The 53,146-nt window shown below is 69.3% G+C and carries 61 protein-coding genes and 1 tRNA gene (1 of these 62 cut by a window edge); 47 read left to right on the top strand and 15 right to left on the bottom strand.

Going from position 1 to position 53,146, the window contains the following annotated elements; genetic code table 11:
• From GXW78_RS15450 to rplQ, 28 genes are all read left to right on the top strand, one after another.
• Positions 1 to 85 (top strand): EF-Tu C-terminal domain-related protein (locus GXW78_RS15450; RefSeq protein ID WP_211869026.1); only part of this gene is annotated, 85 nt, incomplete at its 5' end.
• Between the two features lie 28 nt (positions 86 to 113).
• Positions 114 to 422 (top strand): 30S ribosomal protein S10, encoded by a 309-nt coding sequence (rpsJ, locus tag GXW78_RS15455; protein ID WP_137127378.1) that lies wholly within the window; start codon positions 114 to 116, stop codon positions 420 to 422.
• A gap of 20 nt (positions 423 to 442) precedes the next feature.
• Positions 443 to 1,129 carry a 50S ribosomal protein L3 gene (rplC, locus tag GXW78_RS15460; RefSeq protein WP_211869735.1) on the top strand — a complete coding sequence of 229 codons (687 nt, stop codon included), beginning with the start codon at positions 443 to 445 and terminating at the stop codon, positions 1,127 to 1,129.
• Between the two features lie 11 nt (positions 1,130 to 1,140).
• Entirely contained in the window at positions 1,141 to 1,761 is a 621-nt protein-coding gene (rplD, locus tag GXW78_RS15465) for a 50S ribosomal protein L4 (protein WP_211869736.1), read from the top strand.
• Positions 1,762 to 1,790: 29 nt separating this feature from the next.
• Entirely contained in the window at positions 1,791 to 2,087 is a 297-nt protein-coding gene (locus GXW78_RS15470; protein WP_456307086.1) for a 50S ribosomal protein L23, read from the top strand.
• 3 nt (positions 2,088 to 2,090) lie between these two features.
• The gene (gene rplB, locus GXW78_RS15475; protein WP_211869738.1) at positions 2,091 to 2,927 is read left to right on the top strand and encodes a 50S ribosomal protein L2; all 837 of its coding nucleotides are present in this window, start codon (positions 2,091 to 2,093) and stop codon (positions 2,925 to 2,927) included.
• Positions 2,928 to 2,932: 5 nt separating this feature from the next.
• A complete protein-coding gene (rpsS, locus tag GXW78_RS15480) occupies positions 2,933 to 3,211 on the top strand; it encodes a 30S ribosomal protein S19 (RefSeq protein WP_211869739.1) in 279 nt (92 codons plus the stop codon).
• A 4-nt stretch (positions 3,212 to 3,215) separates the two neighbouring features.
• Positions 3,216 to 3,608, top strand: coding sequence for a 50S ribosomal protein L22 (gene rplV / locus GXW78_RS15485; RefSeq protein ID WP_211869740.1), 393 nt, complete (start codon positions 3,216 to 3,218; stop codon positions 3,606 to 3,608).
• Position 3,609: 1 nt separating this feature from the next.
• Positions 3,610 to 4,287: a 30S ribosomal protein S3 gene (rpsC, locus tag GXW78_RS15490; protein WP_211869741.1), complete on the top strand. Its 678-nt coding sequence runs from the start codon at positions 3,610 to 3,612 to the stop codon at positions 4,285 to 4,287.
• 12 nt (positions 4,288 to 4,299) lie between these two features.
• On the top strand, positions 4,300 to 4,719 hold the full coding sequence (rplP, locus tag GXW78_RS15495; protein ID WP_211869742.1) for a 50S ribosomal protein L16: 420 nt from the start codon (positions 4,300 to 4,302) through the stop codon (positions 4,717 to 4,719).
• A 1-nt stretch (position 4,720) separates the two neighbouring features.
• Positions 4,721 to 4,936 carry a 50S ribosomal protein L29 gene (gene rpmC, locus GXW78_RS15500; RefSeq protein ID WP_211869743.1) on the top strand — a complete coding sequence of 72 codons (216 nt, stop codon included), beginning with the start codon at positions 4,721 to 4,723 and terminating at the stop codon, positions 4,934 to 4,936.
• A 16-nt stretch (positions 4,937 to 4,952) separates the two neighbouring features.
• Positions 4,953 to 5,234, top strand: a complete 282-nt coding sequence (rpsQ, locus tag GXW78_RS15505; RefSeq protein WP_211869744.1) for a 30S ribosomal protein S17 — start codon at positions 4,953 to 4,955, stop codon at positions 5,232 to 5,234.
• 3 nt (positions 5,235 to 5,237) lie between these two features.
• Complete coding sequence (gene rplN, locus GXW78_RS15510; protein WP_211869745.1) at positions 5,238 to 5,606, top strand: 50S ribosomal protein L14; 369 nt, start codon at positions 5,238 to 5,240, stop codon at positions 5,604 to 5,606.
• A gap of 1 nt (position 5,607) precedes the next feature.
• Entirely contained in the window at positions 5,608 to 5,928 is a 321-nt protein-coding gene (rplX, locus tag GXW78_RS15515; RefSeq protein WP_211869746.1) for a 50S ribosomal protein L24, read from the top strand.
• Positions 5,925 to 6,485: a 50S ribosomal protein L5 gene (gene rplE, locus GXW78_RS15520; protein WP_211869747.1), complete on the top strand. Its 561-nt coding sequence runs from the start codon at positions 5,925 to 5,927 to the stop codon at positions 6,483 to 6,485. Before rplX ends, rplE begins: the two co-directional genes overlap by 4 nt.
• Positions 6,486 to 6,540: 55 nt before the next feature.
• Entirely contained in the window at positions 6,541 to 6,846 is a 306-nt protein-coding gene (gene rpsN / locus GXW78_RS15525) for a 30S ribosomal protein S14 (RefSeq protein ID WP_211869748.1), read from the top strand.
• A gap of 13 nt (positions 6,847 to 6,859) precedes the next feature.
• On the top strand, positions 6,860 to 7,258 hold the full coding sequence (gene rpsH, locus GXW78_RS15530; protein WP_211869749.1) for a 30S ribosomal protein S8: 399 nt from the start codon (positions 6,860 to 6,862) through the stop codon (positions 7,256 to 7,258).
• Between the two features lie 14 nt (positions 7,259 to 7,272).
• The gene (gene rplF, locus GXW78_RS15535; RefSeq protein WP_211869750.1) at positions 7,273 to 7,806 is read left to right on the top strand and encodes a 50S ribosomal protein L6; all 534 of its coding nucleotides are present in this window, start codon (positions 7,273 to 7,275) and stop codon (positions 7,804 to 7,806) included.
• On the top strand, positions 7,806 to 8,168 hold the full coding sequence (rplR, locus tag GXW78_RS15540; protein ID WP_211869751.1) for a 50S ribosomal protein L18: 363 nt from the start codon (positions 7,806 to 7,808) through the stop codon (positions 8,166 to 8,168). The genes rplF and rplR overlap by 1 nt, the downstream gene beginning before the upstream one ends.
• Positions 8,169 to 8,181: 13 nt before the next feature.
• A complete protein-coding gene (rpsE, locus tag GXW78_RS15545) occupies positions 8,182 to 8,811 on the top strand; it encodes a 30S ribosomal protein S5 (RefSeq protein ID WP_211869752.1) in 630 nt (209 codons plus the stop codon).
• A complete protein-coding gene (rpmD, locus tag GXW78_RS15550) occupies positions 8,804 to 8,992 on the top strand; it encodes a 50S ribosomal protein L30 (RefSeq protein WP_211869753.1) in 189 nt (62 codons plus the stop codon). The genes rpsE and rpmD overlap by 8 nt, the downstream gene beginning before the upstream one ends.
• A 3-nt stretch (positions 8,993 to 8,995) precedes the next feature.
• Positions 8,996 to 9,493 (top strand): 50S ribosomal protein L15, encoded by a 498-nt coding sequence (rplO, locus tag GXW78_RS15555; RefSeq protein ID WP_211869754.1) that lies wholly within the window; start codon positions 8,996 to 8,998, stop codon positions 9,491 to 9,493.
• 145 nt (positions 9,494 to 9,638) lie between these two features.
• Complete coding sequence (secY, locus tag GXW78_RS15560) at positions 9,639 to 11,000, top strand: preprotein translocase subunit SecY (RefSeq protein ID WP_211869755.1); 1,362 nt, start codon at positions 9,639 to 9,641, stop codon at positions 10,998 to 11,000.
• A 16-nt stretch (positions 11,001 to 11,016) separates the two neighbouring features.
• Positions 11,017 to 11,670, top strand: a complete 654-nt coding sequence (locus GXW78_RS15565; RefSeq protein WP_211869880.1) for an adenylate kinase — start codon at positions 11,017 to 11,019, stop codon at positions 11,668 to 11,670.
• Positions 11,671 to 11,817: 147 nt separating this feature from the next.
• On the top strand, positions 11,818 to 12,195 hold the full coding sequence (rpsM, locus tag GXW78_RS15570) for a 30S ribosomal protein S13 (RefSeq protein ID WP_211869756.1): 378 nt from the start codon (positions 11,818 to 11,820) through the stop codon (positions 12,193 to 12,195).
• Between the two features lies 1 nt (position 12,196).
• Complete coding sequence (gene rpsK, locus GXW78_RS15575; protein WP_211869757.1) at positions 12,197 to 12,601, top strand: 30S ribosomal protein S11; 405 nt, start codon at positions 12,197 to 12,199, stop codon at positions 12,599 to 12,601.
• A 46-nt stretch (positions 12,602 to 12,647) separates the two neighbouring features.
• Positions 12,648 to 13,661, top strand: coding sequence for a DNA-directed RNA polymerase subunit alpha (locus tag GXW78_RS15580; RefSeq protein WP_211869758.1), 1,014 nt, complete (start codon positions 12,648 to 12,650; stop codon positions 13,659 to 13,661).
• A 27-nt stretch (positions 13,662 to 13,688) separates the two neighbouring features.
• Positions 13,689 to 14,111, top strand: a complete 423-nt coding sequence (rplQ, locus tag GXW78_RS15585) for a 50S ribosomal protein L17 (protein WP_211869759.1) — start codon at positions 13,689 to 13,691, stop codon at positions 14,109 to 14,111.
• A 102-nt stretch (positions 14,112 to 14,213) separates the two neighbouring features.
• Here the strand turns inward: rplQ and GXW78_RS15590 are convergent, their stop codons facing one another.
• The gene (locus tag GXW78_RS15590) at positions 14,214 to 14,651 is read right to left on the bottom strand and encodes a hypothetical protein (RefSeq protein ID WP_211869760.1); all 438 of its coding nucleotides are present in this window, start codon (positions 14,649 to 14,651) and stop codon (positions 14,214 to 14,216) included.
• A gap of 349 nt (positions 14,652 to 15,000) precedes the next feature.
• Here GXW78_RS15590 and GXW78_RS15595 point away from each other — a divergent pair, with 349 nt between their 5' ends.
• Positions 15,001 to 15,987: a cyclase family protein gene (locus tag GXW78_RS15595; RefSeq protein ID WP_211869761.1), complete on the top strand. Its 987-nt coding sequence runs from the start codon at positions 15,001 to 15,003 to the stop codon at positions 15,985 to 15,987.
• Between the two features lie 248 nt (positions 15,988 to 16,235).
• Here the strand turns inward: GXW78_RS15595 and GXW78_RS15600 are convergent, their stop codons facing one another.
• The 3 genes from GXW78_RS15600 to GXW78_RS15610 all read right to left on the bottom strand — a co-directional run bounded on the left by GXW78_RS15600 (position 16,236) and on the right by GXW78_RS15610 (position 22,650).
• On the bottom strand, positions 16,236 to 16,751 hold the full coding sequence (locus GXW78_RS15600) for a cupin domain-containing protein (protein ID WP_211869762.1): 516 nt from the start codon (positions 16,749 to 16,751) through the stop codon (positions 16,236 to 16,238).
• A gap of 65 nt (positions 16,752 to 16,816) precedes the next feature.
• A complete protein-coding gene (locus tag GXW78_RS15605) occupies positions 16,817 to 19,603 on the bottom strand; it encodes an ATP-dependent DNA helicase (RefSeq protein ID WP_211869763.1) in 2,787 nt (928 codons plus the stop codon).
• A gap of 95 nt (positions 19,604 to 19,698) precedes the next feature.
• Entirely contained in the window at positions 19,699 to 22,650 is a 2,952-nt protein-coding gene (locus GXW78_RS15610; RefSeq protein WP_211869764.1) for an Rne/Rng family ribonuclease, read from the bottom strand.
• 664 nt (positions 22,651 to 23,314) lie between these two features.
• Here GXW78_RS15610 and GXW78_RS15615 point away from each other — a divergent pair.
• From GXW78_RS15615 to GXW78_RS15635, 5 genes are all read left to right on the top strand, one after another.
• On the top strand, positions 23,315 to 24,439 hold the full coding sequence (locus tag GXW78_RS15615) for an N-acetylmuramoyl-L-alanine amidase family protein (protein WP_211869765.1): 1,125 nt from the start codon (positions 23,315 to 23,317) through the stop codon (positions 24,437 to 24,439).
• Positions 24,440 to 24,523: 84 nt separating this feature from the next.
• Positions 24,524 to 27,115 carry a penicillin-binding protein 1A gene (locus tag GXW78_RS15620; RefSeq protein WP_211869766.1) on the top strand — a complete coding sequence of 864 codons (2,592 nt, stop codon included), beginning with the start codon at positions 24,524 to 24,526 and terminating at the stop codon, positions 27,113 to 27,115.
• A 9-nt stretch (positions 27,116 to 27,124) separates the two neighbouring features.
• Positions 27,125 to 28,256 (top strand): peptide chain release factor 2 gene (gene prfB, locus GXW78_RS15625; RefSeq protein ID WP_211869767.1). Its coding sequence is split into 2 segments (ribosomal slippage): positions 27,125 to 27,193 and positions 27,195 to 28,256, totalling 1,131 coding nucleotides; the frame shifts between segments, so codons are not numbered across the junction.
• 79 nt (positions 28,257 to 28,335) lie between these two features.
• Positions 28,336 to 28,962, top strand: a complete 627-nt coding sequence (locus GXW78_RS15630) for a sulfotransferase family 2 domain-containing protein (protein WP_211869768.1) — start codon at positions 28,336 to 28,338, stop codon at positions 28,960 to 28,962.
• Positions 28,962 to 29,693, top strand: coding sequence for a hypothetical protein (locus tag GXW78_RS15635; RefSeq protein WP_211869769.1), 732 nt, complete (start codon positions 28,962 to 28,964; stop codon positions 29,691 to 29,693). The genes GXW78_RS15630 and GXW78_RS15635 overlap by 1 nt, the downstream gene beginning before the upstream one ends.
• Positions 29,694 to 29,725: 32 nt before the next feature.
• On the opposite strand, the gene GXW78_RS15640 is transcribed toward GXW78_RS15635, so the two are convergent.
• A complete protein-coding gene (locus GXW78_RS15640) occupies positions 29,726 to 31,114 on the bottom strand; it encodes a DEAD/DEAH box helicase (protein ID WP_246522265.1) in 1,389 nt (462 codons plus the stop codon).
• A 303-nt stretch (positions 31,115 to 31,417) separates the two neighbouring features.
• Here GXW78_RS15640 and GXW78_RS15645 point away from each other — a divergent pair, with 303 nt between their 5' ends.
• Positions 31,418 to 32,107, top strand: a complete 690-nt coding sequence (locus GXW78_RS15645; protein WP_211869771.1) for a carbonic anhydrase — start codon at positions 31,418 to 31,420, stop codon at positions 32,105 to 32,107.
• A 133-nt stretch (positions 32,108 to 32,240) separates the two neighbouring features.
• A complete protein-coding gene (locus GXW78_RS15650) occupies positions 32,241 to 34,241 on the top strand; it encodes a TRAP transporter permease (RefSeq protein ID WP_211869772.1) in 2,001 nt (666 codons plus the stop codon).
• A gap of 37 nt (positions 34,242 to 34,278) precedes the next feature.
• Here the strand turns inward: GXW78_RS15650 and GXW78_RS15655 are convergent, their stop codons facing one another.
• Both GXW78_RS15655 and lipB read right to left on the bottom strand, forming a co-directional pair.
• Positions 34,279 to 35,271, bottom strand: coding sequence for a TAXI family TRAP transporter solute-binding subunit (locus tag GXW78_RS15655; protein ID WP_211869773.1), 993 nt, complete (start codon positions 35,269 to 35,271; stop codon positions 34,279 to 34,281).
• Between the two features lie 104 nt (positions 35,272 to 35,375).
• The gene (gene lipB / locus GXW78_RS15660) at positions 35,376 to 36,038 is read right to left on the bottom strand and encodes a lipoyl(octanoyl) transferase LipB (protein WP_211869774.1); all 663 of its coding nucleotides are present in this window, start codon (positions 36,036 to 36,038) and stop codon (positions 35,376 to 35,378) included.
• Between the two features lie 30 nt (positions 36,039 to 36,068).
• On the opposite strand from lipB, the gene GXW78_RS15665 reads away from it, so the two are divergent.
• A tRNA-Leu gene (locus GXW78_RS15665) sits at positions 36,069 to 36,154 on the top strand.
• A 391-nt stretch (positions 36,155 to 36,545) separates the two neighbouring features.
• Here the strand turns inward: GXW78_RS15665 and GXW78_RS15670 are convergent.
• Positions 36,546 to 36,941: a (R)-mandelonitrile lyase gene (locus GXW78_RS15670; protein WP_211869775.1), complete on the bottom strand. Its 396-nt coding sequence runs from the start codon at positions 36,939 to 36,941 to the stop codon at positions 36,546 to 36,548.
• 85 nt (positions 36,942 to 37,026) lie between these two features.
• The gene (locus GXW78_RS28645; protein WP_272876858.1) at positions 37,027 to 37,326 is read right to left on the bottom strand and encodes an SDR family oxidoreductase; all 300 of its coding nucleotides are present in this window, start codon (positions 37,324 to 37,326) and stop codon (positions 37,027 to 37,029) included.
• Between GXW78_RS28645 and GXW78_RS28650 the strand changes: the two genes are divergently transcribed.
• From GXW78_RS28650 to GXW78_RS15685, 3 genes are all read left to right on the top strand, one after another.
• On the top strand, positions 37,291 to 37,461 hold the full coding sequence (locus GXW78_RS28650) for a thermonuclease family protein (protein WP_408904197.1): 171 nt from the start codon (positions 37,291 to 37,293) through the stop codon (positions 37,459 to 37,461). The genes GXW78_RS28645 and GXW78_RS28650 overlap by 36 nt on opposite strands.
• Before the next feature lie 217 nt (positions 37,462 to 37,678).
• A complete protein-coding gene (locus tag GXW78_RS15680; protein WP_246522267.1) occupies positions 37,679 to 38,539 on the top strand; it encodes a hypothetical protein in 861 nt (286 codons plus the stop codon).
• A gap of 497 nt (positions 38,540 to 39,036) precedes the next feature.
• Positions 39,037 to 40,032 carry a Bug family tripartite tricarboxylate transporter substrate binding protein gene (locus tag GXW78_RS15685; RefSeq protein WP_211869777.1) on the top strand — a complete coding sequence of 332 codons (996 nt, stop codon included), beginning with the start codon at positions 39,037 to 39,039 and terminating at the stop codon, positions 40,030 to 40,032.
• 91 nt (positions 40,033 to 40,123) lie between these two features.
• Here GXW78_RS15685 and GXW78_RS15690 read toward each other — a convergent pair whose 3' ends face one another.
• The 3 genes from GXW78_RS15690 to GXW78_RS15700 all read right to left on the bottom strand — a co-directional run bounded on the left by GXW78_RS15690 (position 40,124) and on the right by GXW78_RS15700 (position 42,667).
• A complete protein-coding gene (locus GXW78_RS15690; RefSeq protein WP_211869778.1) occupies positions 40,124 to 40,600 on the bottom strand; it encodes a hypothetical protein in 477 nt (158 codons plus the stop codon).
• Positions 40,600 to 41,103: a c-type cytochrome gene (locus GXW78_RS15695; RefSeq protein ID WP_211869779.1), complete on the bottom strand. Its 504-nt coding sequence runs from the start codon at positions 41,101 to 41,103 to the stop codon at positions 40,600 to 40,602. Before GXW78_RS15695 ends, GXW78_RS15690 begins: the two co-directional genes overlap by 1 nt.
• 142 nt (positions 41,104 to 41,245) lie before the next feature.
• Positions 41,246 to 42,667, bottom strand: coding sequence for a tetratricopeptide repeat protein (locus GXW78_RS15700; RefSeq protein WP_211869780.1), 1,422 nt, complete (start codon positions 42,665 to 42,667; stop codon positions 41,246 to 41,248).
• Between the two features lie 171 nt (positions 42,668 to 42,838).
• On the opposite strand from GXW78_RS15700, the gene GXW78_RS15705 reads away from it, so the two are divergent.
• On the top strand, positions 42,839 to 45,115 hold the full coding sequence (locus GXW78_RS15705) for an NADP-dependent malic enzyme (protein ID WP_211869781.1): 2,277 nt from the start codon (positions 42,839 to 42,841) through the stop codon (positions 45,113 to 45,115).
• Positions 45,116 to 45,419: 304 nt separating this feature from the next.
• Here the strand turns inward: GXW78_RS15705 and GXW78_RS15710 are convergent, their stop codons facing one another.
• The gene (locus GXW78_RS15710; RefSeq protein ID WP_211869782.1) at positions 45,420 to 46,973 is read right to left on the bottom strand and encodes a hypothetical protein; all 1,554 of its coding nucleotides are present in this window, start codon (positions 46,971 to 46,973) and stop codon (positions 45,420 to 45,422) included.
• 140 nt (positions 46,974 to 47,113) lie between these two features.
• On the opposite strand from GXW78_RS15710, the gene GXW78_RS15715 reads away from it, so the two are divergent.
• The 6 genes from GXW78_RS15715 to GXW78_RS15740 all read left to right on the top strand — a co-directional run bounded on the left by GXW78_RS15715 (position 47,114) and on the right by GXW78_RS15740 (position 52,682).
• Positions 47,114 to 47,824: a vWA domain-containing protein gene (locus GXW78_RS15715; protein WP_211869783.1), complete on the top strand. Its 711-nt coding sequence runs from the start codon at positions 47,114 to 47,116 to the stop codon at positions 47,822 to 47,824.
• Positions 47,821 to 48,507, top strand: a complete 687-nt coding sequence (locus tag GXW78_RS15720; RefSeq protein WP_246522269.1) for a J domain-containing protein — start codon at positions 47,821 to 47,823, stop codon at positions 48,505 to 48,507. The genes GXW78_RS15715 and GXW78_RS15720 overlap by 4 nt, the downstream gene beginning before the upstream one ends.
• A gap of 53 nt (positions 48,508 to 48,560) precedes the next feature.
• Entirely contained in the window at positions 48,561 to 48,974 is a 414-nt protein-coding gene (locus GXW78_RS15725; RefSeq protein WP_211869784.1) for an META domain-containing protein, read from the top strand.
• Between the two features lie 127 nt (positions 48,975 to 49,101).
• Complete coding sequence (tkt, locus tag GXW78_RS15730; protein WP_338147758.1) at positions 49,102 to 51,135, top strand: transketolase; 2,034 nt, start codon at positions 49,102 to 49,104, stop codon at positions 51,133 to 51,135.
• 137 nt (positions 51,136 to 51,272) lie between these two features.
• Positions 51,273 to 52,292, top strand: coding sequence for a type I glyceraldehyde-3-phosphate dehydrogenase (gene gap / locus GXW78_RS15735; RefSeq protein WP_211869786.1), 1,020 nt, complete (start codon positions 51,273 to 51,275; stop codon positions 52,290 to 52,292).
• A gap of 138 nt (positions 52,293 to 52,430) precedes the next feature.
• A complete protein-coding gene (locus GXW78_RS15740; protein ID WP_211869787.1) occupies positions 52,431 to 52,682 on the top strand; it encodes a hypothetical protein in 252 nt (83 codons plus the stop codon).
• Positions 52,683 to 52,755: 73 nt separating this feature from the next.
• Here GXW78_RS15740 and GXW78_RS15745 read toward each other — a convergent pair whose 3' ends face one another.
• Both GXW78_RS15745 and GXW78_RS15750 read right to left on the bottom strand, forming a co-directional pair.
• Positions 52,756 to 53,079: a hypothetical protein gene (locus GXW78_RS15745; RefSeq protein WP_211869788.1), complete on the bottom strand. Its 324-nt coding sequence runs from the start codon at positions 53,077 to 53,079 to the stop codon at positions 52,756 to 52,758.
• Between the two features lie 64 nt (positions 53,080 to 53,143).
• Positions 53,144 to 53,146 carry the 3' portion of a DUF6636 domain-containing protein gene (locus tag GXW78_RS15750; protein WP_211869789.1) on the bottom strand. The gene runs 384 nt beyond the window's last position, so only the last 3 of its 387 coding nucleotides appear in the window; its start codon lies beyond the right edge, outside the window; the stop codon is at positions 53,144 to 53,146.

Raw genomic sequence — 53,146 nt, forward strand, 5'->3', positions numbered from 1 at the left:
CGCGATGGACGAGGGGCTGCGCTTCGCCATCCGCGAAGGCGGCCGCACCGTCGGCGCCGGCGTCGTCGCGTCGATCACGAAGTAAGAACGGCAGGAACGCGGGTCCCAACACCATGGACAACCAAAACATCCGCATCCGCCTCAAGGCGTTCGATCACCGCGTGCTGGATGGCAGCACGCGGGAGATCGTGAACACCGCGAAGCGGACCGGTGCGCGCGTGCGGGGCCCGATCCCTCTGCCGACGCATATCGAGCGCTTCACCGTGAATCGCTCTCCGCATGTCGACAAGAAGTCGCGCGAGCAGTTCGAGATCCGGACTCATCGCCGGCTGCTCGACATCGTCGACCCCACCCCGCAGACCGTGGACGCGCTGATGAAGCTCGACCTCGCCGCGGGCGTGGACGTCGAAATCAAGATCTAAGGCCAGAGGGAAATAGAGCCATGGCCGCGAAGAAGGGCCGCACCGGCCTGATCGCGAAAAAGCTGGGCATGTCCCGGCTGTTCAACGAGGACGGTTCGACCGTTCCCGTGACGCTGCTCCATGTGGACCAGGTCCGCGTGGTGGCGCAGCGCACCCAGGAGAAGGACGGCTACGAGGCCGTCCAGCTCGGCATCGGCAAGGCGAAGCCCAAGAACGTCTCCAAGGCGAACAAGGGTCACTTCGCGAAGGCCGGCGTCGAGGCGCCGCAGAAGGTGGTCGAGTTCCGCGTCGGCACCGACGCGATGCTCGATGCCGGCGCCGTGCTGACCTCCGCGCATTTCGTGAAGGGCCAGAAGGTCGATGTCACCGGCGTGACGGTCGGCAAGGGCTTCGCCGGTGCGATGAAGCGCTGGAACTTCGCGGGTCTCGAGGCGTCTCACGGCGTGTCCGTCAGCCATCGTTCGCATGGTTCGACCGGCAACCGCCAGGATCCGGGCAAGACCTTCAAGAACAAGAAGATGGCCGGCCATCTCGGTGTCGAGCGCGTGACCACCCAGAACCTGGAAGTCGCCGCTGTCGATGCGGAGAAGGGCCTGCTGCTGATCAAGGGCGCCGTGCCCGGTTCGAAGGGTGGCTACGTGATGATCCGCGACGCTGAGAAGCGCGCGCGTCACGCCGACGCGCCGTTCCCCGCGGCCGTGGCCTGAGGACTGGTACGATGCAGGTCAACGTCATCACCCTCGACAACGCCGCCGCCGGCGAGATCGAGCTGCCGGAGGCGCTGTTCGGCGCCGCGCCGCGCGCCGACATCATGGCGCGCGTCGTGCACTGGCAGCTCGCGAAGCGCCGTGCCGGCACGCACAAGGCGAAGGGCATGGGCGAGGTCTCCGGGACCACGAAGAAGCCCTATCGCCAGAAGGGCACCGGCAATGCGCGCCAGGGCTCTCTGCGCGCCCCGCAGTACCGCAAGGGCGGCGTGGTGCATGGCCCGGTCGTGCGCGACCACGGCTACAGCCTGAACAAGAAGGTCCGTCGCCTGGGCCTGATCTCCGCGCTCAGCCAGAAGGCGGCCGAGGGCAAGCTCGTGGTGCTCGACACCGCGGCGCTGGCCGCCGACGCCAAGACCGGCGCCGTCGCGAAGCAGATCAAGGCGCTCGGCTGGACCAGCGCGCTGGTGGTGGACGCCGCGGCGGACGAGAACTTCGCCCGCGTCGTGCGCAACCTGCCGAAGGTGCAGGTGCTGCCGACGATCGGCGCGAATGTCTATGACATCCTCAACCACGACGTCCTCGCGGTCACCCGCGCCGGCGTCGAGGCGCTGAAGGAGCGGCTGGCATGAGCGACGCCCCGAAGCAGAAGCGCCCGGTCATCGGCCGGGAGCGCATGTACCAGACCATCCTGTCGCCGTTGGTGACGGAGAAGGCGACGCTGAACAACGAGCGCGGCCAGGTTACGTTCAAGGTCGCGATCGACGCGACCAAGCCGGAGATCAAGGCTGCCGTCGAGGGTCTGTTCGGCGTGCAGGTGCTTGCCGTCAACACCATCCTGGTGAAGGGCAAGTCGAAGACGTTCCGCGGCCGTCCCGGCCAGCGGTCCGACTGGAAGAAGGCGATGGTGCGCCTGGCCGAAGGCCAGAGCATCGACCTCACGACGGGGCTCGCGTAAGCCATGGCGTTGAAGAATTTCAATCCGGTCACGCCCTCTCTGCGCGGCACGATCCTCATCGATCGTTCCGAGCTGTGGAAAGGTGCGCCGGTCAAGGGCCTGACCGAGGGCAAGCATTCCTCGGGCGGGCGCAATCAGCACGGCCGCATCACCGTCCGCTTCCGTGGCGGCGGACACAAGCGCGCCTATCGCCTGGTCGACTTCAAGCGCCGGACCAAGTTCGGCGTGCCGGCGATCGTCGAGCGGCTGGAATACGACCCCAACCGCACGGCGTTCATCGCGCTGCTCAAGTACCAGGACGGCGAGCTCGCCTACATCCTGGCGCCGCAGCGCCTGAAGGCCGGCGACACGGTCGTTGCTGCCGAGAAGGCCGACGTGAAGCCGGGCAACGCCATGCCGATGGCCGCCATCCCGGTGGGCACGATCATCCACAACATCGAGCTGAAGCCCGGTGCCGGTGGTAAGCTGGCGCGTTCGGCTGGCACCTTCGCGCAGCTGGTCGGCAAGGACCAGGGCTATGCGCAGGTGAAGCTGCAGTCGGGTGAACTCCGCCTGATCCGGTCCGAATGCATGGCCTCGATCGGTGCGGTGTCCAACCCGGACAACAGCAACCAGGAACTGGGCAAGGCCGGCCGCAGCCGTTGGCTCGGCAGGAAGCCGCACCAGCGCGGCGTCGTGATGAACCCGGTTGACCACCCGCATGGCGGTGGTGAAGGCCGTACCTCGGGTGGCCGGCATCCGGTCACCCCGTGGGGCAAGCCCACGAAGGGTGCGAAGACCCGCAACAACAAGCGGTCCGACGGATTCATCGTCCGCCGCCGCAACGCGACGAAGGGCTGATCGCGATGTCGCGCAGCGTCTGGAAGGGGCCGTTCGTCGACGGCTACCTGCTCAACAAGGCCGAGGCGGCCCGTGCCTCCACGCGCAACGAGATCATCAAGATCTGGTCGCGCCGGAGCACGATCCTGCCGCAGTTCGTTGGCCTGACCTTCGGTGTCTACAACGGCAGGAAGTTCCTGCCGGTGCAGGTGTCGGAGAACATGGTCGGCCACAAGTTCGGCGAGTTCTCGCCGACGCGTACCTTCACGGGTCACGCGGCCGACAAGAAGGCGAAGCGGGGCTGATCCGATGAGCAAGCCGAAGCACCCCCGTACCCTCGAGGACAGCGAGGCCCAGGCTGTGACCTGGAACATCCGCGTCTCCCCGCGGAAGCTGAACCTCGTTGCCGGTCTGATCCGCGGCAAGCGGGCGCAGGATGCGGTCGCGCAGCTGACCTTCAGCAAGCGCCGCATCGCCGTGACTGTGAAGAAGACGCTCGAATCCGCGATCGCGAATGCCGAGAACAACCACAGCCTCGACGTCGACCGCCTGGTCGTGTCGAAGGCCGAGGTCGGCCGCGCGCAGGTGATGAAGCGCTTCCATGCCCGCGGCCGTGGCCGGTCCGCGCGCGTCGAGAAGTGGTTCAGCCACCTCAAGATCGTCGTGGCGGAACAGCAGCTCGCCGAGCAGGAGGCCGCGTAACATGGGCCACAAAGTCAATCCGATCGGGCTGCGGCTCGGCATCAATCGCACCTGGGACAGCCGGTGGTTCGCGGGTGCCGACTACGCGAAGCTCCTCCATGAGGACTTCAAGCTCCGCGAGAAGCTGCAGAAGCGCCTGAAGGGCGCGGGCGTTTCGCGCATCGTGATCGAACGTCCGGCGAAGAAGCCCCGCGTGACGATCCACGCTGCCCGCCCGGGCGTCGTGATCGGCAAGAAGGGCGCGGACATCGAGGTGCTGCGCAAGGATCTCATGAAGATGGCCGGTGCCGAGGTGGCGCTGAACATCGTCGAGATCCGCAAGCCCGAGATCGACGCGACGCTGGTCGCCGAGAACATCGCGCAGCAGCTCGAGCGCCGCGTGGCCTTCCGTCGCGCGATGAAGCGCGCCGTGCAGTCCGCCATGCGCCTCGGCGCCGGCGGCATTCGTATCAACTGCTCCGGTCGCCTGGGCGGGGCCGAGATCGCGCGCATGGAATGGTACCGCGAGGGCCGCGTGCCCCTGCATACCCTCCGCGCCGATATCGACTACGGCACGGCGACCGCGAAGACCACCTATGGCACCTGCGGTGTGAAGGTGTGGATCTTCAAGGGCGAGATCATGGCCCATGATCCGATGGCGCAGGACAAGCGCGCCGCGGAACAGGCGCCGCAGCGCTGAAGGTGAAGGACAATGCTGCAGCCTAAGCGCACCAAATTCCGCAAGGCCCATAAGGGCCGCATCCATGGCCTGGCCAAGGGCGGCTTCTCGCTGTCCTTCGGCGGGTTCGGCCTGAAGGCCCTCGAGCCGGAGCGCGTCACCGCGCGCCAGATCGAGGCCGCCCGTCGCGCGATCACCCGTGCGATGAAGCGTCAGGGCCGCGTGTGGATCCGCATCTTCCCGGACGTGCCGGTGTCGACCAAGCCGGCGGAAGTCCGCATGGGTTCCGGCAAGGGCGCCCCCGAATACTGGGTGGCGCGCGTGAAGCCGGGCCGTGTGATGTTCGAGATCGACGGCGTTCCGGTCGAGACGGCGCGTGAGGCGCTGTCCCTCGGCGCGGCGAAGCTGCCGATCAAGACCAAGTTCGTCACCCGTCTGGGTGCGGAGGCCTGATATGGCTGCAACCAAGATCGGCGATGTCCGCGCGAAGAGCGCGGATGAGCTGAACACCATGCTGCTCGACCTGCGCAAGGAGCAGTTCAACCTGCGTTTCCAGCGCGCGACCGGCCAGCTTGAGGCGCTTTCGCGCATCAAGCAGGTCCGCCGCGACATCGCGCGGGTGAAGACCATCATCGGCGAGCGTTCGCGCAGCGCCGCCACCACGGCCTGAGAGGAGACCAGCGGCAATGCCGAAGCGCGTCCTCACCGGGCGGGTCACCAGCGACAAGACGGACAAGACCATCACGGTCCTGGTCGAGCGTCGCGTCATGCACCCGCTCTACAAGAAGTTCATCCGGCGCTCGAAGAAGTACGCCGCGCATGACGATGCCAACCTGTGCAAGGAAGGTGACGTCGTGGCGATCGAGGAGTGCCGCCCGATCAGCAAGTCGAAGTCCTGGGTCGTGATCGAGCGCAACGGCGCCTCGGTCGACCGCCCGGCCTTCCTTGCCGTGGCGGCGGAGGCCTGATCCATGATCCAGGTCGAATCCAACCTCGAGGTTGCGGATAATTCCGGCGCGCGCCGCGTCCAGTGCATCAAGGTGCTGGGCGGCTCCAAGCGGAAGACCGCCGGCGTGGGCGACATCATCGTCGTCTCCGTGAAGGAAGCGATTCCCCGCGGCAAGGTGAAGAAGGGGACGGTGGAGCGCGCGGTGATCGTGCGCACCGCCTATCCGGTGCGCCGCGCCGACGGCACGGTGATCCGCTTCGACCGCAACGCGGCCGTGCTGATCAACAAGTCGAACGAGCCCATCGGGACCCGCATCTTCGGACCGGTCGTGCGCGAGCTGCGCGCGAAGAAGTTCATGAAGATCATCTCGCTGGCGCCGGAGGTGCTGTGACATGGCTGCGAAGATCCGCAAGGGCGATCGCGTCCAGGTCCTGACCGGCAAGGACAAGGGCCGGCAGGGTGAGGTGATCAAGGTTGAACCCACCGAGGGCCGCGCCCTCGTTCAGGGCATCAACATGGTGAAGCGGCACCAGAAGCCGCAGGGCATGGGCCGCCCCGGCGGCATCATTGAGAAGGAGGCGTCGATCGACCTCTCCAACCTCGCCCTGCTGGATCCGACGTCGGGCAAGCCGACGCGGGTCGGCTTTAAGGTGCTCGAGGACGGCAAGAAGGTCCGGGTGGCGAAGGCCTCCGGCGAGGTGCTCGACGCATGAGCGACGTGAACGAGCAGCCCCGGCTGCGCAAGCACTACGATGAGGTGATCCGCAAGGCTCTCGTCGAGGAATTCGGGTACAAGAACCCGATGGAAGTGCCGAAGCTCTCGAAGATCGTGATCAACATGGGCGTCGGCGAAGCCGCCGGCGACCAGAAGAAGCTCGACGCGGCTGTCGCCGAGCTGACGGTGATCGCGGGCCAGAAGCCGGTGAAGACCAAGGCGAAGAAGGCCATCGCGGGCTTCAAGATCCGCGAGGGCATGGCGATCGGCACGAAGGTGACGCTCCGCCAGCAGCGCATGTACGAGTTCCTCGACCGGCTCGTGACCATCGCCCTGCCGCGCCAGCGTGACTTCCGTGGCCTTCCGGGTAACAAGGGCTTCGATGGGCGGGGGAATTTCTCCCTTGGCCTGAAGGAGCAGATCGTGTTCCCCGAGATCAGCTACGACAAGGTGGACGCGATCCGCGGCATGGACATCGTCTTCGTCACGACGGCGAAGACGGACAAGGAAGCGAAGGCCCTGCTCAAGGCCTTCCAGCTTCCCTTCCAGAACTGATTTTTGGAAAACCGCCGGGGTGGCCCCCCGGCAGGTTCCGGAGGACCTAGACGGTATGGCCAAGACCTCGTCTGTCGAGAAGAACAAGCGCCGCGAGAAGCTTTCCAAGCTTCATGCACCGAAGCGCGCTGCCCTGAAGGCCGTGATCATGGATCGCGACCTGTCGGTGGAGGAGCGCTTCGAGGCGACTTTGAAGCTCGCGCAGTTTCCCCGCAACGGCGCGAAGAACCGCGTCCGTCTGCGCTGTGAAGTGACCGGCCGCCCCCGCGGCAACTACCGCAAGTTCAAGCTGTGCCGTAACCAGCTGCGGGACCTGGCCTCGAAGGGCCAGATCCCCGGTGTGGTGAAGGCGAGCTGGTAAGGAAGGACCGGCCATGTCCATGTCCGATCCGCTGGGTGATATGCTCACCCGCATCCGCAATGCCCAGTCGGCGCGCCAGTCGCGCTGCAAGGCCCCGGCGTCGAAGCTGCGCGAGAACGTGCTCGAGGTGCTGAAGCGCGAGGGTTACATCCGCGCCTGGCGCACCGAGGAAGTGCGTCCCGGCATCCGCTTCATCGACATCGAGCTGAAGTATTCGGAAGGCGAGCCCGCCATCAAGGAGATCATGCGCGTCTCCAAGCCGGGCCGGCGCGTCTATTCGAAGATCGCGGAGCTGCCGAAGTTCTACAACGGGCTCGGTACGTCGATCCTCTCCACGCCGCGCGGCGTGATGAGCGAGAATGAGGCCCGCGCCGCCAATGTCGGCGGCGAAGTCCTCTGCCGCGTGTTCTGACGGGAGCAACAGCAATGTCTCGCGTTGGGAAGTATCCTGTGCCGGTGCCGTCGGGCGTCACGCTCGCGATGGCCGGCCGCACGCTGACTGCCAAGGGCAAGCTCGGCGAGCTGAAGCTCGACCTCACGGACGACGTGGATGTCGAGATCAAGGGCAACGAGGTCGCGGTGTCGCCGCGCCGCACGGACCGCCGCGCGCGGACCATGTGGGGCACGACGCGCAGCCTGATCAACCAGATGGTGACGGGCGTCTCCACCGGCTTCGTGAAGGCCATGGAGATCAACGGCACCGGCTACCGCGCCGCGGTGCAGGGTTCCGATCTGGTGCTGAACCTCGGCTACAGTCACGAGATCCGCTATCCGATCCCCCAGGGGATCAAGATCACCTGCGAACGTCCGACCGCCATCAAGGTGGAAGGCTCGGACAAGCGCCAGGTCGGTCAGGTGGCCGCCGAGATCCGCGCGTATCGCGGCCCTGAGCCCTACAAGGGCAAGGGTGTCAGGTACGACAACGAGCAGATCCTCCGGAAGGAGGGTAAGAAGAAGTAATGGCCAGCAAGCTCGACCTCGAGGCGCGGCGCCGCCGCCGTCTCCGCTTCCAGCTCCGGCAGAAGTCCGGCGGGCGTGTGCGCCTGTCGGTGTTCCGCTCGGGGAAGCACATCTATGCGCAGGTCATCGACGACAAGCAGGGGCGCACGCTCGCCTCCGCCTCGACGATCGAAAAGACGATGCGCGAAGGGCTGAAGACCGGCGCCGACAAGGACGCCGCGACGGCGGTGGGCAAGCTGCTGGCCGAACGTGCGATCGCGGCCGGGGTGACGGAAGTCGTCTTCGACCGTGGTCCCTATCTCTACCATGGGCGCGTGAAGGCGCTCGCGGACGGCGCCCGCGAGGGCGGGCTGTCGTTCTGAGAGGCTGACACAGATGGCATATGCACCGAGGTCCGGTGGCGAAGGTGGCGGCGAGGGTGGGCGCGAGCGCCGTGGCCGTCGTCGCGACAGCAACGAGAACCGGCAGGAGCGTCAGGACGGCGACGAGCTGAAGGACAAGCTCGTCACCATCAACCGCGTCGCCAAGGTGGTGAAGGGTGGCCGTCGCTTCTCCTTCGCCGCACTGGTCGTGGTCGGCGACGAGAAGGGCCGCGTCGGCTGGGGCGCGGGCAAGGCGCGTGAGGTGCCGGAGGCGATCCGCAAGGCGACGGAACGTGCGAAGCGCACGATGATCCGCGTGCCGATGCGCGAGGGCCGCACCTTGCATCACGACGTGATCGGCGAGTTCGGCGCCGGCCGCGTCATCCTGCGCGCTGCCCCCGCGGGTACCGGCATCATCGCCGGCGGCCCGATGCGCGCGGTGTTCGAGACGCTGGGCATGGGCGACGTCGTCGCGAAGTGCACCGGCTCCGCGAACCCGCACAACATGGTGAAGGCCACCTTCGCGGCGCTGACGCGCTGTACTTCCCCGCGCGCCGTTGCGGCGCGTCGCGGGAAGAAGGTCGCCGACATGCTCGGCCAGAAGAAGGACGCCGCCGAGGCGACGGAGGCCACGAATGGCTGACGAGAAGAAGACCGTGAAGGTGACCCAGCTCGGGTCCCCGATCGGGCGCAAGCCGGGCCAGAAGGAGACCCTGATCGGTCTCGGCCTGAACAAGCGTCATCGTACGCGCGAACTGGAGGACACTCCGGCCGTGCGTGGCATGATCCGCAAGGTCGCGCACCTGGTGCGCGTCGAGGACTGAGCCATGAAGCTCAATGAAATCCGCGACAACGACGGCGCGCGGGCCAAGTTCAAGCGCATCGGGCGCGGCATCGGGTCCGGCAAGGGCAAGACGTCCGGCCGCGGCGTGAAGGGTCAGAAGGCGCGTACCGGCGTGTCGCTGAACGGGTTCGAGGGCGGTCAGCTCCCGATCTATCGGCGCGTGCCGAAGCGTGGCTTCGTGAACATCTTCCGCAAGGACTATGCGGTGCTGAACCTCGGTACGCTGGACGCGGCGATCGAAGCGGGCCGTCTGCCGGCCGGCCAGCCGATCGACGAGGCGGCGCTGCGCAGCGCCGGCGTCGTCCGCGCCTCGGCCAAGCTCGCGGGCGTGCGCCTGCTGGCGAAGGGCGAGATCAAGCGCGCCGTGACCCTGACGGTGACCGGCGCCTCGGCGGCCGCGATCGCGGCGGTGGAAGCGGCCGGCGGTTCGGTGACCGTGACGGCGCCCGCCGCCCCGGCCACGGACGCCGCGTCCGAGTGACCCCTTGTCCCTGACCGGCCGGCTGGCTAGGTCAGGGTCCGGATCTTCGCTGCGGCGCGCGGGGGAACCTGTGCGCCGCAGTGTCTTGTACGGGTTGGCTTGAGTCCCGGCGCAGCGCCGGCGCGACTCCAGGAGGACAGGCGGCATGGCGTCGGCAGCCGAGCAGGCGATGTCGAACCTCAATTTCGGGGTTCTGGCGAAGGCGACCGAGCTCAAGAAGCGCATCTGGTTCACCCTGGGCGCGCTGATCGTCTATCGCATCGGCACCTATATCCCGGTCCCTGGCGTCGATGCCGCGGTGATGGGGGAGATCCTGGCCCAGCATGGCGGCGGGATCCTCGGCATGTTCGACATGTTCACGGGTGGTGCGCTGGGGCGCATGACCGTCTTCGCGCTGAACATCATGCCCTACATCAGCGCCTCCATCATCGTGCAGTTGATGACGGCCGCCATCCCGGCGTGGGAAACGCTGAAGAAGGAAGGCGAGGCGGGGCGCAAGAAGCTCAACCAGTACACCCGTTACCTCACGGTGCTGATCGCGATCTTCCAGGCCTGGGGCATCGCGATCGGGCTCGAATCGATGCGCGGACAGTTCGGCGCAGCCGTCTATGATCCAGGCATGTTCTTCCGCCTGTCATGCGTCATCACGCTGGTCGGCGGAACCATGTTCCTGATGTGGCTGGGTGAGCAGATCACCGCGCGTGGCGTGGGCAACGGCATCAGCCTGATCATCTTCGCGGGCATCGTGGCGAACCTGCCCTCGGCGCTCATCAGCACTCTCGAACTCGGCCGCACGGGCGCCCTGTCGACCGTGTTCATCATTTTCTTCCTGATTGCCGCACTGGCCATCATCGCGTTCGTCGTCTTCGTCGAGCGCGCGCAGCGCCGCATTCCGGTGCAGTATCCCAAGCGCCAGGTCGGCAACCGCATGTTCAGCGGGGAAGCCACGCATTTGCCGCTGAAGCTGAACACGGCGGGCGTCATCCCGGTGATCTTCGCATCGTCCCTGCTGCTGCTGCCGGCCACGGTGGCGGGGTTCTCGACCGATCCGACGCAGGAGGGCTGGCTCCAGACCATCAGCGCCGCCCTGGCGCATGGCCAGCCGCTCTATATGGCGCTGTACATGGCGCTGATCGTCTTCTTCGCCTTCTTCTACACGGCGGTCGTGTTCAATCCGACCGAGACGGCGGACAACCTGAAGAAGTATGGCGGCTTCATCCCCGGCATCCGTCCCGGGCAGAACACCGCGGACTATCTCGACCGGGTGCTGACCAGGCTGACCGTCGTCGGCGCCATCTATCTCTGCATCGTCTGCATCATCCCGGAGATCCTGATCAGCCACTACGGCGTGCCCTTCTATTTCGGCGGCACTTCCCTGCTGATCATTGTCTCTGTCACCATGGACACGGTGGCGCAGGTGCAGTCGCATCTCTTCGCCCACCAGTACGAAGGCCTGATCAAGAAGGCCAGGCTGGGTGGGCGCGGCGGCATGCCGCGACCGCGCTGAGCGAGGGGAAGAGCGAATGAATCTGATCCTGCTGGGCCCGCCGGGGGCGGGGAAGGGCACGCAGGCCAAGCGGCTTGAAGACCAGTACGGGATTGCCCAAATCTCGACCGGCGACATGCTGCGCGCCGAAGTGAAGTCGGGCAGCGAGATCGGCCGGAAGGCCCGCGCGATCATGGAGCGTGGAGAACTCGTCCCGGACGACGTCATCACCGCGATGCTTGCCGCCAGGGTCTCCCGCCCGGATGCCGCCAAGGGCTTCATCCTGGATGGCTTCCCGCGGACCGAGCCGCAGGCGGGCGCGCTGGACCGGATGCTGACCGATAAGGGGCTCCGGCTCGACCATGTGATTGAGCTGAAGGTGGATGACGGGGCCCTGGTCGAACGAATCGCCGGGCGCTTCACCTGCGCCACTTGCGGCGCGGGGTACCACGATACCTTCAAGCCCACGGCGAAGCCGGGGGTCTGCGATGTCTGTGGCGGGACCGAGTTCACCCGCCGCGCGGACGACAAGGCGGAGACGGTGGCGGCGAGGCTTGAGGCCTATCATCGCCAGACGGCGCCGCTGCTGCCCTATTACGACGCCCAGGGAAAGCTGCGCGGCGTGGATGGGATGGCTTCGATGGACGAGGTCGCGAGCCAGATTGGTGCGATCCTGTCCGGAAAGACTTGACGAGGGGGGTGGGCGAGGCTAGATCGCCCCCTCCCGCGGCGGGGCTATCCCCGGCCGCCGATCGTCTTTGCATGGACTTGTTCACTGCGCCGGAGGGGCCCCCGCCCCGCACGGCGGTATTCGGGGCACGGCCCCAGGAGAGGCACTGTGGCGCGCATCGCCGGCGTGAACATCCCGACCAATAAGCGGGTGCTCATTTCGCTCCGTTACATCTTCGGCATCGGGCCGCAGAACGCGAAGGATATCTGTGGCAAGCTCGGCATCCCCGATGAACGTCGGGTGAACCAGCTCACGGATGACGAAGTCCTGAGGATCCGCGAGCTCATCGATCGCGATTATCGCGTCGAGGGCGACCTGCGGCGTGAACAGGCGATGAATATCAAGCGGCTGATGGATCTCGGCTGCTATCGTGGCCTGCGCCACCGCAAGGGCCTTCCGGTCCGCGGCCAGCGCACCCACACGAACGCCCGCACCCGCAAGGGCAAGGCCGTGGCGATCGCCGGCAAGAAGAAGGTGACGAAGTAAGATGGCCCGCGAACCCCGCGGCGGTGCCCGCGGCCCCGTCAAGCGCAAGGAACGGAAGAACATCAGCTCGGGCGTCGCCCATGTGCTGGCGTCCTTCAACAACACCATCGTGACCATCACGGACGCCCAGGGCAACGCGATTGCCTGGTCGTCCTCCGGCTCCCAGGGCTTCAAGGGCAGCCGGAAGTCCACGCCGTATGCCGCGCAGGTCGCGGCCGAGGACGCGGGCCGCAAGGCGCGCGAGCACGGCATGGAGACGCTCGAGATCATGGTGTCCGGCCCCGGCTCGGGCCGCGAATCGGCGCTGCGCGCCCTTCAGGCGGTGGGCTTCTACGTCACGGCCATCAAGGACGTGACGCCCATCCCGCACAACGGCTGCCGGCCGCGGAAGCGTCGTCGCGTCTGATTTGACGCGCCGCTGAGCTGTCCCGGGTCGCCGAAGGAGAGAAAGAGTGCTCGAGAGGAATTGGCGTTCGCTGATCGAGACGCAGAAGTCCGTCGAAATGGGGGCGGACCCGCTGCGCACGGCGACCGTCGTGCTGGAGCCGCTGGAGCGCGGCTTCGGCATGACGCTGGGCAACGCGCTGCGGCGCGTGCTGCTGTCGTCGCTGCAGGGCGCGTCCGTCACCGCCATCCGCATCGACGGCGTGCTGCATGAATTCAGCAGCATCCAGGGCGTGCGCGAGGACGTGACGGACATCGTCCTGAACGTGAAGCAGCTCGCCATTCGCATGCAGGGCGAAGGCCCGAAGCGCCTGGCGCTGACCGCGACCGGCCCGGGCGAGGTCACCGCCGGCCAGATCCAGACCAGCGGCGACATCGAGATCGCGAATCCGGAACTCGTGCTCTGCACGCTGGATGACGGCGCGAAGCTCGCGATGGAGCTGACGGTCGACATCGGCAAGGGCTACGTCCCCGCCGCCGACAACCGCCCCGAGGACGCGCCGATCGGCCTGATCCCGATCGATGCCATCTATTCCCCGGTGCGCCGTGTCGCCTATCGCGTGGAACCGACCCGCGTCGGCCAGCGTACGGACTTCGACAAGCTGATCCTGACGGTCGAGACGGATGGCACGCTGGCCCCCGAGGATGCCGTGGGCGTCGCCGCCCGCATCCTGCAGGAGCAGCTGCAGATCCTGATCAACTTCGACGAGCCGCGCGCGCGCGTTGAGGAGGAGGTCCATGACGACCTGCCCTTCAACCGCAACCTGCTGCGCAAGGTCGATGAGCTGGAACTGTCGGTCCGCAGCGCGAACTGCCTGAAGAACGACAACATCGTCTATATCGGCGATCTGGTTCAGAAGACCGAGCAGGAGATGCTCCGCACCCCGAATTTCGGGCGCAAGTCGCTGAACGAGATCAAGGAAGTGCTCGCCTCGATGGGCCTCGGCCTCGGTATGACTGTCACCGGTTGGCCGCCCGAGAACATCGAGGAACTCGCGAAGAAGGTCGAGGAGCCCTTCTGAGGGCTGCCCGGGTAAGGATACACCACCATGCGTCACGGAATGGCCGGGCGTAAGCTCAGCGTCACCTCGTCCCACCGCGTTGCGATGTTCCGCAACATGGCGACCTCGCTGCTGAAGCACGAGCAGATCACCACCACCTTGCCGAAGGCCAAGGAGCTGCGCCCGTACGTCGAGCGCATCATCACCCTCGGCAAGCGCGGCGGCCTGCATGCCCGCCGCCAGGCGCTGGCGCAGATCCGCGACGAGAAGATCGTCGCGAAGCTCTTCACTGAGATCGCCGACCGCTACAAGACGCGGCAGGGCGGCTATTGCCGGGTGCTGAAGGCCGGCGTGCGCTACGGCGATGCCGCGACCATGGCGGTGATCGAGCTGGTGGACCGCAATGTCGAGGCGAAGGGCCAGGACAGCGGCCCGAAGCCGGAAGTGGCCGAGGACGCGACCGAGGCCTGACCTCAGCGGTCGGTAACGGAATGCGAAGGGCGGATGGGCAACCATCCGCCCTTTTGCGCGGAACGGAGCATGCGGCGTGGGCGCAAGCCGACGCAGGATGCGCTACCGGCCGCCCATGGCCTCAGCCAAGGCCGGGATGAACTCGGCCACGCCGGACCGCAGTCCTTCCGGCCAGGAGCGAGGGTCCGGGGGGACGGAGAGCCGGACGCTACCCGCCTCGGTCAGCAGCATGAAAACGCGCTCGTCATGGACGTCGAAGGCGAGGAAGACGCCGCCCTCGCGGCACCCGCCCTGCGGCCGGCAGCCGAAGCCGTAGACGTAGCGGTCGTCGGCGAGCGCGACCGGCGGACCGGGATCCCGCACCCGGGCCGCGACGGCTGTCCGGTGCCCGCCACTGTTGAAGCGCAGCACTGTGGTCATTTCGGGCCGCTGCGCCAGCGCGAGCACGGGCTGGCCGATGACCGCCGTGATGCTCTCCTGCGCCGTGAGGGGTGCCGCGAGCAACGATACGATGGCGGCCGCCAGGCCGATGCGGGTCAAGATCCTCTCCCCTCCAGAAACTCGGCGCGGATAACCTTGGCGCGGAGCAGCGTCGTCATCTGGCTGGTGCCGGCGAATCGGGTGAGGTCGGCAGACATGCTGCTCATCGCGATTGTGCCCCACCGGTGAAGCCGCGCCCGGACCCGTCCTCTGCCGACCTTGCGGCAAGCGCCCGCTGCAGCCACGCCGCAGGAGCGGGGTTGGTGATACGGCCGTGGCGGCCACCAGTGCGGCGGCGAATGGTCATCGGCAGCGCCTCCTCTGCTTTGTGGCGCCGACCTGTGCTGGCTGGGGGAGCCAGCGTCAAGCCGCATGGCGTCCGGCGCCGGGCCATAGCAGGATGCGTGGCATGACCGAACCGCCGCGCTATGACGATCTGCCCCGTCCATCCGACGATCCGACCGGCCTACCTTTGTCCTGGGGCGTGTGGGGGGCGAACGACCAGGTCGGCACGCTGAACCGCATCACCGAGGCGACCGTGGCCGCCGCGCGGGAGGAGATCCGCACCGGCCGCCGTTTCAACCTCAACCTGCCGCTGGACGAGCCCTTCGGCCTGACGCTGGAGGGCGCCCATCGCCGCCGGGCCGCGCCAAGCCCCGTAATGGTCAAGGAAGAACATCCGGGTCGGGTCACCCGTGACGACCGGCTCGATGGCTTCTGGCTGCAGGCCAGCACGCAGTGGGATGGCCTGTCGCATTTCGCCGATCCGACCCACGGCTTCTACAACAACGCGCCGCTGTCCTCGATCGTGCATGGGGCGGACAGCCGCAACGGCATCGACAAGGCGCTGGCGCACGGCATCGCCGGGCGCTGCGTGTTGGCGGACCTCGCCCGGCACTTCGAACGATCCGGCCGCGACTGGACGCCAATGGGCGGGAAACGCGCCACGGCCGAGGACGTCGCCGCCTGCCTCGACGCGCAAGGTGTGTCGCTGCGGCCGGGTGACATTCTACAGGTGCGAACGGGCTGGCTCGAAGCCTTCCGGGCCGCGCCGGACGCCGCCGCGCGTCATTGGCTGATCCAGGGCGAGAATGGCGCCCGCGACTATTCCGGCCTGGACGGCAATGAGCCGATGTGGCGCTTCCTGTGGGATGCCGGCGTCGCTGCCGTCGCCGCCGACAACCCGACCGTCGAGGTCTGGCCGATCTTCCCCTGGAAGCCGGCGCTGCATCTCGCGATCGCGCGGCTCGGCCTGTGCCTGGGTGAGTTCTTCGACTTCGAGGCGCTGGCCGCGGATAGCGCGGCAAACAGGCGCTACACGGCGTTCATGACCGCGGCGCCGTTGAACCTGCGGGGCGGCATCGGCTCGCCGGGGAATGCTCTGGCGATCCGATAGGTCAGTTCCACTGGCGCGGGCCTCGGTCGGCCAGAGGCTGAAGCATCATCAGGAGCCAACACCAGGCTTCCGAACGGGTTCGCGGAACCAAAAGTGGCGTTGAACACGACGCCCAAAGCTCTGCACGGACCGCGCTTGCCCCTTTGGTCCAACTGCTGTGCCAAGCCCCAAGGTCGAGGTTTCCAAAGGCCTTTCGGCCTTTGGCGGGGTGAGGTTTGGAGAGGGGCGGCGCCCCTCTCCGATGCGCCCTACGCCGCCGCCGCATCCACTGCCTGATACGGCAGCCGCGTCACCCGCTCCATGTTCACCCCCTCGATCCGCAGCAGCCTTGTCGGCCCGTCGCGGCGCGGTGAGTGCAGGATACCCGGCTCGTACAGATAGGCATCGCCCGGCTTCATCGCGTAGTCCTTGATGCGCTTCGCCTTGCCGGGTGTGCTCTCCGTCGGCCGGGCGAGGCATTCCCAGTCGGTCATGATCGTCTCGCCGGCCGCCTGGCCGTAGATGGCCCATGACGGTCCATGGTCGTGCGGCGCCGACGTCTTGGCGTCGTGATAGACGTGGGCCAGCACGGTGAAGCCGAGTTCTGGATCCTCGTAGAGAACCTGACGCTCAGGCGTCTTGTCATTGATGTGGGCGGTGACGAAGGCAGTGTCCTTCAGCGCCTCGCTCACCAGGTCGCAGACTATGATGCGGCCTTCCAGGCCGGGATGGCTCTTGAGGGCCGCCCGCGCGCGGGCCACGAAATCGTCGAGCGTCATGGGCATGGAATTTCTCCTCCCGCCAGAAACAGGAGCCGAAGATGCTCCCACAAGCGCCGCGGCGGAAGGGGCTATGGTTCCGCGAGGAAGTTGCGCGTCTCCGTGACCGCCTGGGCCAGGCCCAGCCGGCGGATCAGCACACCCGGCGCCAGCCCGTGCAGCAGCCGGGATGGCGCCGACCGATCGAGCAGCACGAAGACCCCCTTGTCGTCCGCGCGGCGGATCAGGCGCCCGAAGGCCTGGCGCAGCCGGTGCCGGGCGACGCGGTCGTCGTAGTCCTTCGGCCGGCCACCTGAGAGGTGCAGCCGCCGTTCGCGATGCAGGATGGTCGGCCGCGGCCAGGGAACGCGGTCGAACACCAGCAGTCGCAGGGCGCGGCCCGGCACGTCGACGCCGTCGCGCATGGCATCGGTGCCCAGCAGGCAGGCATGTTCCTCGGCGCGGAACACGTCGACCAGCGTGGCATTGTCCATGGCGTCGACATGCTGGGCGTAGAGCGGGATGTCGGCCTGTTCCAGCGGTCCCGCGATCCGCGCCTGCACGTCCCGCAGCCGGCGGATCGCCGTGAACAGGCCGAGCCCGCCGCCGCCGGCCGCGAGGAACAATGCCTGGAAGGCAGCGGCGACCTGCCCGGCATTCTCCCGCGCGACATCGGTGACGACGAGGCAACGCGTGCGGGACGCATAGTCGAAGGGCGACGGCATCGCCGCGCGGATCGCCGGCGTGGGAAGGTGGGACGCGCCGGTGCGCGCCTCGGCCTCGCGCCAGGTCGCCTCGGGATCGTCATCCTCGGACTCGCCCTCGTCGCGCAGCGTGGCGGAGGTGATCAGCAGCCCATGCGCCGGTGCCGCCACGGCGCGCGCGAAGGGTTCGGTGGGGTCGAGATGGTGGCGGTGCATCCCTGCATCGGTATCCGCCCCGCCGCGCCGTTCCAGGCTGAGCCAATCCACGAAAGCCGGCCGCTGCCCGGGCTCGGGCGGGTCGGCCTGGATGGTGGCGAGCATCTGCCCCCAGGCGCGCAGCGGCCGCAGCGCCCGGTTGTCGAGCGCGCGGCAGGCGGCCTCGATGCGGATGCGATCACCGACCTCGATCTCCTCGGCCTCGTCCTCCAGCCGCGCGGCCAGGCGATCGCGCAGCACCACCAGCGGTTCCTCCAACCTGCGCAGCGCGCGGCCGAGGCCCTCCGCCGCGTCTGGCAGGTCAGCCGTGACGGGGAACAGGTCGCATTCGGAATCGTAGAGGCCAGCGTCGCGCGCGTCCTGGGTGCGGGCCAGCACCTGCTCGCGCGCGGCACGAAGGAAGACCTCGCCGGCATTCGGCGTCTCGTCCGGCCGCGCGCTGCCGCCGCCAGGAAGGCGGGACGGCCAGCCGGGCAGGGGCAGGGCGCGCGCCGCCATCAGCGCGGCGTCGAGCTGGGCGTTCAGCTCCGGCCGGTCGCCGATCAGTTCCTCCAACCTGCGCCGCAGGCCGCGGGCCCGCGACCGGCCGCCCTCGGCGCCGAGCAGCCAGCGCCGCAGCTCAGCCATCTCCGCGCCGGTCAGATCGGCGGAGAAGGCGGAATCCGCCGCATCGAACAGATGATGCCCTTCATCGAAGACCAGGCGCAGCGGCGGGCCGTCCTCCCCGCCGCCGAGCGCCGCCTGCACCATCACCAGCGCGTGGTTGGCGATGACGATCTGCGCCGATTTCGCGCGGCGGATCGAATGCTCCACGAAGCAGGTCTTGTAGTGCGGGCAGGCCGAATGGATGCATTCGCCGCGCCGGTCGGCGAGCGGCAGCACGGCCGCCGACCCGAACAACTCGGCGATCCAGCCGGGGAAATCGCCGCCAACAAGATCCCCGTCACGCGTCGCGAGCGCCCAGCGTGCGACGAGCCCCAGCGCCACCGCCCAGTAGGGCGGCGGTCCACCCGCGGTCTGGTCGTCCAGGTTCAGCAGGCACAGGTAGTTCTCCCGCCCCTTGCGCAGTACGACGCGGCGGCGGCGCTGCTCGGGGTCGGGGAACAGCCGCGCCGTCTCCTGGTCGATCTGACGCTGCAGGTTGCGGGTGAAGGTCGAGATCCAGACCGGCGCGCCGTTCTTCTCCGCCCAGACGCTGGCCGGAGCGATGTAGCCGAGTGTCTTGCCCGTGCCGGTACCAGCCTCCGCCAACACCAGGGCAGGGGCGCCGGGGTGTTCGCGCGGCGCGAAGGCGCCGGCGGCGGCCGAGGCATAGTCGGCCTGCTGTGGCCGCTGCTCCGCGCCGGCGCCGAGTATTTCCGCAAGCCGCCGCCGCGCCTCCGCGGGCTCCACGGGGAAGGAGGCAGCGGGCGGGGCAGGCGCCGTGTCCTCCCATTCCGGCAGGCGGCGCCAGACCTTGTAGGCATTGGCGCTGGCCTTCGCGGCCGGGTCGCCGAGGGCTGCGAGCACCGACGGCGCCCAGGCCCAGCCCGCTTCCCCCATGCGCGCGGCGAGGCCCGCGGCGTCGCGGTTGCGCGGCAGGTCCCGCGCGTCGGCCAGGTCACGCAGCAACCGTGTCGCGATCTCCGGCAACAGCGCGGCGGCCGCTTCGTCATCGGTCGGCTGCGGCAGGTCGAGTGCCAGGGCCAAGCCGCGCGGTGTCGGCGCGCAGGACTCCGCCGGATGGCAGAAGGCGAAGAGTTCGAGCAGGTCGTGCGCGGCCTCGAACCCTGGAATGCCGAGGCGCCGGGCGGTCGCGGGGGCGTGCACCAGCATCGGCGCGGTGCCCCGCAGCCGCGCCGCCGCGGCATCCGCCGGCAGGGTCTCGATCTCCCCATCCGGCGTCACCAGCACGGCCCGGCCGAGGCCGGCGACGATGGCGGGCACGTCGGGCAGCAGCAGTCGCGGAGCGGAGGCCATGGCGCAGGGTGGACCGGCGCGCGCCGTCAGGGGCGGCGGCCGTCCGGCTCAGGCATCAACCAGCCAGGCCGGACGGCGTCGCGACCGGAAGCGCGTCAGCGGCGCCACCATCCCTGGCGCTTCGGCCGATCTGCCTCCGTGCCGGCGCCGAGGACGACCGGCTGGACAGGCGCACCGACGGTTGGCTCGGCCGGACCGGCAGGCTCTGGTGCCACGACCGGCTCCGGCTCGGCGGCCGCTTCCGCCATCGCCAACGGCGCCTCGGCGGTCGGCTCGGCGACGACCGGCTCGGCGACGACCGGCACTTCGATCGGCGCTTCGGCGACTGGCTCCGCCGCGATGGCCGCTTCCATGACGACCGGTACTTCCGCCACAGACGCATCGGCGGCGGGGGCGTCGGCGGCCTCCGGTGCCGGGGCGGCCGTACGGCTCGCCCGCGCGGCGGAGGCCGCGCGCTCGGCGGCCGCCTCTGCCGCTTCCATCACGTCGAAAATGTCGTCGATCTGCCCGGCGAAGGGATCGGCGGGCGTCGGGCCGGCATAGCGCGCCGCACGCGGGGCTGGGGCCGCTGCCGGTGCCGCAGCCGGCGCGGCATCCTCGCCTTCCTCCGCCGGTGGGATCAGCTCCGGCGTCGCGCCATCCTCGCGCCGGCGGCGGCCGCCACGGCGCCCGCGACGGCGGCGGCTGTCAGCCTTGGCTTCCGCATCGCCATCTGCCTCGGCGGCAGCGGCCTCCGCGCTCGCCTCAGAAGCGGGCTCGGCCGCCTCGGCAGCCTCGGCAGATTCCGCACCCTCGGCCTCGGCCTCACCCTCGGTGTCGCCCTCCGATGCAGCCTCCTCGCCGGGCGCGGCCTCGCGGCCATCCTCCCGGCGACCGCCACGGCGGCGGCGGCGGCGGCGGCGGCGGCGATCGGCATCCTCGCCGCTCTCCTCGGCGCGGTGCGGCGCGGCCTCAGCCTCCTCGGCCGCCTCGGTCTCCTCGGCTTCCTCGCCTTCCTCCTCGGCCTCGACCGGCTCGGGTGCGTAGTCCATGCGCAGGGCGGAAGGGGCGGCGGAAATGGCGGCCGGCTCGGCCGCGCGGAGGCGCTCGATCTTCAGCGCCGGGCCCTTCAGCTCGTCATCCGGCTCGAACAGCACCGACATGCCGAAGCGCGCCTCGATCTCGGCGAGCTTGTCGCGCTTGCGGTTCAGCAGCCACAGCGCGACGGAGGAGCAGACATGGACGCAGATCTCGGCGGCGCGGCGCTTCGCCCCTTCCTCCTCGATCGCCCGCAGCACCTGCATGGCGCTGCTGTCCACCGACCGCACCGTGCCGCGCCCCTGGCAATGCGGGCAGGGAACGAAGGTCTGTTCGGCGATGGAAGGCCGCAGCCGTTGGCGCGACATCTCCAGCAGGCCGAAATGGCTGATGCGGCCGACCTGGATCCGCGCGCGGTCGTGCTTCAGTGCCTCCTTCAGCCGGCGCTCGACCATCCCGTCATGCTTGGACGACTCCATGTCGATGAAGTCGATGACGATGAGGCCGGCGAGGTCGCGCAGCCGCAGCTGCCGCGCGATCTCGTCCGACGCTTCGAGGTTCGTGCGCAGCGCGGTGTCCTCGATGTGCCGATCGCGCGTCGCGCGGCCGGAGTTCACATCGATGGCGACCAGCGCCTCGGTCTGGTTGATGACGATGTAGCCGCCGGACTTCAGCTGCACGACCGGCGAGTGCATCGCGTCGAGCTGCGCATCGACATTGTGCCGCGCGAACAGCGGCACCGCCTCGCGATGCATGCGGATGCGGCCGGAATTCGCCGGCATCAGCATGCGCATGAACTCGCGCGCCTGGCTGTAGGCGTCGTCGCCCTCGACCACCACCTCGTCGATGTCGCGGCCATAGACGTCGCGGATCGACCGTTTGATGAGGTCCGCTTCCTCATAGATCAGCGCCGGCGCGGTGGAGGCGAGCGTGCGCTCGCGGATGCTGTCCCATAGCCGCAGCAGGTATTCGCAGTCGCGCCGGATCTCCGGCTTCGGGCGCTGCGCGCCGGCCGTGCGGACGATCAGCGACATGCCGTCGGGCAGGCTCATCTCCTCCAGCACCTCGCGCAGCCGCTTGCGGTCCGCGGCCGAGGTGATCTTGCGGGAGACGCCGCCGCCACGCGGGGAATTCGGCATCAGCACGGAGAAGCGCCCGGCCAGCGAGATGTAGCTGGTCAGCGCGGCACCCTTGCCGCCGCGTTCCTCCTTGACGACCTGCACCAGCATGATCTGCCGGCGCTTGATCACTTCCTGGATCTTGTAGTGGCGTAGGAAGCGCGGCGGGATCCGGCGCTCGCGGCGGTCCTCCTCGGCATCGGCTTCGGCCGGCAGGTCCTCGCCACCGATCGTCTCCGGCGGGGGCGCGTCCTCGGCGGGGAGGGATTCGACGCGGCTGATCTCCTCGGCCGCACCGTCCGTTTCCATCTCGCCCGCTACGGCCTCCACCGCGACCGCGACCGCGTCTGCGGCGACGATGACGGTTGCGGCGGATTCCGTGGCGCTTTCCGTCGCGGCGTCGGCCGGCGGTTCGATCGGCAGCCCCGCATCCGGTGTGCCGGTGATGCGGTCATCAGCCATGTCGAGCGGCTGGGCGACCGCGGAGGCCTCGGCGGGGGTACCCTCGGCTGCGGCCGCTGGTGCCTCCTCGCCATTGGTCCAGGTCTCGGTGGCCTCACCGTTCCAGTCGGCGCGGTCCATCGCCGATTCCGGCGGCAGGTCGTCCTCGTCCTCGGCGCGGGCTTCCTCGGCCTGCATTTCAATCAGGCGCTGCCGGTCGGCGATCGGAATCTGGTAGTAGTCGGGATGGATCTCGCCGAAGGCGAGGAAACCGTGGCGGTTGCCGCCGTACTCGACGAAGGCGGCCTGGAGGCTCGGTTCGACCCTCACCACCTTGGCCAGGTAGATGTTGCCCTTCAGGGGGCGGCGGGTGGCGGTCTCGAGGTCGAATTCCTCGACGCGGTTGCCGTCCAGCACCACCACCCTTGTCTCTTCAGGGTGGGATGCATCGATCAGCATGCGCTTGGTCATGGGCGTCGGTGCTCCGCGCCGCGGCGGGGCCGGCGGCGCAACGAAATGGCGGGGCCCGGACGAGGATGAATTCGCGGCGCTGCGTCCCTTGGCATGCGGCGGCGACAATCCTCGCTCGGTGGACCACGCACCGCGCAGCAAGGCGGTACGGGCCCGGGGTGGGCGCGCCTGGTCTCTGCCCCGGTAACCCTTGAACGGCCGCGCAAGCGCGGTGGTCCCAGGCACGGGCGGGCCGGCGACGCTGTGCGGCGGTCCGATTGCCGGCTGGGGGCAGGCGGACCATGCGCGCACCCGTCTCCGCGCAGACGGATCCAGGGGCAGGGCACCCGGCTGAACCACGGAAGGCGCGGGGGGCATGATTGCCGCCCCGGCTCCAGGCCGGGTCCCCATCCGTCCGCCTCGGCACCGCGCCCGGCCTTGAGCCCTCGGGTCGCGCGCCGGGCGAACCTGCCCGGGGAATCCGCCCGCAGCGTTTGCCGCCGGGGCAGGGCACCATAATCGCGACGGCGCGTTGTCACAAGGCGCCGTTGCGGCGGGGCAGGGCGTCCGGGCAGCCGTGGCGCAAGATCATACGGCACTTCAATTAAGGCGTGGCAAGCCGTGGAAAGCCTTGGCATATTGCGCGGCGGCCCGGGGGGTTCGGGCCGCATGGGGAGCTGCCTCGATGTCACGCTTCGGCCGACGTCCCCTGTTGGGGCTCGGCCTGTTCGCCACTCTCGCCATGCCGGCGCTTGCGCAGGCCGGAACACTGTCGGGCGCCGCCCTGTCGGTCGTAAGCGGCCGGGCGCGGCTGACCCTGATGGTGGCCGGCGCCCAGCGCTGGTCGATCCGGCCGCAATCCGATCCGTCGCGGCTGGTCATCGCGCTGCCGGAAGCGATCTGGCGCGGCAGCACGACGCTGCGCGGCGCCGGTCCCGTCCGCGCCGGGCGGTTCGTGGCGGCCGACAACCTGCTGGTCCTCGACCTCGCCACGCCGGCGCTGCCCACCGCGGGCCCGGCGCGGGAGGGGCGGATCGTCATCGACATCGCCCGCGTGACACCGGCCAGGTTCCAGGCCGCCGCCGGCGCGGGGCGGGACGTGCTGGCGGGAACGGCGCGCACATCGGCCACGCTGCCCCTCGTCGTGCTCGATCCCGGCCATGGCGGGCGCGACCCGGGCGCCATCGGCGTCAGCGGCACGCAGGAAAAGCGCATCGTCCTCGCCGCCGCGCTGGAACTGAAGCGCCGCCTGGAACAGGCGCGGACCTGCCGCGTGGTGCTGACGCGCTCGCGCGACGTCTTCGTACCGCTGGCCGACCGCGTCGAGATTGCCCGCCGTCGCGAGGCCGCGCTGTTCCTCTCCCTGCATGCGGATTCCGCCCCCGGCGCCCGGGGCGCCTCGGTCTACACGCTCTCGGACACCGCCTCGGATGCGATGAGTGCGGCGCTCGCCCAGCGCGAAAACCGTGCCGACCTCGCCGGTGGTCTGCGTCTGCCCTCCGTCAGCCCCGAGGTGCAACGCATCCTGATCAGCCTGATGCGGCAGGAGACGCGCGCGGGGTCGAACCGCATCGCGCGGCTCGCGGTGCAGGAATTGGGGGAGGAGGTGCGGCTCCTGCCCAACACCCATCGGGAAGCCTCCTTCGTCGTGTTGAAGGCGCCTGAGATCCCCTCCGCCTTGATCGAATTGGGCTTCCTGTCGGACCCGCGCGATGAGGCAGCGCTGCAGCGCCGCGACCACCGTGCGCGGCTCTCGGTGGCCCTGTCGCGGGCGGTGAAGCAGTGGCTCGATTCGACGCCGACAGGGTGACGAGACGGCGGCGCCGACCCTGCAACGCCCCAAGCCTGTCACCACATGTCGCACCAAGTACCCTGAGGGTGTATCTTTCCCCCGATGACCTCCCCTGACCTCCGCGCCGATGCGCCGCTCGCCCCCCGACGCAATGGGCGACACCAGGCTGCCGCCGCCGATCCCGCCCCCCCGCCGGGGGAAACCCCGCGCCGCGAGAAGCCGGCGCGCGCGAAGCGCCGCCGTCGCGGCCTCGGTCTGTTCCGCCTGCTGTTCATGATCCTGGTTGTCGGTGGCGTGGTAGGGTCCGTGGCCGCCTATGGCGTCTACCATCAGGTTTCCGAGGATCTGCCCGACTATCGCTGGCTGGCGGACTACGACCCGCCGCAGATGAGCCGCATTTACGCGGCCGACAGCCGGCTGACCGCCGAACTCGCGACCGAGCGCCGCGTCTTCGTGCCGATCGAGGCGATTCCGGCGCGCGTGCAGCAGGCCTTCGTCTCGGCCGAGGACCAGCGTTTCTGGGACCATGCCGGCGTCGATCCGCTGGGCATCGGCCGGGCACTGCTCACGGCGGCTGAAAACTATGGTTCCGGCCGGCGGATGGGAGGTGCCTCGACCATCACCCAGCAGGTCGCCAAGAACATGCTGGTCGGCAACGAACGCTCGATCATGCGCAAGGTGCGGGAGGCGATCCTTGCCGTGCGCATCGAGCGCGCGCTGTCGAAGGATCGCATCCTCGAACTGTACCTGAACGAGATCTTCCTGGGGCAATCCGCTTATGGCGTGGCGGCCGCGGCGCAGGCCTATTTCGACAAGGGGCTGGACGAGCTGACGGTCGCCGAGGCGGCCTTCCTCGCCGCGCTGCCGCGGGCGCCCAACAACTACAATCCGATCCGCTTCCCGGAGCGTGCACGGGCGCGCCGCGACTGGGTGCTCGATCGCATGGCCGAGGACGGCTACATCACGCCGGAGGAGGCGCGCTACGGCAAGGCTGAATCGATCTCGCCGCGCCCGACGCGCCGTCCGGAAGTCGTCCCCGTCGGGCAGCACTTCACCGAGGAAGTGCGGCGCGAGCTGATCCAGCGCTACGGCGCGGAGCAAACCACGATGGGCGGGCTGGTGGTGCGCACCAGCCTTGAACCGCAGCTCCAGGCGGCGGCGGAGAAGGCGCTGCGCGACGGGCTGATGGCCTATGACCGCCGGCGTGGCGGCTGGCGGGGTGCCTTCGGCCAGATCGCCGCCCGCCCGACCGAATGGATGCCGGCGCTCGAAGCCTTCCAACGCCCGCCCGGCGGCCTGCCGGAATGGCGGCTGGCGGTCGTGCTGGAAGTCCGCGGGACCGATGCGCGGGTCGGCTGGATCGATCGCGGTGAAGGCGGGCGCGGCGCGCCGCAGGCGCAGACCGGGCTGATGTACCTCCAGGATCTCTCCTGGGCGCGGCCGGCGCGCGACGGCCGGGTGGGTGGCCAGCCCTCCCGCATGAACCAGGTCGTCAGCGTCGGCGACGTCGTCTTCGTCGAGCAGATGCCGACCCAGATGCCCGCCCAGGGCCGCGCGGCGCGCCCGGAGCGGGTGGAACTGCGCCAGATGCCGCAGGTCGAGGGTGCGGTCGTCGCACTGGACCCGCAATCGGGCCGCGTGCTGGCGATGGCGGGCGGCTGGTCTTTCGAGCGGTCCTGGTTCAACCGCGCGACCCAGGCGCAGCGGCAGCCGGGCTCGTCCTTCAAGCCGTTCGTCTACATCAATGCGCTGGAACAGGGCGTGCCGCCCAACACGGAACTGCTGGACGAGCCGATCGAGGTGATGTCGGGCGGCCGGCTGTGGCGGCCGCAGAACTACACCGCCGGCCAGGCGAATGGCTGGGTGACGATGCGCCAGGCGCTGGAGCGCAGCCTCAACCTCGTGACGGTGCGCGTGGCGCAGCAGGTGGGCATGGATGCGGTCGCCGACGCCGCCTCGCGCTTCGGCGTCATCGACAACATGCCGCGCTACCTCGCGCTGTCTCTCGGTGCCGGCGAGACGACGGTGATGCGCATGGCGGCGGGCTATGCCGCCTTCGCCAATGGCGGCCACCGCGTGACGCCGACCCTGATCGATTCCGTTCAGGACCGCCGGGGGCGGGTGATCTGGCGCGCCGACCGCCGCGGCTGCGCCACCTGCAACGCGGCGAGCCCCGATGCCGGCCCGCCGGAGCTCGTGGACCCGCAGCGCCAGCAGGCGACCGACCCGATCGCCGCCTATCAGATGGTGTCTCTGCTGCAGGGCGTCGTGCAGCGCGGCACCGGCACCCGCGCCGGCACCGGCCTGAACCGCCCGATCGCCGGCAAGACCGGCACGACCGACGACTACAAGGACAATTGGTTCGTCGGCTTCACGCCCGACATCGTTATCGCGGTGTGGATGGGGTATGACGACCCGCGCAGCCTCGGCAATGGCGAGACCGGCGGCGGCAATGCCGCGCCGATCTTCCACGACGTGCTGGCGGCGGCGTTGCGCGACAGCCCGGCGGTGCCCTTCCGCGCGCCGCCCGGCGTCGCGCTCGTGCGCATCAATGTCGGCAACGGCTCGATCCTGGAAGCCTTCCGTCCGGGCACCGAGAACGCCGCGCGGCGCTGGGGCGGCGGTGAGGGCGGGGCCGCGCCCGGGGGCGGAACGGCGAGTGGCCTCGACAGCAACCTGGGCGGGCTCTATTGAGCGCGTCCCATGCGAGCTGAAGCAGAATCCCTGAACGAGCAGATCACCGCCTCGGTGTCCCTGCTGAGGAGGCATCTTTGACTGGGATGCCGCCGTTCGCCGCCTCGAAGAACTGAACGCCCGCGCCGAGGATCCGACGCTCTGGAATGATGCGGCCGAAGCGGGGCGCGTCATGCGCGAGCGCGGGCGGCTGGCCGGCCAGGTCGAAGGTGTCCAGAAGCTCGACCGTGATGTCGCCGACGCGCTCGGCCTCATCGAACTCGCCGAGGCCGAAGGCGACGAGGATACGATCAACGCCGCCATCGCCGACCTGGAAGGCTTCGCCGCCGAGGCGAAGCGGCTCGAGATCGAGAGCCTGCTGTCCGGCGAGGCCGATGCCAACGATGCCTATCTGGAAGTGAACGCCGGCGCCGGCGGCACGGAGGCCCAGGATTGGGCGCAGATGCTGCTGCGCATGTACATGCGCTGGGCCGAGCGCCGCGGCTACAAGGTGACGCTGACCGAACAGTCGGAAGGCGAGCAGGCGGGCATTAAGTCAGCGACCGTGCAGGTCAGCGGGCCGAACGCCTATGGCTGGCTGAAGACGGAATCGGGCGTGCACCGGCTGGTGCGCATCAGCCCCTTCGACGCCGCGGCACGCCGACAGACGTCCTTCGCGAGCGTGTATGTCTATCCGGTGATCGACGACAAGATCGAGATCGAGGTCAACCCGGCTGACCTCAAGACCGACACCTTCCGCGCCTCCGGCGCCGGCGGCCAGCACGTGAACAAGACGGAATCGGGCGTGCGCTTCACGCATATCCCGACCGGCATCGTCGCAGCATCCACCCAGGACCGCAGCCAGCACCGCAACCGCGCCATCGCGATGGAGATGCTGAAGGCGCGGCTGTACGAACTCGAACTGCGCAAGCGAGAGGCGATCACCGACGCCGTCGAGGCCGGCAAGACCGACATCGGCTGGGGCCACCAGATCCGCAGCTATGTCCTGCAGCCCTATCAGATGGTGAAGGACCTCCGCACCAGCGTGGAGAAGGGCAACCCCGACGCCGTGCTGGATGGCGACCTCGACGAATTCATGGCGGCGGCACTCGCCCAGCGCGTGGGCGCGACACGGTCCGAGGCGAGCGCCGCGGCGCGGTGAGGTACCGGCCGACGGCATCGGGGCTCCCGCGGGGGCCGCTCCGGCTACTCCGGCCGGCCTCTCCCGCGGGCATGCCGCTATGATCTGGTCCAATCGCAACAAGCTCTGCTTCGTGCATATTCCGAAGACGGGTGGGACGTCGATCACGGCAGCCTACGAACCGCAGATGCTGTTCGATGACATCATCCTGGGTGGCACGGCGCTGGGTGAGATGCTGCAGAAGCACTATCGGACCCGGTTCGGGCTGCACAAGCACTCGGGCGCCCGGTCGATCATGCAGGCGGCTGGCACCGAAGCGTTCGCGGCGGCTTTCAGCTTTTCCCTCATTCGCGATCCGGTCGGCCGGGTTGTCTCCCTCTATCGGTGGCTGCGTGACGGGCCGCCAGGTCGTCATCCCCTGTCGGGGCCGGCCGCAGGCCTCGACTTCGATGCCTTCGCGCCGTTGGCCTGCGAGAGCTTTCCTTCGCAGGCGGCCCATGTGAAGGCGGCCGGGCGCGTCGCCGTCAGCCGTCTCTACCGCTTTGACGATCTGCCCCAGGCCTGGGCCGACGTGGCGCGCCGGATCGGAGGGAACTCGGCGCTCTCGCACCGGAACATGTCGCGGTCGCAGGATGTGCGGGTGTCCGCCGCCGCGCGCAACACGATCGAGACCTTCTATGCCGAGGATCTTGCGCTGTATCGCGCCATCGCGGCTGTCGGAAACTGATGAGCCGCCAGGAGACGGGAGGCCGGGCTGCGGGACGACGCGATCCGCGTGAGTTCGTTTCCGCCGATCAGGATTTCTCGGCGCTGCGTGAGAGCATGGTGGTGGAGGCGGACAACGGCTTCACGCGCGGCGAGCGCCGAAACCGGATCTTCGGTGCCAGACGGCCGGACTTCTTCGAGCACGTCAACGAGCTGCGCAGCGAGTTCATCGATCGCAGCGAACTGCTTGTCGTTCATGCCGGCTGTGTCGTGGCCCTGCGTCGCCGTCTGGCAATCGACCACTTCCAGCCGCTCTACCTTCGTCTCTGGCGCGAGCAGCACGGCTTCCTGCTGCATGAACTGTCGCTTCGATGGCTCGTTTCCGCCTGCGACACGCTCGCCGATATCGGCGAGAGCCCCGTGCAGCGCGCGCTGGCGCTCAGCGGCTCGGTGCTCGCCAACAGCATGAAGCTTACCGAGACGGAGCGGCGGCGGACCGACGCAACGGGGGCTGCCGCCGCTGCCCAGGGCTCACGCGGGCCCGATGGCAGCCTGTTCGATGGCATGACCATGTTCCGGCCGGGCGGGGACATGATCCATAACCTGTTTCGCCGACTGGCCCGGGTCGCGACCCTCGACGACGTTGCCGGGCCGATCCTGCTGGAGGTCGCGGCCCGGGTCCGGAAACTCGATACGGTGGTGCGGCGGTTGGATGTCGCCGCGAAGGATCCGACGGACGGCCGGCCGTCGTAGGACCGGCCGGGCACGTCCTCGGGGTCCGACCGTTACCGCCCGCGCCGTAGGAAGGCCGGTGCCGTCGAGCCGTCACGGAAGTCGCCTTCCCGCCACGACCGGTCGCGCCGCGGTTCTTCCGCCGACGTGCCCGCCGGACGGCGGCGGGACTGCTCGCCACCGCCAGCAGGCGGCTTCGCTGCGCCGCTATGGCCTGCGGGCCGGTGCTGCGACTGCCGCTGCGGCTTGCGCTGCTGCTGTTGCTGGCGCGGCGGCCGCGGAGCCTCCCGCGGGGCGGCCAAGTCCTCGGCGGTCGCCTCGCGCTTCTCGGCCGGGATCTGCTGGCGGATCAGGCGCTCGATCGCGCGCAGCTTGTCGCGGTCGTCCTGCGAGCACAGCGCGATCGCCTCGCCCGAGGCGCCGGCGCGCGCAGTCCGGCCGATGCGGTGCACATAGGTCTCCGGTACTTCCGGCAGGTCGAACTGGATGACGTGGGTCACGCCGTCCACATCGATGCCGCGCGCCGCGATATCGGTCGCGACGAGCACGGGCGCCGAGCCGTCACGGAAGGCGGCAAGCGCCCGCTCGCGCGCGTTCTGCGCCTTGTTGCCGTGGATGGCGTTGGCCTTGATGCCATCCTGGTCCAGCTGCTTCACGATGCGGTCGGCACCGTGCTTCGTGCGGCTGAACACCAGGGTGCGGCCGATGCCCTCGCCCTTCAGGATTTCCGCCAGGACGCGGCGCTTGCCGGCGGCCGGGACGTGGATCACGCGCTGGGCCACCTTCTCGGCGGTGGTCGAGACCGGGGCGACGGCGACGCGGGCCGGGTCCGACAGCATCTCGGCGGCGAGCTTGTTGATCTCGGACGGCATGGTGGCGCTGAAGAACAGCGTCTGGCGCTTCGCCGGGATCGCTTTCAGCAGGCGCCGGATGGCCGGCAGGAAGCCCTTGTCGAGCATCTGGTCGGCCTCATCGAGCACCAGCGTGCCGACATGGTCGAGCCGCCCGGCGCCCTGGTCGAGCAGGTCCTGCAAGCGGCCGGGGGTGGCGACGAGGATGTCGACGCCGCGCGCCAGCGCCTGCCGCTGCGCGCCGAAGCCGACGCCGCCGAAGATGACGGCGACCGACAGGCCGAGATGGCGCCCATAGGCCTTCACGCTGTCGGCGATCTGCGAGGCGAGCTCGCGCGTCGGCGACAGCACCAGCACGCGGCAGCCGCCGCGCGGCGGGCGGCCGGGCGTCGCCGCCAGCCGGTGCAGGATCGGCAGGCTGAAGGCGGCCGTCTTGCCGGTGCCGGTCTGGGCGATGCCGAGCAGGTCGCGGCCTTCCATCACGATCGGGATGGACTGGGCCTGGATGGGGGTGGGGGTGGAATAACCCTCCTCGGCAAGGGCCTGGAGGATGCGAGTGTCGAGGCCGAGAGCCTCGAAGGTATTGGTCAAGCTAAGTCCTGTCGCACGCGCACGGCGAATTTCGCGGCGCGCGTCGCTGCGGTGAGAAAGCCCCGCGGGATTGGGACCGTCCAGTGGGTGGCGCGCCTGTTCCCGACCCGGGCCCGCACCGCGCTTCTTGATGGAGCGACGGGGACCGATCACGCGGCCGGGTGGCGCGTGGCGCACGGGCAATCCGCACGGTGTTGCATGTATGCGCCTTCGCAGGTGCGAAAACAAGGGGCGGGCGGCCGGACACCGCTTCTTCATGGCTCGGCGCGCCGGATCCGCGCCCTGCCCGCGAGAAGGATGTCCATGCTGCCCCGCCGATCCGCCCTTGGCGCCCTGGCCTGCGCCTGTACCGGCCTGCTGCCGATCAGTCCGCTGCGTGCCGCCGGCCCGGCGCCGCGCAGCGCACTGAGCCCCGATCAGGCGATTGCCCGGCTGATGGAAGGCAACCGGCGCTTCGTCGCCGACGACCCCGTGCCCATCGACGCCGGCGCGGTGCGGCGGCAGAGCCTCGCGGCAGGGCAGGCGCCCTTCGCCTCCATCGTCTGCTGCGCCGACAGCCGCGTCGCGCCGGAACTGCTGGTGCGGGCGGGGTTGGGGGAGGTCTTCGTCGCACGCGTGGCCGGCAATACTGTTCCGCCCGCGGGGCTCGCGACCATTGCCTATGGCGTCGAGGCGCTCGGCACGCCGGCCGTCATGGTGCTGGGGCATGAACGCTGCGGCGCGGTGATCGCGGCGGTCGAGGCGGTGACGCGCGGCCTGCCGGTGCCGCCGCTGATGCTGCCGATTCTCGCGCCGATCATCGCCGCAGTGGAGGCGGTGCGCGACGAGCCGGGCGACCTGATAGACAACGCCGTGCGGGAGAATGCGCGTGCCGGCGCCAGGTCGCTGATCCGGCATCCGGCCTTCGCGGCGCGGATCGACGGCGGCTCGCTGAAGGTCGTGGCTGCGCGATACGACCTCGACCACGCGCAGATCGAACTGCTGCCGGTCTAGACGTGCAGGGCGGGGCGCGACCACCCGTTCCGCGCGCAAGCCCGGAAGGGATCCCGTCAGCCGCCAGCTTGGTCTTTTCGCGGTGCGCCTTTTCAGTCTAAGCCCCGTCCCTAACGATAAGGGGGCTGAAGCGTTGGCCGATACGCGTGCGGTGACGGATACCGTCAATACCGATGTGGACGACATGGAGTTCGCCTCCGCCAGGCGCGAGCTTGGCGGATGGCAGGGCCATGCCTGGCGTATCTGCGCCGCCGTCTTCGTCTTCTGGCATCTTTGGATCCTGCTGGTCGAACCGGTCGATCCGACCGTCTCGCGGGCGGTGCATGTCTTCGTCGGCGCCGCGCTCGGCTTCGCGCTGTTCGCGGCGCGCTCGACCGATACGCCAGGCACGCGCGTGCCGTGGTACGAGCTGCTGCTGATCGTGCCGGCGCTGCTGATTCCGCTGCACTACATCCTGGATGCCGACGGCATCGAGATGCGATCCTTCATGGGACCGAACACGCAGGACCTGCTCGCGGCGGGCTTCGGCATCCTGTTGGTGCTGGAATTCGCGCGGCGTACCGCCGGCATCGTCATGCCGATCATCGCCATGGTCTTCATCGCCTATTGCTTCGTCGGACCCTGGATGCCGGGCATCCTGTTCCACCGGGGCGTGTCACTCGACCAGGCGCTGGTCGAGCTGTTCAACAACAACGGCGTGCTCGGCACGATCGTTCAGGTCAGCGCCACCTTTATCATCATGTTCGTGGTCTTCGCGACCTTCCTGCAGACCTCGAAGGCCGGGGACTACTTCAATGACTTTGCCCTGGCGCTGGTCGGACGGCTGCGCGGCGGGCCTGCCAAGGTGACGGTCATCTCGGGCATCATGTTCGGCACCATCTCGGGTTCGGCGGTGGCGAATGTCGTCGCCTCCGGCGCCTTTACCATCCCGATGATGCGCCGCGTCGGCTACGACCGCGCGACCGCCGGTGCGGTGGAGGCGACGAGTTCGACCGGCGGGCAGATCACGCCGCCGGTCATGGGGGCCGGCGCCTTCATCATGGCCGAGGTGCTGGGCATTCCCTACACCGAGATCGCGCTGGCCGGCTTGATCCCGGCGCTCCTGTTCTATGTTGCCAACTACATCCATTGCGACCTCAACGCCCGCAAGGCCGGCATCCGCGGCCTGCCGCGGGAGGAACTGCCGCGCTGGGCCCGTATCGCGCGCCACGCCTACATGGCCGCGCCGCTCGTGCTGCTGATCTGGATGCTGGTGCAGGGCTTCTCGCCCTTCCGTGCCGCGGCCTGGGGCATCGCCGCCACGCTGACGATCATGCTCTGCACGACGCTCGTGCACCGCGTGACGCGCCAGGGGCAGAACCCGATCACCGCCGCCATCGGCGCCGTCACCGAGACCGCCGCGGCGATCTACGCCACGCTGCACGGGTCGATGCGGGAGATGATGCAGCTTATCGCCGTCTGCGCCGCGGCGGGCATCGTCGCCGGCGCGATCGGCCTGACGGGCGTGGGCGGCCGCTTCGCGACGATGCTGCTCGATGTCGCCGGCACCTCGGCCTTCCTCGCGATGGTCTTCGCCATGCTGGTCGCGATCATCCTCGGCATGGGGGTGCCGACCACCGCGGCCTATGCGATCGCGGGCGCGGTCGTCGCGCCGGGGCTGATCCGCATCGGCGTGCCGCCGCTGACGGCGCACATGTTCATCTTCTACTTCGCGATCCTGTCGGCGATCACGCCGCCGGTCGCGCTCGCCTCCTTCGCCGCGGCATCGATGGCCAGGGCGGATATGTGGAAGACCAGCGTCATCGCGCTGAAGCTCGGCCTCGCCACTTTCATCGTGCCGTACATGTTCTGGATCTCGCCCGCCCTGCTGGCGCAGGGGCCGCTGGTCGAGATCGTGCAGGCCTTCCTGACCGCCTCACTGGGGGTCTACCTGCTGGCCTGTGCGACCGAGGGCTGGATGCAGAACGGACCGCTGCCGCTGCCGCTACGCCTAGTGTCCGCCGTCGGTGGGCTGGGGCTGATGGTGCCGGAACTCTGGACCGATGTCGGCGGGCTCGTGGTGGCGGGGCTGCTGCTCTATCGGCAGCACCGACTCTATCCGCAGGACATCGTGCCCGCGCTGCGGCGGGCCTGATGAGACGGCCGGGGCGTTGCCGCCCCGGCCGCTTCCTTCAGGCAAGCACCAGATTGTCCGGAATGGTCTGCCCGGCTTCACGCAGGTACCGCGCCGCGCCGGGGTGATAGGGCAGGAAGCTGTTCTTGCTCGCATTGGAGGCCAGGGTCTCCGACCCGGCCGCGATCGCCTGCTTCAGCCGCTCATTCTGGCCGAGCACTGCCTTCACCATCTCGTAGACGAGATCCTCGGGCAGCGATTTGTGGCCGATGGCGAAGTTGAACATGCCGACGACGCGCAGTTCCCGCCCCGCAGAGCGGTAGGTGCTCGCCGGCAGGGTTCCTGCGGAGAGTTCGGGGAAAGCGCGGGTCAGCTTCGCGACTTCCTCGGCGGTGTAGTCGAGGAAATTCACCTCGCTCTGCGTCTCCGCCTCGCTGAAGGCGGGGATCGGCACGCCCGACGCAAACAGGAAGGCGTCGAGCAGCCCGTCCTGCAACTGGCCTGACATGTCGGAGCCCGACCCGTAGCGCACCGCCGCCGGCCGGTAGCCCAGCGCATCCATGATCAGCGGGAAGTACGTGCCCGGCGTGCCGCCGCGCGGCCCGACGCCGATGTTCTTGCCCGCGAGCTGGGACATCTGCGTGATGCCGCTGCGCTTCAGCGAGATGCCGTGGAAGGGCGTGTCGTACATCGGGAACAGCGCCCGGATGTCATTGAACTTGTTGCCCTGGGTCCAGGCACCCTGGCCGTTCCAGGCCTGAAGCGCCACGCCCATCGTGGTCATGCCGATCTCGACCTCGCGGCGCTGGACCAGGATGATGTTCTGGTTCGGCCCCTGCGTCGTGCGGTAGGAGATGTTGACCCCCGTCGCCTCCTGCACGAGCTGGCCCCAAGCGGGGCCGTACAGTGCATAGGTGCCGCCCGGTGCGGCGGTGCCCATGTTGAGCGCGCGTGGCCAGGACGCGTTGCGCGGCTGGGCATGGGCGGCGCGAAGCAGCCCGCCGGCCGTGAGGCCGAAGGCGGCCCCCGCCAGCATGTGACGGCGTTGCATGGTCTGATCCTCCCGAGCGTTGATTGACCATCGTCTTCATGCCCGAAGCCGGAGCCGCCTTGCAAACGCGCGACGGTTGCATAGTGCCGGCGGCGATGCGCGGATCAGCCGAAGACTTCAGTCCACGCCCCCTGCAGGGCCGCGTCCGCCTCGTCCATGGTGGCGGGCACGCCCTGCGCGTGGAGGCTCGTGACCCCGTGCTCCGCGATGCCGCAGGGCACGATGCCGCCGAAGTGCGACAGGTCCGGGTCGACGTTCAGCGCGATGCCGTGCCAGGTCACCCAGCGCGTGACGCGCACGCCGATGGCCGCGATCTTGTCCTCGGTGCCGGCGGCACGGTTCGCAACCCACAGCCCGACCCGGCCCTCCCGGCGCTCCGCACGGATGTTGAATCGGTCCAGCGCCCGGATCAGCCATTCCTCGAGCCCATGGACATAGGCCCGGATGTCCCGCGGCGGGACCGAGCCATGGGCATGGTTCAGGTCGAGCATGACATAGCCGGTCCGCTGCCCCGGCCCGTGATAGGTCCATTGCCCACCGCGGCCCGCCGCGAAGACCGGGAAGCGCGAATCGCGCAGATCCTCGGGTCGGGCGGAGGTTCCGGCAGTGTAGGTTGGGTCGTGCTCGACCAGCCAGACGCGCTCGGCGGCGGTGCCGGCACGGATGGCGGCGACGTGGGCCTCCATGGCTTCCAGCGCCCCGGCATAGGGGGTGCGGCCATCGGTGACGATCCAGTCGAGGGGGTGTGTTGCTGACGGCGCGGTCATGGGTTATACGCCGCGCCCTCTACCCGGTTTGCGGTCGTGGCGGAATGGTAGACGCGCCAGCTTGAGGTGCTGGTAGGGGCAACCCTGTGGAAGTTCGAATCTTCTCGACCGCACCATCCGACGAAGCCAAGGCACTGGCTTGGCGCAATCACGCCAATCCGGCGCGTACGGTTGCGACAACAGTTCCCACATTGGGCGTATGCTGCTGAGATCCGATGCGATCGAATCTGACGCACGAAGCCGCCTCCGAGTGCCTTTCGCAATATCCGTGAGGCGAGGCCGCGACGGGCCCGGACGGTCCCAAATCATGACCCGGGCCAACCCGGCGCGGCCCCTTTGAGCGAGCCCCAGTAGGCCGGACATCACACGCACAACGGCGTCGGTAGGCAGTTCAATCGTTGCATTAGGGACATTCTCAGCACGAACGTCGTGCCTCCCTACATGATCGTTGCGCGCATAGCTCGCCTTCCTCCCGATTTTTCTTCTGCTATCCGCACCAGCTGATCGTCACTGTCCGTATTGCTCATCGCTGACCTGCTCCATCCAATCGACGGGCGAGCCATTGAGCTTCTCCTGGACAGCGATGTGGCTCATGGCCGTGGCCGGGCTGGCGCCGTGCCAGTGCTTTTCGCCAGGCTCGAACCAGACGACATCGCCGGGCCGGATTTCTTCGACGGCGCCACCCTCGCGCTGCACCCGGCCGAGGCCCGTCATGACGATGAGGGTCTGGCCGAGCGGGTGCGTGTGCCAGGCGGTGCGTGCGCCCGGCTCGAAGGTGACGAGCGCGCCGGCAACGCGGGCGGGCTCGGGCGGGCTGAACAGCGGATCGACGCGCACAGTGCCGGTGAACCACTCGGCCGGCCCCTTGCCGGACGCCTGTGTGCCGCTGCGGACGATGTTCATGGTGAAGTCCTATTTTAAGAGAGGGGCGCGGGAAGCCGGCCTGCGGGATCAGCAAGATATGGGGTCGGCGCTGAAGGCTATCTCCTCAGGTAACTGTGAAGCCGCCGTCGACCGGCAGCGCGACACCGACCACGAAGCTGGCCGCCGGGCTGCACAGCCAGAGCACCGCCGCGACGACTTCCTCCGCCCGACCGAGGCGTCCGATCGGCTGCGCCTTCATGATCTCGGCCATCGCTTCCGACTGGCCTTCCAGCATGGTCTGCACCATCGGGGTATCGATGACACCGGGGCAGACCGCGTTGACGGCTGACGGTGCCGGCGCTCTCGCAACAGGGCGGTTCCGCCACGCATGGCGGCGCTGGTCGCCGTAGGAATCACGCTGCAACCACGCGGCCGGGATCGCTACGGCAGACTGCCGGCCCGCGTGCGGGACCAGCGTGGACGGAAGGTGGCCACGGTGCTGATTCGCGAGGGCTTGGCGGAGGCATACGACGGTCGAGGCCCGCGGCCCCGCTGGTGAGGCTAACACCCTCGCGGACGGCCAGTCCGCCGTCACCTCGGGCAACGAGCCCGGCCCGGCGAATGCCTCCCGGCGCAACCGGAAACCAGCTCAATGCGTTACCCGGCCGGCCTCGCGATGCTCCGAGGCGGAGGGACATTGTTATGGGACGCGGAATTCTTCTATGGCTGCTGGGGATCCCCATCCCCGTGATCATCATTCTCCTGCTTCTCTTCAGATGAGCGCGCATCGCCCCGTGGCGCCCACTGTGGCAGGGACAGTCGAAAGCGACGTCTCGGCCGTATCGTGGGCTGCCATCATCGCGGGCGGCCTCACGGCCGTCGCGGCAACGCTGATCCTGACGATGGTGAGCGCGGGGGTGGGCTTCGCCTCGATCTCCCCGTGGAGCGGAGAGGGAGCTGCCGCGTCGACCATCGCCATCGGATCGGTGGTTGCGCTCGTCATCGTCCAGTGGATCTCGTCGGGCCTGGGTGGCTATGTCGCTGGGCGGCTGCGGACCACATGGACCGGCTTGCATCGGGACGAGGTGTTCTTCCGCGATACAGTGCACGGCCTCCTCGCCTGGGCTTTGGCGACCGTCCTGGGCATCCTGCTCGCGAGTTCCGCGCTGACGAGCCTCGTGGGCGCCGGGGCGCGGGGCGCCGCCGCAGTCTCGCAGGGTGCGGTCTCGGCCGCGGCGTCAGCAGTCGGGCCTGTGAGCCAATACGACCTTGATACGCTCCTGCGCCCTGCACGACCCGGCGCGACGCCGAGCGCCGGAGAGCTTCCCGACGTCGGCCCGGAAGTGATGCGCATACTGGCCAACGGCATCACGGCGGGGGATGTGCCATCAGGTGACCGCGACTACCTGGCGCAGATCGTTGCCGCACGATCGGAAATTTCGGCGGCGGATGCGCGCCAGCGCGTGGATGCGGCCGTGGAGCGCGCCAAACAGGCAGCGGTGCGGGCGCAGGAGGCGGCGGATACCGCGCGGAAGACCGCGGCGACCCTGGCGCTTCTGGGGGCGCTGGCGCTTCTCATCGGCGCGTTTATCGCCAGCGCAGCTGCCGCCTATGGCGGGCAACTGCGCGACGAGTAGGGAGCTGACGCATCGCCATATCAATTCGGCGGTGCGAGCAGCAGAGCAGTTCGTGACTGCGGATGAGGAGGGCCGGCTGTGCCTCCTCATCATGCCTCCGCCGGCACGGCAACGGCATGGCTCGGAAGTCGAAGCGGAGGCGCCGCGATCCTCATCCACATCTCCGAGGGTACGCACTCGCCGAGTGGCGGGATTTGAAGAAACGGACAGCCCCGGACGAATCCGTTGCCGCCAGTTAGGGCGAAAGCCCGGATCGCAAACCCGGTGACTCGTCCGACACAGCCGTAACGGTAGCGCACCTTCTTTCAGCGCACTCGAGGATTCTGCCCCCTATTCAAAGCCGTGCTCCGGGTGCGCTGATTCACGATGCCGCCGAACAGACCCTGCACCAAAGCCCCCGGCTGATTGCAATCTAAAGGAGGTGGCGGCAGAGCATGTTTGGGCCGCTGTTCCGGGCAAGTGTTTCGGCGCGCTGGCCGTCAGGAGAGATTGAAAGAATGATGGATTCCAGTACCTCGCGCCGCCGGCTGTTCACCGGTGCGACGGGCTTTGTCGCAGCGTCCTTCTTTCCGGCTGATGCCCGGGCGCAGGCCGGCTATCCGGATCGGCCGATCACGCTCGTGGATGGCTTCGTGCCGGGCGGCGGCAGTGACATTGTGGCGCGTCTGCTGGCGTCGAAGCTGCGCTCCGAATTGGGGCAGCCAGTGGTCGTGGAGAATCGTCCGGGTGCCAGCGGCACAGTCGCCATGGCGGGCGTGCTTCGCTCGCGGCCCGATGGCTACACTCTGGCTATCGGCACGATCAGCTCGCTATCGGTGCTGCCGCAGGTGATGGCGCACAAGCCCTACGATCCGTTGGCCGACCTCACGCCCATACTCCTGGTAGCTTCCGTGCCACAGGTGGTCGTGGTGAACGAGAACTCGCCCTTCCGCACCTTGAGAGAGTTGCTCGACTACGCGAAGGCCAATCCTAGCAAGCTGAACTTCGCTTCATCCGGTATCGCGACTTCCCAGCATCTCGCGGGCGAGCTTCTCGCCCGTGCGGCTGGCGTCGAGATGACCCATGTTCCCTACCGCGGCAGCGGTCAGGCTCTTGCCGATCTGATGGCGGGCCAGGTCGACCTCAACGTCGATACCCTGCCGACCAACCTGCCGCATATCCGTGGCGGCAAGCTGCGCGCCTTGGCGGTTACCACGCCCGAGCGCGTGGAGTGGCTTCCCGATGTGGCGACGGTGGCTGAACTCGGCTTTCCCGGCTTTGACCGCAAGGTCTGGTACATGATCGTCGGGCCTGCCGGTCTTCCTGCGCCGATCGTAAACCGATTGGCCTCGGCGCTGAACGCCGCGCTCGCGGCGCCGGAGGTTGCCCAGCGCCTCCGCGAAAGTGGCTTCATGCTCGGCGGCGGAACGCCTGCCTCGGCGGCGGCCTTGCTGCGCACCGAGAATGAAAGCAACGCGGCGATCGCCCGTGCGGCCAGTATCAGCGTCGACTGAGGTCATCCCTCAACCGGACGGCCGGCGCCCCATCCTGGGCCTGTCGCGCCGGCTTCCCTGCCAGTGCCGGGAACGTCATGGATTGCGGCGTTCAGGAGGTCGTGCCTGGTCGGCGGGCGCGCCGGAAGTGCGATCCGCGCAACTCTGGTTGCGCCAACGCGCGCTCGGCGGCTTCACGCTCATGCTCTGGGGCGAGGCTCGCCTTCGCAGCCGCGATCACCACCGCGAGCACCGTGTCGCCCTCCGTCGCGGCGCGGCTGCGGGCGACGAAGGCCGCGCGCTCCGGTCCGCTCATGGCCGGCAGCATGTGCGAGAGAATCGCCTGGGCGCGATCGAGAGGGATCGCCGCCAGCATGCGCCCTTCGAGCGTGCCGAGTTCATCCTCGGTCAGCATGCTCTCCAGCAGCCGCAGCAGGGTGGCGGGCTGCGGCAGCGGGCCGAACAGGTCTTCCCGCGATGGAGGCGGGCGGTTGTCGTTCATGATCTGCATGGTCGTCACCTTGGAAACCGTGCGGATTCCGTGGGACCGGCTGCCGCGCCACACGTCGCGGCAGCGGGCGCGTCGCATCAGCGGCCGGGAATGATGACGCCCAGATAGGGCGCGGGCGGCGTCTCGCCGGGGCCGGCCATCCGCGGCGTCTCGTTGCGCACCGGCGGCAGGCTGCGAAGGTAGCGCGCCAGCGCCCGTGCATCGGCATCATTCAGCGCCGCATAGGAGTGCCACGGCATCACCGGCGCCAGCACCCGCCCATCCGGCCGGACGCCGGTGCGCACGGCGCGGACGATGTCCGCCTCGCTCCAACTGCCGAGGCCGGTCTCGCGGTCTGGCGTCAGGTTGGGCGGATAGAAGACACCGACCTCGGGGATGCCGAAGCCGATATTCGATCCGGCGAGATTCAGCCGCGGATCGGGCCGCCCGGCCAGCGCGCCGCCGGTGTGGCAGCCGCCGCAATCCATGATGCGGGACAGATACTCGCCACGGGCATTCGGCCCGCCGGCCTGCTGGGCAGCGGCCGGCATGGCGGCAAGCAGCGAGGCGGCAACGGCCGCACGGGCGAGAATGGTCAGCATGACGCGGGCTCCTGGAGCGCGGGACGCGACGTCCCGGCGCTGCCGCGACATTCGCCGCAGCGCCGTTCCGGAGCCATCGCCGGAGTTTTCCGCGGCTTTCCGGAATCCTTCCCGGCCGTGACACGGGTCACACCGGGCGGGCCTATTCCGGCACGCCCGCCTTCACCAGCCCTTCGCAGAAGACCTCAGCATGGGCGAAGCCAGCCAGGTTCCGTCGCAGCAGCCCGACGCGGATCGCCGCGCCCATGCCGTTGCGCGCGGCGATGTAGCCCTGCGCCTCCTCGATCCGTCCGAGATGGCCGCAGCAGGAGATCAGCGTGTTGTAGTGGCCGAGATAGGCCGTGAAGGCCGCGACCGAGGCGCGCAGATGCGGCAGTGCGTCCTCGAAGCGGCGCGAGCCCAGCAGGGCAAGGCCGTGGATCGCCGTGTAGATGCCGGCGAAGCTGTCCATCGGGCTCATCCGCAGGGCGAGGCCGGTTTCATCGACCGCTTCCTCCATCCGGCCGGCCCGCAGCAGACCCCAGCCATACAGGGTGCGTCCCAACGCGAAGCAGGGGTTGAGGTCGAGCGCGGCGTGCAGTTCCGCCAGCCCCGCCTCATGCTGGCGGCCGGACGACAGGCAGATGCCGTGGGTCATGCGCGCCCAGGGTTCGGCGGGGTCCAGCGTCACCGCCTGCGCCGCCTGCCGTGCGGCGATCCGGTAGCCCTCGGCATTGTCAGGCCACCAGTAGCAGAGCGCCGCCCACCACGCCGCCCAGGCGAGCAGCGCATGCGCGCGCGCATAACCGGGTTCGACGGCGATCGCCTGGCTGAGCAGCGCGCGCGCTTCCTCGTTCTGCGCCTGCCCGACGCGGCTGATCAGCCTCATGGCGCGCACGGCAAGGCCCCAGGCCGACAGGTTCGCGGTTGGTCGCGCAGCGGCGCGGTATCCCTCCTCGGCGTAGAGATGCGGCTCGATCGCCGCGACGACGTGACGGGTGATCTCGTCCTGCACGGCGAAGATGTCGGACAGCGCGCGGTCATAGCGCTCGGCCCAGATGTGCCGCCCCGTGCCGGCATCAACCAGCTGGCCGGTCACGCGCATCAACCCGCCGGCCACGCGCACGCTGCCTTCCAGTACGTAGCGCACGCCAAGGTCCCGGGCGACCTGCCGGACGTCCACCGCGCGACCCTTGTAGGTGAAGGTTGAGTTGCGGGCGATGACGAACAGCCAGCGCAGCCGGGCGAGGTCGGTGGTGATGTCCTCGCTGATGCCATCGGCCAGCCAGTCCTGGCCGCTATCGCCCATGAAGGTGAAGGGCAGCACGGCGATGGAGGGGCCGGCATCGTCGTCGCCGGCGGGCGTCGGCGCTTCGGATAGGACGGGTGCTGCGACCGGGCCGCGCAGCACCAGCCCCGTCGTGCCTTCCACCATCGCCAGGGTACGTTCGGAGAACAGCCCGACCAGCAGCTTGTCGACGGTGGAGCGGCCGAGGCGCGTGCGGAAGGCGAATTCCTCCCGTGAGATGCGCTGCCGCGCCAGGTAGTCCCTGACGATTCCCGCGACCTGTCGCCTGTCGTCCATGCGGAAGCCACCCGATTCCGCCCGTCCCCACCCCGGCGGGGCGCGCGATCCCGATCCGGTGAGCAGGATAGGCCGACTGCCATTCCAGGGAAACAACGGCGCGTCGTCGTCTGGCCGTAGACCCTGCCCGCCCGGCACGAAACCCTCTACACCGGGGCATGGAGGTACCTGATGGACGAGGATTTCCGCCGCGCAGCACTCGACTATCACCGGCTCCCGCGCCCCGGGAAGCTGGCGGTCGAGCCGACCAAGCGCATGGCGACGCAGCGCGACCTGGGCCTGGCCTATTCCCCTGGCGTCGCCGCGGCCTGCGAGGCGATCGCCGCCGACCCGACCGCCGCCTATGACTACACCACGCGCGGCAACATGGTCGCGGTCATCACCAACGGCACGGCGGTACTGGGCCTCGGCGCCATCGGCGCGCTGGCGTCGAAGCCGGTGATGGAAGGCAAGGCGGTCCTCTTCAAGAAATTCGCCGGCATCGATTCCATCGACATCGAGGTGGAGGAACGCGACCCCGCGAAGTTCATCGAGGTCGTCGCCGCGCTCGAACCTTCCTTCGGAGCGATCAACCTCGAGGACATCAAGGCGCCGGAGTGCTTCGTCATCGAGCGCACGCTGCGCGAGCGGATGAACATCCCGGTCTTCCATGACGACCAGCACGGCACCGCCATCATCGTCGCCGCCGCAGTGCGCAACGGCCTGATGCTGCAGGGCAAGCGGCTGGAAGACGTGAAGCTGGTCAACACCGGCGGCGGCGCGGCGGCGCTAGCCTGCCTGGACCTTCTCGTCGAGATGGGGCTGAAGCGCGAGAACGTCACGATCTGCGACATCGGCGGCGTGATCCATACGGGGCGAAACGACCTCGACCCCCACCGCGCGCGCTATGCACAGGAGACGGAGGCGCGCACGCTCGAGGACGTGCTGCCGGGGGCTGACGTCTTCCTCGGCCTGTCCGCGCCGCGCGTGCTGAAGCCCGAATGGCTGAAGCACCTCGCACAGCGGCCGCTGGTGCTCGCGCTGGCCAATCCGGAACCGGAGATCCTTCCTGAAGCCGTCCGCGCGGCGCGCCCCGACGCCATCGTGGCGACCGGCCGCACCGACTACCCGAACCAGGTCAACAACGTCCTCTGCTTCCCCTTCATCTTCCGCGGCGCGCTCGACTGTGGCGCGACGACGATCAATGAGGAGATGAAGATCGCCGCGGCGGACGCCATCGCCGCCCTGGCTCGGGTCGAAGCCTCCGAAGTCGTCGCCGCTGCCTATGGTGGCATCGCGCCGGTCTTCGGGCCGGACTACATCATTCCGAAGCCCTTCGACCCACGGCTGATCCTGGAGATCGCGCCGGCCGTCGCCCGTGCGGCGATGGAAACCGGCGTCGCGCAGCGCCCGATCGAGGATTTCGCCGCCTATCGGCGTGAGCTCGAGCGTAATGTCTTCCGGTCCGGCAACCTCATGCGCCCGGTCTTCGAGGCTGCCCGCAAGCGCCCCCGCCGTGTCGTCTACGCCGAGGGCGAGGACGAGCGCACGCTGCGCGCCGTGCAGTCGGTGGTGGATGAAGGCATCGCCGAACCCATCCTGGTCGGGCGGCAGGAGGTGATCGCCGCCAAGGTCAAGGCGCTCGGCCTGCGCATGGCGCTCGGCGACAGCGTGCGCATCCTCGATCCAGGCAGCGATACGGAGGTCTTCGGCCCGCTGACCGAGCTGTATCGCGGCAAGGCCGGCCGCCGCGGCACCCCGCCCGACGCCGCCGAACGCCGCGTGCGCACGCGCCCGGCCGTCGCCGCTGCCCTACTGCTCGAAGCCGGCCACGCTGACGCAGCGATCTGTGGTGGTCTCGGCGACTGGATGGGTCAGTGGAAGCATGTGCTCGACATCACCGGCAAGCGCGACGATGTCGGTCGCGTCTACGCGCTCTCCGGCGTCGTCACCCGCGCCGGCGAGCACCTGTTCGTCGTCGACACGCATCTCTGCCTGGAGCCGACCGCCGAGCAGATCGCCGAGATGACGCTGCTCGCCGCCGAGCAGGTCAACGCCTTCGGCATCACGCCGAAGGTCGCGCTGCTCTCGCATTCCTCCTTCGGTGCATCGAACGCGCCATCGGCGCGGCGCATGCGCCAGGCGCTCGCGCTGATCCAGAAGCAAAATCCAGGGCTGGAAGTGGATGGCGAAATGCACGCGGATGCCGCGCTCATTCCGGCCATCCGCAGCCGCGCCGTGCCCGACAGCCCGCTGGAAGGCGCGGCGAACCTGCTGGTGATGCCGGGGATCGACGCCGCCAACATCGCCTTCAACCTGGTGAAGGCGGCGACTGACGGGCTGCAGCTCGGCCCGCTGCTGCTCGGGATGAACAAGCCGATCCACGTGCTGGTGCCGTCCGTGACGGCGCGCGGCATCCTGAACGTGACGGCGCTGGCGGTGGCGCAGGCGAACGCCGCGGCCGGCTAGGTCGCGCAGGGTGGATCAGGGGCTCTGCCCGTCCCCGAACCCTACCCCGGCACGGGTACCCATTCACATTGCCTTGGCAATGTGAATGGGGTCCGCGTAGGCCGAAGGGCCTTTGCAAACCTCCACCTGGCACTCTGCGCAGACGGTCGGACCATTGTCGTCCCGCAGCTCTGCGCACGGACGGGGTGAGAGATCGGAGAACGGCCTTCACGCCCGGCACCAAATGATGGCGGTCCAGGCCATCCATGGCCTGGCGGGGTGAGGTCCGGAGAGGGGCGGCGCCCCTCTCCGCTTCATCGCGCCATCAGCGCGTGGTGGCGGTGATGCCCAGCACCCGCTGCATCTCCGCCGGGCTCGGCGGCACCTGCTGCATTTCCTCGAGCCCGATCGGCTGCGGCGGGTTCACTCGGATATCGACCGCCTGCGCCTGGCCGCGGATGAAGCGCACCAGCGCATCCCGAACCGGGGCGAGCGCCGCCGCATCGGGCTGGCTCAGCGCGCCGCCGGCCATCGCGGCGTACTGCTCGCGCAGCTGCGCTTCCGGCGTGCGGGTCTCCCGGGACTGCATGGCGAGGAAGCGACGGAACAGCGAGGCGTCGGCATAACCGAGCGCCGCTGAGATCAGCCGCGCCTGCGAGAAGTCGGCCGCCTGCATGCGTTCGGATGTCAGCCCGTCCAGCGTGACCGACATGGTCAGCGTGCCGGCGTCGCGCGCGCCGATCGACAGGTCGCGCACCTCGACGCGGCCGGTCTTGCCGTCATGTGCGGTCGAGGCGGTGATCTCGCCCTCGATCGCCTGGTAGCCGAAGCGGGTCAGCCACTCGCCGATCATCGGCACCGGCTCGACGCGGATGCCGCGCACGGCGACAGTGCCGGTGCCCGACCCGTCGGTGGCTGTGATGTCGCCGGCGATGCGGAACTCGGCGATGCCGCCCACGGGCCGGCCACCACCCGTCAGCTGCAAGCCTGTCATCTCGAGGCTGGTCTGGCCGACCAGGCTCGGCACGCGTTCCTCGCGCATCAGCGCGCCGAGCATCCGGGCGATGTCCATCCCGGACATGCCGATGCGCGCGATGCGCAGCCCGTCGACGAAGCCGCCATCGAGCCCGGTGCTCTCGACACCTTCGACCGTGAGGCGCGCGGGGCGGTTGGCGCCCCAGCCCTCGACGGTGACGAGGTTCACCGCGACGTTCGCACCGCCGGTGACCCGCAGGTTCTCGAGGCGCAGCGAATCCAGCGTTACGTCATCCGGCTGCGGCGGCGCGCCCGCGGCGGTGCGCGGCACTGTCAGCCCCGCGATCCGCAGCATGCCGATGCGGACGGTGTTGCCGTCCTCGGTGGTGGCGAAGCCGCGGATCACCGTCTCGGCCACGCCGTCCTGGCGCAGGCCCATCAGGGTGACTTCGTCCATGGTCACGCGCTTGCCGGGGCGTTCCAGCACAACGCCGGTCATGCGCGCCTGCTCGCCCGTGGCGTCCTGCGCCTCGGCGGCAGCGTAGGACAGCCGCGTCTCGCGTCCGAGGAGACCGCGGAGCCGCGTGATGGCAGCGGGCTCGTTCGGCGGGATCGCCTGTGGTGCGGGCAGGGAGGAAGGCGGCGTCGGGGCGGCCGGCGCCTGTGTCACCCCTGGCGGGGTCCGCCGCGGCAGCGGCAGCATCTGCAGCGGGGGAGGGGCAGGGGCGGGCGCAGCGCCGCCGAGCGGGGGCGGCTTGGCCGTCGGCAGGGACGGTGCCGCGGGTGCCGCGCCCGGCGCCCCGAGCGGCGCGGGCTTCTGCGCGATGGCCGCACCGGTCAGCGCCAATCCCGCGACCGTGGCGAGCGCGAACGCCCTGAAACCCGTGAGGGGTGCTGCTGTCATCCCGGTGAACCTCTCTTCCTGCTGCGCAGCCGCAGTTAAGACCGCGGCGATAATGGGTGCCAACATGACCCGGCGACCCTTGGCGTGGCGAGTGAGGCATTTCACATCACCTTCAACGAATGGCACCATCGGACCCGACCATGCCCCGCCCTCCCGCTCGCCCAGGCCCGACCGCCGAGGTCGCCGCCTTCCTCGACAAGGTGGCGCGCATGCCCTCCGTCCGCACGGCGAACGCCCGGCCCGGACGGCTGATCTTCGCCGTCGATGCCACGGCGTCCCGCCAGCCGGCCTGGGACCGTGCCTGCGCCCTGACCGGGGAGATGTTCATCGCCACGCGGGACCTCGGCGGCCTCGCCGTCTCCCTGGCCTATTGGCGCGGCTTCGGTGAGTTTGCCGCGACCCCCTTCCTGACCGACGGGGCGGAACTTGCGCGCCGCATGGCCGGTGTCACCTGCCTGGGCGGCCATACCCAGATCCTGCGCGCGCTGCGGCACGCGGCGTCCGAGACGCAGCGGGAAAGGATCGGCGCGCTGGTGCTGGTGGGCGATGCTGTGGAGGAGGAGATCGACGCGCTGTGCCAAGCCGCCGGCGAGCTCGGCCTGCGCGGCACGCCGGTGTTCTGCTTCCATGAGGGCAACGACGCCGTTGCCGGCAATGCCTTCCGGCAGATCGCGAAAGTGTCCGGCGGTGCCTATGCGCCCTTTGATTCCGCATCGGCGGAGACGCTGCGGGACCTGCTGCGCGCGGTCGCCGTCTTTGCCGCCGGGGGGCGCGCCGCGCTGGCGCGGCTTGGCGGCCCGGCGGCGTTGCGCATCGCCGGACAGTTGCCAGCGCCGAAGGCGGCGCGATGACCTGGGTCGCGCTGGGCGGCATTGTGCTGGTGGCGGTCATGCTGGGCCTGCGGGCCTTCGCGAATGCGCGCGTCGGCACGGTGAAGGCCGCGCTTGCCTGGATCGCAGGCGGGCTCGGCGTCGTGCTGTTCGCTGCGCTGCTGTTCAGCGGGCGCGGGTTGCAGGCCATCTGGGCCATTGCGCTGCTGGCGCCGCTGCTGATGCGGTCCTGGCACGCATGGCGGAGCGCCAGGACTTTCTCGCGGGGTGGGCAGGCGAGCCCGGGGCAGGAAACCCGGGTTGAGACCGCGACGCTCGCGATGGTGCTGCATCACGACAGCGGGCGGATGACCGGCACGGTCACGGCGGGGGTCTTCGCCGGCGCCGACCTTGCCGCGCTGGCGCTCGCCGATCTGCGCGCCCTTCTTGCGGATTGCGAACGGCAGGATCCGGAAAGCGTCCCGCTGCTCGAGGCCTGGCTGGACCGCGCGCATCCCGAATGGCGGGACGCCGCGCAGCCCTCCGAAGGCGCCATGGACCGGGCGGAGGCCCTGGCCGTGCTCGGCCTGGCTGAAGGGGCGACGGAGGCGGAGATCCGGGCCGCATACCGCCGCCTGATGCGGGCCGCGCACCCGGACCAGGGCGGCAGTGCCTGGCTTGCAGCCCGGCTGAACGCGGCGCGCGACCTGCTGCTGGGGGATTGATCGCGCCGCAGCTTCGCCATGCATTTGCCGCGGTGAGCCGGTAGCGTGAACGCATGGTCATCCCTCGCCGCCTTGCCATAGCCACCTGCCTCGCCACCGCTTCGACTGCCGCCCTGGCAGAGCAGGCCGCCGGCCCGGCTGGGAGCTGGGTCGTCGAAGCGATCGGCGTCACGCGCATGGGCGCCTCGCCGCGCGTGGACATCACCTTCGCCGCCGAAGGCCGGGCCTCTGGCAGTTCCGGCTGCAACCGCTTCACCGGGGCGTTCACGCGCGAAGGGGCGTCCGGGCTGCGCTTCGGACCGGTGGCGGGCACCCGCATGGCCTGCGAGGAGGCGATCATGGCGCAGGAGCAGCGCTTCCACCAGGCGCTGGAACTCGTTCGCGGCTGGCGGATGGATGGGCCGACCTTGCTTCTGACCGGCGAGGACGGCGCGGTGCTGCTGCGGCTGGCGCGGGCCGCCCCCTAGGCAGAACAGGAAGGCGACGCGGCCTGCGCATGGCCGCCCCCGGCCGCGGCCGGTTGCCCCCGGGCGACCCCGCCTCTATAGCGGCCCCGCCCCCGACGCAGCCGTAGGTATAGCTCTCTTGGCCAGCATCGCCCCCACGCCCGACGCCTCCCAGAACCCGGCGCTTGCCGCGCAGGCGGAAATTCTCGCCCGCCCGGCGACGGATAGCCGCCGCCTCGCCGACGCCATTCGCGCGCTCGCCATCGATGGCGTGGAGGCGGCGAAGTCCGGCCACCCCGGCATGCCGATGGGCATGGCGGATGTCGCGACGGTGCTGTTCACGAAGTTCCTGAAGTATGACGCGGCCGATCCGCGCTGGGCCGACCGCGACCGCTTCGTGCTGTCCGCCGGCCACGGGTCGATGCTGCTCTACAGCCTGCTGCACCTGACCGGGCATGCCGGCATGGGCGTCGAGGAGCTGAAGCGGTTCCGCCAGCTCCATTCGCCGGCGGCGGGGCATCCGGAATACGGCGAGCATCCGGGCATCGAGACGACGACCGGGCCGCTGGGGCAGGGCATCGCGACCTCGGTCGGCATGGCGCTGGCCGAGCGGATGCTTGCCGCGCGCTTCGGGGCGTCGCTGGTGGATCATCGCACCTGGGTGATCGCCTCGGACGGAGACCTGCAGGAAGGCGTGTCGCATGAGGCCGCCTCGCTCGCCGGCCATTACGCCCTGTCGAAGCTGTGCGTGCTGTGGGACGACAACCACATCTCGATCGACGGCGACACCGCGCTGTCCTTCACCGACGACACGCTGAAGCGGTTCCAGGCCTATGGCTGGGCAGTGCGCCGCATCGACGGGCACAACCCGGAGGAGATCGCGAGCGCGATGGCCTGGGCCACGCGCAACCGCAAGCCGACGCTGATCGCCTGCCGGACCATCATCGGCTTCGGTGCGCCGACCAAGGCGGGCACGGCGGGCTCGCACGGCGCGGCGCTGGGCGCGACCGAGGTGGCGGGTGCCAAGGAGCTGCTCGGCTGGACGGCGCCGGCCTTCAGCGTGCCTGAGGACATCAAGGCCGCCTGGGAGGCCGCCGGACGCCGCGGCGCTGGCACGCGCCGGTCCTGGCTGAAGCGGCTGGCGAAGCACCCGCAGGAAGCGGAATTCGACCGCGCCATGTCGGGCAAGCTGCCCGAGGCGTGGCATGAATCGCTCGCCGCGCTGCGCGCGAAGCACGCCGAGGAGAAGCCGAAGCTCGCGACGCGCGTCTCCTCGCAGCGCGCGCTCGAGGCGCTGGTGCCGTCGGTGCCGGAGATGGTCGGCGGTTCGGCCGACCTCACGGGATCGAACAACACCAATGTGAAGGGCATCCCGGCGATCACGCCGGGCAATTTCGGCGGCCGCTTCATGCATTGGGGCGTGCGCGAGCACGGCATGGCCGCCGCGATGAACGGCATGACGCTGCATGGCGGCATCATCCCGTATTCGGGCACCTTCCTGGTCTTCAGCGACTATATGCGCCCGGCGATCCGCCTCGCGGCGCTGATGGGCATCCGCGCCATCCATGTGCTGACGCATGACAGCATCGGCCTTGGCGAGGACGGTCCGACGCACCAGCCGGTCGAGCACCTCGCCTCCTTCCGTGCCATGCCGAATGTCTTCGTCTTCCGCCCGGCGGATGCGATGGAGACGGCCGAGTGCTGGGAACTGGCGGTGAAGCGGGCCGATGGGCCGTCCCTGCTGGCGCTGTCGCGGCAGAACCTGCCGGCGCTGCGGTCCGACGCCGGCGAGAACCGCTGCGCCCGTGGCGGCTATGTGCTGGCCGAGGCGTCCGGGCCGCGCAAGGCCACGCTGATCGCGACCGGGTCGGAAGTGCATCTGGCGGTGGCCGCGCGGGAAACGCTGGAGGCCGAGGGCATTCCGACCGCCGTCGTGTCGCTGCCCTGCTGGGAGATATTCGCGGCGCAGGATGCCGGGTATCGCAACCAGGTGCTCGGCGATGCTGTGCGCGTCGGCGTCGAGGCCGCGATCGGCTTCGGCTGGGAGCGCTGGCTCGGCGCCGATGGCATCTTCGTCGGCATGTCGGGCTTCGGCGCCTCGGCACCCGCCGAGGAGCTGTTCAAGCATTTCGGCATCACTGCCGACGCCGTGACCGCCGCGGTGAAGAAGCGGCTCGCCTGAACTCGACACTGCTGGAGCGTGGGTTGTTTCACGTCCGTTCGCCGCACACGCTCCAGCCGGTTGTTTGATCACGTGATTCAGACCTCCGGTGCATTCGCACCTGCGGCCATCACGCTCTAGGGGAAGGACAGAAGACCATGCCGGTGAAGGTTTCCATCAACGGGTTCGGGCGCATCGGTCGCCTGGTGCTGCGCGCCGCCTGCGAAGCGGGCCGCGACGACCTGGAATTCGTGACGATCAACGACCTCGGCTCGGTCGAGGCGAATGCCCACCTGTTCCGCTACGACAGCGTGCATGGCCGCTTCCCCGGCGAAGTGATCGTCGAAGGCGACAGCATCACCATCAAGAACGCGGGCAAGACCTGGGGCCCGATCAAGATCACCGCCGAGCGCGATCCGACGAAGCTGCCCCTGAAGGGCGTCGACGTCGCGATGGAGTGCACAGGCATTTTCACCAGCAAGGAGAAGGCCTCCGCGCTGCTGACCGCCGGTGCGCGCAAGGTCGTCATCTCCGCGCCCGGCGACAATGCGGATGCGACCATCGTCTACGGCGTGAACCACCAGACGCTGACGAAGGAGATGACTGTCATCTCCAACGCGTCCTGCACCACCAACTGCCTGGCGCCGATCGCCAAGGTGCTGCACGACAATTTCGGCATCGTGCGCGGCTACATGGTGACGATCCACGCCTATACCGGCGACCAGAACACGGTCGATACGCTGCACAAGGACCTGCACCGCGCGCGTGCGGCGGCTGTCTCCGCGATCCCGACCAGCACCGGCGCGGCGAAGGCCGTGGGCCTCGTGATGCCGGAGCTGAAGGGCAAGCTGGACGGCACCGCCATCCGCATCCCGACGCCGAACGTGTCGCTCGTCTCGCTCGACTTCGTGCCGGCCAAGGAAGGCGTCACGAAGGAAGCGGTGAACGCAGCGATGAAGGCGGCGAGCGAGAGCGGGCCGCTGAAGGGGATCCTCGGCTACAACACGGTCCCGCTGGTCTCGATCGACTTCAACCACAACCCGATGTCGTCGACCTTCGACGCGACGCAGACCCAGGTGGTCGATGGCGGCCTCGTGCGCGTGCTGTCCTGGTACGACAACGAGTGGGGCTTCTCGAACCGCATGAGCGACACGGTGAAGCTGTTCGGGTCGCTGTGAGCGACGGCCCGGGAGGGGCGCCGCTCCTCCCGGGCTTCCCGACCAGGCTGCGTCGTGCGGTAGCGCCCCAACAGGGCGCTTTATTTTTTTAGGAATTTATGCTTTTATCCGGTGCCTGTCTGCCAGGAGGCATCGACGATGAGCGAGATCGGGCTTCTCAAGGTTTCCACGCAGGGGCAGGTCACCTTGCGGCGGGCAGTCCGAAAGGCGCTGGGCGACCCAAGGCACCTGGAAGCCCGGATCGAGAACGGGGCTTTGGTGTTGCGCCCGGCGATCGCAGCCACACTGGACGAAGCTGTTCTGCTGTTCGGCAAGCAGGGAATCACGCGGGACGTGCTGGTTGAGGCGCTGCGGGCGGTCAAGGCGCGCGGTGGGCACAGGTCCGGATAGTGATTTAATTCCTATATCATCCGTCATGCAGCGCGGTCAAGCGGATCGGCAGGCTGCATTGCCGCCGCCCGCCTCACATCATCCCGCATTGCCCCGGCGGAACCGCATCGACGCTGTGGTACAGGCCCTTCGCGGTCACGCTGCGGACGCAGCGATGGGACGCCGCATGCCACCAATGCGCGGTCAGTCCCCGATAGCGCGCGGCCACGTAGCCGCGCTCGCGGAACGCGACTTCCCCCTGGGTCGCGCGACCGCCTACCAGGTCTTCCAGTTCGGGCGGCGTGTTGTCGGAAGCCTGGGCCGGCGCGATGCCGGACGGCGTCCAGGGCTGCATCCAGGCGGCGGTCCCGACGGCGACGGTCGTCACAGCGAGGAGAAGGGCCGAGCGGATCTTCATGGCGGGGCTCCTGAACGCGCTGACCGGCCAACGCGACGTTCCCGTCGCGGTTGCAGGCAGGCTGTCA

The organism is Neoroseomonas terrae (assembly GCF_018129025.1).
GTDB classification, from domain to species: Bacteria; Pseudomonadota; Alphaproteobacteria; order Acetobacterales; family Acetobacteraceae; genus Neoroseomonas; species Neoroseomonas terrae.

What these genes read in the sequence shown, in the direction of transcription:
- GXW78_RS15645 (WP_211869771.1), top strand. Translation starts at nt 31,418, where the DNA reads ATGCTGCCCCGCCGATCCGCCCTTGGCGCCCTGGCCTGCGCCTGTACC.
- GXW78_RS15690 (WP_211869778.1), bottom strand. Translation starts at nt 40,600, where the DNA reads ATGCGACGCGCCCGCTGCCGCGACGTGTGGCGCGGCAGCCGGTCCCAC.
- GXW78_RS15680 (WP_246522267.1), top strand. Translation starts at nt 37,679, where the DNA reads ATGAGCGCGCATCGCCCCGTGGCGCCCACTGTGGCAGGGACAGTCGAA.
- rplC (WP_211869735.1), top strand. Translation starts at nt 443, where the DNA reads ATGGCCGCGAAGAAGGGCCGCACCGGCCTGATCGCGAAAAAGCTGGGC.
- GXW78_RS15700 (WP_211869780.1), bottom strand. Translation starts at nt 42,667, where the DNA reads ATGGACGACAGGCGACAGGTCGCGGGAATCGTCAGGGACTACCTGGCG.
- rpsJ (WP_137127378.1), top strand. Translation starts at nt 114, where the DNA reads ATGGACAACCAAAACATCCGCATCCGCCTCAAGGCGTTCGATCACCGC.
- GXW78_RS15705 (WP_211869781.1), top strand. Translation starts at nt 42,839, where the DNA reads ATGGACGAGGATTTCCGCCGCGCAGCACTCGACTATCACCGGCTCCCG.
- rplB (WP_211869738.1), top strand. Translation starts at nt 2,091, where the DNA reads ATGGCGTTGAAGAATTTCAATCCGGTCACGCCCTCTCTGCGCGGCACG.
- GXW78_RS15630 (WP_211869768.1), top strand. Translation starts at nt 28,336, where the DNA reads ATGATCTGGTCCAATCGCAACAAGCTCTGCTTCGTGCATATTCCGAAG.
- GXW78_RS15670 (WP_211869775.1), bottom strand. Translation starts at nt 36,941, where the DNA reads ATGAACATCGTCCGCAGCGGCACACAGGCGTCCGGCAAGGGGCCGGCC.
- rplO (WP_211869754.1), top strand. Translation starts at nt 8,996, where the DNA reads ATGAAGCTCAATGAAATCCGCGACAACGACGGCGCGCGGGCCAAGTTC.
- rpsE (WP_211869752.1), top strand. Translation starts at nt 8,182, where the DNA reads ATGGCATATGCACCGAGGTCCGGTGGCGAAGGTGGCGGCGAGGGTGGG.
- GXW78_RS15710 (WP_211869782.1), bottom strand. Translation starts at nt 46,973, where the DNA reads ATGACAGCAGCACCCCTCACGGGTTTCAGGGCGTTCGCGCTCGCCACG.
- rplR (WP_211869751.1), top strand. Translation starts at nt 7,806, where the DNA reads ATGGCCAGCAAGCTCGACCTCGAGGCGCGGCGCCGCCGCCGTCTCCGC.
- rplN (WP_211869745.1), top strand. Translation starts at nt 5,238, where the DNA reads ATGATCCAGGTCGAATCCAACCTCGAGGTTGCGGATAATTCCGGCGCG.
- rpsQ (WP_211869744.1), top strand. Translation starts at nt 4,953, where the DNA reads ATGCCGAAGCGCGTCCTCACCGGGCGGGTCACCAGCGACAAGACGGAC.
- rplX (WP_211869746.1), top strand. Translation starts at nt 5,608, where the DNA reads ATGGCTGCGAAGATCCGCAAGGGCGATCGCGTCCAGGTCCTGACCGGC.
- GXW78_RS28650 (WP_408904197.1), top strand. Translation starts at nt 37,291, where the DNA reads ATGGCGGCGCTGGTCGCCGTAGGAATCACGCTGCAACCACGCGGCCGG.
- GXW78_RS15635 (WP_211869769.1), top strand. Translation starts at nt 28,962, where the DNA reads ATGAGCCGCCAGGAGACGGGAGGCCGGGCTGCGGGACGACGCGATCCG.
- rpsK (WP_211869757.1), top strand. Translation starts at nt 12,197, where the DNA reads ATGGCCCGCGAACCCCGCGGCGGTGCCCGCGGCCCCGTCAAGCGCAAG.
- GXW78_RS15620 (WP_211869766.1), top strand. Translation starts at nt 24,524, where the DNA reads ATGACCTCCCCTGACCTCCGCGCCGATGCGCCGCTCGCCCCCCGACGC.
- rpsH (WP_211869749.1), top strand. Translation starts at nt 6,860, where the DNA reads ATGTCCATGTCCGATCCGCTGGGTGATATGCTCACCCGCATCCGCAAT.
- rpsS (WP_211869739.1), top strand. Translation starts at nt 2,933, where the DNA reads ATGTCGCGCAGCGTCTGGAAGGGGCCGTTCGTCGACGGCTACCTGCTC.
- GXW78_RS15740 (WP_211869787.1), top strand. Translation starts at nt 52,431, where the DNA reads ATGAGCGAGATCGGGCTTCTCAAGGTTTCCACGCAGGGGCAGGTCACC.
- GXW78_RS15745 (WP_211869788.1), bottom strand. Translation starts at nt 53,079, where the DNA reads ATGAAGATCCGCTCGGCCCTTCTCCTCGCTGTGACGACCGTCGCCGTC.
- rplV (WP_211869740.1), top strand. Translation starts at nt 3,216, where the DNA reads ATGAGCAAGCCGAAGCACCCCCGTACCCTCGAGGACAGCGAGGCCCAG.
- GXW78_RS15615 (WP_211869765.1), top strand. Translation starts at nt 23,315, where the DNA reads ATGTCACGCTTCGGCCGACGTCCCCTGTTGGGGCTCGGCCTGTTCGCC.
- GXW78_RS15605 (WP_211869763.1), bottom strand. Translation starts at nt 19,603, where the DNA reads ATGGCCTCCGCTCCGCGACTGCTGCTGCCCGACGTGCCCGCCATCGTC.
- rpsC (WP_211869741.1), top strand. Translation starts at nt 3,610, where the DNA reads ATGGGCCACAAAGTCAATCCGATCGGGCTGCGGCTCGGCATCAATCGC.
- GXW78_RS15565 (WP_211869880.1), top strand. Translation starts at nt 11,017, where the DNA reads ATGAATCTGATCCTGCTGGGCCCGCCGGGGGCGGGGAAGGGCACGCAG.
- rplQ (WP_211869759.1), top strand. Translation starts at nt 13,689, where the DNA reads ATGCGTCACGGAATGGCCGGGCGTAAGCTCAGCGTCACCTCGTCCCAC.
- GXW78_RS15610 (WP_211869764.1), bottom strand. Translation starts at nt 22,650, where the DNA reads ATGACCAAGCGCATGCTGATCGATGCATCCCACCCTGAAGAGACAAGG.
- rpmD (WP_211869753.1), top strand. Translation starts at nt 8,804, where the DNA reads ATGGCTGACGAGAAGAAGACCGTGAAGGTGACCCAGCTCGGGTCCCCG.
- rpmC (WP_211869743.1), top strand. Translation starts at nt 4,721, where the DNA reads ATGGCTGCAACCAAGATCGGCGATGTCCGCGCGAAGAGCGCGGATGAG.
- GXW78_RS15720 (WP_246522269.1), top strand. Translation starts at nt 47,821, where the DNA reads ATGACCTGGGTCGCGCTGGGCGGCATTGTGCTGGTGGCGGTCATGCTG.
- GXW78_RS15655 (WP_211869773.1), bottom strand. Translation starts at nt 35,271, where the DNA reads ATGCAACGCCGTCACATGCTGGCGGGGGCCGCCTTCGGCCTCACGGCC.
- rplD (WP_211869736.1), top strand. Translation starts at nt 1,141, where the DNA reads ATGCAGGTCAACGTCATCACCCTCGACAACGCCGCCGCCGGCGAGATC.
- GXW78_RS15685 (WP_211869777.1), top strand. Translation starts at nt 39,037, where the DNA reads ATGATGGATTCCAGTACCTCGCGCCGCCGGCTGTTCACCGGTGCGACG.
- GXW78_RS15715 (WP_211869783.1), top strand. Translation starts at nt 47,114, where the DNA reads ATGCCCCGCCCTCCCGCTCGCCCAGGCCCGACCGCCGAGGTCGCCGCC.
- rplP (WP_211869742.1), top strand. Translation starts at nt 4,300, where the DNA reads ATGCTGCAGCCTAAGCGCACCAAATTCCGCAAGGCCCATAAGGGCCGC.
- GXW78_RS15695 (WP_211869779.1), bottom strand. Translation starts at nt 41,103, where the DNA reads ATGCTGACCATTCTCGCCCGTGCGGCCGTTGCCGCCTCGCTGCTTGCC.
- GXW78_RS15595 (WP_211869761.1), top strand. Translation starts at nt 15,001, where the DNA reads ATGACCGAACCGCCGCGCTATGACGATCTGCCCCGTCCATCCGACGAT.
- GXW78_RS15600 (WP_211869762.1), bottom strand. Translation starts at nt 16,751, where the DNA reads ATGCCCATGACGCTCGACGATTTCGTGGCCCGCGCGCGGGCGGCCCTC.
- gap (WP_211869786.1), top strand. Translation starts at nt 51,273, where the DNA reads ATGCCGGTGAAGGTTTCCATCAACGGGTTCGGGCGCATCGGTCGCCTG.
- rplF (WP_211869750.1), top strand. Translation starts at nt 7,273, where the DNA reads ATGTCTCGCGTTGGGAAGTATCCTGTGCCGGTGCCGTCGGGCGTCACG.
- lipB (WP_211869774.1), bottom strand. Translation starts at nt 36,038, where the DNA reads ATGACCGCGCCGTCAGCAACACACCCCCTCGACTGGATCGTCACCGAT.
- secY (WP_211869755.1), top strand. Translation starts at nt 9,639, where the DNA reads ATGGCGTCGGCAGCCGAGCAGGCGATGTCGAACCTCAATTTCGGGGTT.
- rplE (WP_211869747.1), top strand. Translation starts at nt 5,925, where the DNA reads ATGAGCGACGTGAACGAGCAGCCCCGGCTGCGCAAGCACTACGATGAG.
- GXW78_RS15725 (WP_211869784.1), top strand. Translation starts at nt 48,561, where the DNA reads ATGGTCATCCCTCGCCGCCTTGCCATAGCCACCTGCCTCGCCACCGCT.
- rpsN (WP_211869748.1), top strand. Translation starts at nt 6,541, where the DNA reads ATGGCCAAGACCTCGTCTGTCGAGAAGAACAAGCGCCGCGAGAAGCTT.